General features: G+C 70.1%; 47 protein-coding genes, 2 tRNA genes and 2 pseudogenes (1 of these 51 running past the window's edge). 13 read left to right on the top strand and 38 right to left on the bottom strand.

Going from position 1 to position 57,671, the window contains the following annotated elements:
* Window positions 1–634 carry the 5' portion of a hypothetical protein gene (locus ABZ406_RS11680; protein ID WP_357759154.1) on the bottom strand. It extends 239 nt beyond the left edge of the window, so 634 of the gene's 873 nt are visible here — the first part of the coding sequence; the start codon lies at window positions 632–634; its stop codon lies off the left edge, out of view.
* A gap of 355 nt (window positions 635–989) precedes the next feature.
* On the opposite strand from ABZ406_RS11680, the gene ABZ406_RS11675 reads away from it, so the two are divergent.
* Genes ABZ406_RS11675 through ABZ406_RS11665 form a run of 3 tightly spaced genes read left to right on the top strand, consistent with a single transcriptional unit; the run spans window position 990 to window position 2,270 of the window.
* The gene (locus ABZ406_RS11675) at window positions 990–1,589 is read left to right on the top strand and encodes a DUF4231 domain-containing protein (protein ID WP_357759151.1); all 600 of its coding nucleotides are present in this window, start codon (window positions 990–992) and stop codon (window positions 1,587–1,589) included.
* A gap of 55 nt (window positions 1,590–1,644) precedes the next feature.
* Entirely contained in the window at window positions 1,645–1,899 is a 255-nt protein-coding gene (locus ABZ406_RS11670) for a type II toxin-antitoxin system prevent-host-death family antitoxin (protein WP_357759148.1), read from the top strand.
* Window positions 1,896–2,270 (top strand): type II toxin-antitoxin system VapC family toxin, encoded by a 375-nt coding sequence (locus tag ABZ406_RS11665; RefSeq protein WP_357759145.1) that lies wholly within the window; start codon window positions 1,896–1,898, stop codon window positions 2,268–2,270. The genes ABZ406_RS11670 and ABZ406_RS11665 overlap by 4 nt, the downstream gene beginning before the upstream one ends.
* Window positions 2,271–2,596: 326 nt before the next feature.
* On the opposite strand, the gene ABZ406_RS11660 is transcribed toward ABZ406_RS11665, so the two are convergent.
* The 4 genes from ABZ406_RS11660 to ABZ406_RS11645 all read right to left on the bottom strand — a co-directional run bounded on the left by ABZ406_RS11660 (window position 2,597) and on the right by ABZ406_RS11645 (window position 4,027).
* Window positions 2,597–2,911: a helix-turn-helix transcriptional regulator gene (locus ABZ406_RS11660; RefSeq protein WP_282312898.1), complete on the bottom strand. Its 315-nt coding sequence runs from the start codon at window positions 2,909–2,911 to the stop codon at window positions 2,597–2,599.
* Window positions 2,911–3,303: a type II toxin-antitoxin system RelE/ParE family toxin gene (locus ABZ406_RS11655; protein WP_357759142.1), complete on the bottom strand. Its 393-nt coding sequence runs from the start codon at window positions 3,301–3,303 to the stop codon at window positions 2,911–2,913. The genes ABZ406_RS11660 and ABZ406_RS11655 overlap by 1 nt, the downstream gene beginning before the upstream one ends.
* A 269-nt stretch (window positions 3,304–3,572) precedes the next feature.
* Window positions 3,573–3,806: a helix-turn-helix domain-containing protein gene (locus ABZ406_RS11650; RefSeq protein WP_357759139.1), complete on the bottom strand. Its 234-nt coding sequence runs from the start codon at window positions 3,804–3,806 to the stop codon at window positions 3,573–3,575.
* Window positions 3,806–4,027, bottom strand: coding sequence for a type II toxin-antitoxin system RelE/ParE family toxin (locus ABZ406_RS11645; protein ID WP_357759136.1), 222 nt, complete (start codon window positions 4,025–4,027; stop codon window positions 3,806–3,808). The genes ABZ406_RS11650 and ABZ406_RS11645 overlap by 1 nt, the downstream gene beginning before the upstream one ends.
* Before the next feature lie 63 nt (window positions 4,028–4,090).
* Here ABZ406_RS11645 and ABZ406_RS11640 point away from each other — a divergent pair, with 63 nt between their 5' ends.
* Window positions 4,091–4,465 carry a hypothetical protein gene (locus ABZ406_RS11640; RefSeq protein WP_357759133.1) on the top strand — a complete coding sequence of 125 codons (375 nt, stop codon included), beginning with the start codon at window positions 4,091–4,093 and terminating at the stop codon, window positions 4,463–4,465.
* Entirely contained in the window at window positions 4,465–8,025 is a 3,561-nt protein-coding gene (locus tag ABZ406_RS11635; RefSeq protein ID WP_357759130.1) for an AAA domain-containing protein, read from the top strand. Before ABZ406_RS11640 ends, ABZ406_RS11635 begins: the two co-directional genes overlap by 1 nt.
* A gap of 468 nt (window positions 8,026–8,493) precedes the next feature.
* On the opposite strand, the gene ABZ406_RS11630 is transcribed toward ABZ406_RS11635, so the two are convergent.
* The 4 genes from ABZ406_RS11630 to ABZ406_RS11615 all read right to left on the bottom strand — a co-directional run bounded on the left by ABZ406_RS11630 (window position 8,494) and on the right by ABZ406_RS11615 (window position 12,268).
* Window positions 8,494–8,567, bottom strand: a tRNA-Ile gene (locus ABZ406_RS11630).
* Between the two features lie 121 nt (window positions 8,568–8,688).
* The gene (locus ABZ406_RS11625) at window positions 8,689–9,927 is read right to left on the bottom strand and encodes an FAD-dependent oxidoreductase (RefSeq protein ID WP_357759127.1); all 1,239 of its coding nucleotides are present in this window, start codon (window positions 9,925–9,927) and stop codon (window positions 8,689–8,691) included.
* On the bottom strand, window positions 9,917–12,034 hold the full coding sequence (locus tag ABZ406_RS11620) for an MMPL family transporter (RefSeq protein WP_357759123.1): 2,118 nt from the start codon (window positions 12,032–12,034) through the stop codon (window positions 9,917–9,919). Before ABZ406_RS11620 ends, ABZ406_RS11625 begins: the two co-directional genes overlap by 11 nt.
* Window positions 12,035–12,195: 161 nt before the next feature.
* Window positions 12,196–12,268 (bottom strand) — tRNA-Asn (locus tag ABZ406_RS11615).
* A 294-nt stretch (window positions 12,269–12,562) separates the two neighbouring features.
* On the opposite strand from ABZ406_RS11615, the gene ABZ406_RS11610 reads away from it, so the two are divergent.
* The gene (locus tag ABZ406_RS11610) at window positions 12,563–12,961 is read left to right on the top strand and encodes a hypothetical protein (RefSeq protein ID WP_357759119.1); all 399 of its coding nucleotides are present in this window, start codon (window positions 12,563–12,565) and stop codon (window positions 12,959–12,961) included.
* 64 nt (window positions 12,962–13,025) lie between these two features.
* On the opposite strand, the gene ABZ406_RS11605 is transcribed toward ABZ406_RS11610, so the two are convergent.
* From ABZ406_RS11605 to ABZ406_RS11500, 22 genes are all read right to left on the bottom strand, one after another.
* Window positions 13,026–14,033, bottom strand: a complete 1,008-nt coding sequence (locus tag ABZ406_RS11605; protein WP_357358434.1) for a sugar phosphate isomerase/epimerase family protein — start codon at window positions 14,031–14,033, stop codon at window positions 13,026–13,028.
* Between the two features lie 214 nt (window positions 14,034–14,247).
* Window positions 14,248–14,748, bottom strand: coding sequence for an ATP-binding protein (locus ABZ406_RS11600; protein ID WP_357759115.1), 501 nt, complete (start codon window positions 14,746–14,748; stop codon window positions 14,248–14,250).
* Between the two features lie 415 nt (window positions 14,749–15,163).
* A complete protein-coding gene (locus ABZ406_RS11595; RefSeq protein ID WP_357759112.1) occupies window positions 15,164–17,281 on the bottom strand; it encodes a ThuA domain-containing protein in 2,118 nt (705 codons plus the stop codon).
* A gap of 76 nt (window positions 17,282–17,357) precedes the next feature.
* Window positions 17,358–20,213: a PQQ-dependent sugar dehydrogenase gene (locus ABZ406_RS11590; RefSeq protein ID WP_357759109.1), complete on the bottom strand. Its 2,856-nt coding sequence runs from the start codon at window positions 20,211–20,213 to the stop codon at window positions 17,358–17,360.
* Window positions 20,214–20,435: 222 nt separating this feature from the next.
* Window positions 20,436–21,503, bottom strand: coding sequence for a polyprenyl synthetase family protein (locus ABZ406_RS11585; protein ID WP_357759106.1), 1,068 nt, complete (start codon window positions 21,501–21,503; stop codon window positions 20,436–20,438).
* Complete coding sequence (locus ABZ406_RS11580; RefSeq protein WP_357759104.1) at window positions 21,500–22,906, bottom strand: nucleotide pyrophosphatase/phosphodiesterase family protein; 1,407 nt, start codon at window positions 22,904–22,906, stop codon at window positions 21,500–21,502. Before ABZ406_RS11580 ends, ABZ406_RS11585 begins: the two co-directional genes overlap by 4 nt.
* Window positions 22,903–24,102: a metabolite traffic protein EboE gene (eboE, locus tag ABZ406_RS11575; protein WP_357759102.1), complete on the bottom strand. Its 1,200-nt coding sequence runs from the start codon at window positions 24,100–24,102 to the stop codon at window positions 22,903–22,905. Before eboE ends, ABZ406_RS11580 begins: the two co-directional genes overlap by 4 nt.
* Window positions 24,102–24,959 (bottom strand): TatD family hydrolase, encoded by an 858-nt coding sequence (locus tag ABZ406_RS11570; protein WP_357759099.1) that lies wholly within the window; start codon window positions 24,957–24,959, stop codon window positions 24,102–24,104. The genes eboE and ABZ406_RS11570 overlap by 1 nt, the downstream gene beginning before the upstream one ends.
* Complete coding sequence (locus tag ABZ406_RS11565; RefSeq protein ID WP_357759096.1) at window positions 24,960–25,568, bottom strand: EboA domain-containing protein; 609 nt, start codon at window positions 25,566–25,568, stop codon at window positions 24,960–24,962.
* Window positions 25,569–25,622: 54 nt separating this feature from the next.
* Entirely contained in the window at window positions 25,623–26,681 is a 1,059-nt protein-coding gene (locus tag ABZ406_RS11560; protein WP_357759093.1) for a sugar phosphate isomerase/epimerase family protein, read from the bottom strand.
* Window positions 26,678–27,625 carry an SCO3242 family prenyltransferase gene (locus ABZ406_RS11555; protein ID WP_357759090.1) on the bottom strand — a complete coding sequence of 316 codons (948 nt, stop codon included), beginning with the start codon at window positions 27,623–27,625 and terminating at the stop codon, window positions 26,678–26,680. Before ABZ406_RS11555 ends, ABZ406_RS11560 begins: the two co-directional genes overlap by 4 nt.
* Window positions 27,609–28,775, bottom strand: coding sequence for an inositol-3-phosphate synthase (locus ABZ406_RS11550; RefSeq protein ID WP_357759088.1), 1,167 nt, complete (start codon window positions 28,773–28,775; stop codon window positions 27,609–27,611). Before ABZ406_RS11550 ends, ABZ406_RS11555 begins: the two co-directional genes overlap by 17 nt.
* A gap of 577 nt (window positions 28,776–29,352) precedes the next feature.
* Window positions 29,353–30,561 (bottom strand): Gfo/Idh/MocA family oxidoreductase, encoded by a 1,209-nt coding sequence (locus tag ABZ406_RS11545; protein ID WP_357759085.1) that lies wholly within the window; start codon window positions 30,559–30,561, stop codon window positions 29,353–29,355.
* 21 nt (window positions 30,562–30,582) lie between these two features.
* Entirely contained in the window at window positions 30,583–31,635 is a 1,053-nt protein-coding gene (locus ABZ406_RS11540; protein ID WP_357759082.1) for a substrate-binding domain-containing protein, read from the bottom strand.
* Window positions 31,636–31,732: 97 nt separating this feature from the next.
* A complete protein-coding gene (locus ABZ406_RS11535; protein WP_357759079.1) occupies window positions 31,733–32,860 on the bottom strand; it encodes an ABC transporter permease in 1,128 nt (375 codons plus the stop codon).
* Window positions 32,857–34,365 carry a sugar ABC transporter ATP-binding protein gene (locus ABZ406_RS11530; protein WP_357759749.1) on the bottom strand — a complete coding sequence of 503 codons (1,509 nt, stop codon included), beginning with the start codon at window positions 34,363–34,365 and terminating at the stop codon, window positions 32,857–32,859. The genes ABZ406_RS11535 and ABZ406_RS11530 overlap by 4 nt, the downstream gene beginning before the upstream one ends.
* Window positions 34,366–34,558: 193 nt before the next feature.
* Window positions 34,559–35,737 carry an ROK family protein gene (locus tag ABZ406_RS11525; RefSeq protein ID WP_357759077.1) on the bottom strand — a complete coding sequence of 393 codons (1,179 nt, stop codon included), beginning with the start codon at window positions 35,735–35,737 and terminating at the stop codon, window positions 34,559–34,561.
* Between the two features lie 298 nt (window positions 35,738–36,035).
* Window positions 36,036–37,055 carry a YihY/virulence factor BrkB family protein gene (locus ABZ406_RS11520; protein ID WP_357759074.1) on the bottom strand — a complete coding sequence of 340 codons (1,020 nt, stop codon included), beginning with the start codon at window positions 37,053–37,055 and terminating at the stop codon, window positions 36,036–36,038.
* 64 nt (window positions 37,056–37,119) lie between these two features.
* Window positions 37,120–37,929 (bottom strand): ABC transporter permease, encoded by an 810-nt coding sequence (locus ABZ406_RS11515; protein ID WP_357759071.1) that lies wholly within the window; start codon window positions 37,927–37,929, stop codon window positions 37,120–37,122.
* 37 nt (window positions 37,930–37,966) lie between these two features.
* On the bottom strand, window positions 37,967–38,755 hold the full coding sequence (locus ABZ406_RS11510; protein WP_357759068.1) for an ABC transporter permease: 789 nt from the start codon (window positions 38,753–38,755) through the stop codon (window positions 37,967–37,969).
* Between the two features lie 218 nt (window positions 38,756–38,973).
* A complete protein-coding gene (locus ABZ406_RS11505; protein ID WP_357759065.1) occupies window positions 38,974–39,165 on the bottom strand; it encodes a DUF397 domain-containing protein in 192 nt (63 codons plus the stop codon).
* Entirely contained in the window at window positions 39,156–39,959 is an 804-nt protein-coding gene (locus ABZ406_RS11500) for a helix-turn-helix transcriptional regulator (protein ID WP_357759062.1), read from the bottom strand. The genes ABZ406_RS11505 and ABZ406_RS11500 overlap by 10 nt, the downstream gene beginning before the upstream one ends.
* Before the next feature lie 253 nt (window positions 39,960–40,212).
* Here ABZ406_RS11500 and ABZ406_RS11495 point away from each other — a divergent pair, with 253 nt between their 5' ends.
* Window positions 40,213–40,449 (top strand): flavin reductase, encoded by a 237-nt coding sequence (locus ABZ406_RS11495; RefSeq protein WP_357759059.1) that lies wholly within the window; start codon window positions 40,213–40,215, stop codon window positions 40,447–40,449.
* A gap of 78 nt (window positions 40,450–40,527) precedes the next feature.
* Here ABZ406_RS11495 and ABZ406_RS11490 read toward each other — a convergent pair whose 3' ends face one another.
* Window positions 40,528–41,460 (bottom strand): ABC transporter ATP-binding protein, encoded by a 933-nt coding sequence (locus ABZ406_RS11490; RefSeq protein ID WP_357759056.1) that lies wholly within the window; start codon window positions 41,458–41,460, stop codon window positions 40,528–40,530.
* A 120-nt stretch (window positions 41,461–41,580) separates the two neighbouring features.
* Here ABZ406_RS11490 and ABZ406_RS11485 point away from each other — a divergent pair, with 120 nt between their 5' ends.
* Together ABZ406_RS11485 and ABZ406_RS11480 are read left to right on the top strand one after the other, a co-directional pair.
* Window positions 41,581–43,839, top strand: a complete 2,259-nt coding sequence (locus tag ABZ406_RS11485) for a TRAP transporter fused permease subunit (RefSeq protein WP_357759054.1) — start codon at window positions 41,581–41,583, stop codon at window positions 43,837–43,839.
* Complete coding sequence (locus ABZ406_RS11480; protein ID WP_357759051.1) at window positions 43,836–44,855, top strand: TAXI family TRAP transporter solute-binding subunit; 1,020 nt, start codon at window positions 43,836–43,838, stop codon at window positions 44,853–44,855. The genes ABZ406_RS11485 and ABZ406_RS11480 overlap by 4 nt, the downstream gene beginning before the upstream one ends.
* Before the next feature lie 10 nt (window positions 44,856–44,865).
* Here ABZ406_RS11480 and ABZ406_RS11475 read toward each other — a convergent pair whose 3' ends face one another.
* Window positions 44,866–45,402, bottom strand: a complete 537-nt coding sequence (locus ABZ406_RS11475; protein ID WP_357759048.1) for a hypothetical protein — start codon at window positions 45,400–45,402, stop codon at window positions 44,866–44,868.
* A pseudogene (gene dnaG, locus ABZ406_RS11470) lies at window positions 45,403–47,305 on the bottom strand (DNA primase).
* Window positions 47,306–47,418: 113 nt separating this feature from the next.
* Between dnaG and ABZ406_RS11465 the strand changes: the two are divergent.
* Entirely contained in the window at window positions 47,419–48,624 is a 1,206-nt protein-coding gene (locus ABZ406_RS11465; RefSeq protein WP_357759044.1) for a low temperature requirement protein A, read from the top strand.
* Window positions 48,625–48,631: 7 nt separating this feature from the next.
* Here the strand turns inward: ABZ406_RS11465 and ABZ406_RS11460 are convergent, their stop codons facing one another.
* The 3 genes from ABZ406_RS11460 to ABZ406_RS11450 are packed head-to-tail and all read right to left on the bottom strand — an operon-like array spanning window position 48,632 to window position 51,158.
* The gene (locus ABZ406_RS11460) at window positions 48,632–49,480 is read right to left on the bottom strand and encodes a siderophore-interacting protein (protein WP_357759041.1); all 849 of its coding nucleotides are present in this window, start codon (window positions 49,478–49,480) and stop codon (window positions 48,632–48,634) included.
* A 15-nt stretch (window positions 49,481–49,495) separates the two neighbouring features.
* Window positions 49,496–50,761, bottom strand: coding sequence for a deoxyguanosinetriphosphate triphosphohydrolase (locus ABZ406_RS11455; protein ID WP_357759037.1), 1,266 nt, complete (start codon window positions 50,759–50,761; stop codon window positions 49,496–49,498).
* 49 nt (window positions 50,762–50,810) lie between these two features.
* Complete coding sequence (locus tag ABZ406_RS11450) at window positions 50,811–51,158, bottom strand: VOC family protein (RefSeq protein WP_357759034.1); 348 nt, start codon at window positions 51,156–51,158, stop codon at window positions 50,811–50,813.
* 253 nt (window positions 51,159–51,411) lie between these two features.
* Between ABZ406_RS11450 and ABZ406_RS11445 the strand changes: the two genes are divergently transcribed.
* Entirely contained in the window at window positions 51,412–51,915 is a 504-nt protein-coding gene (locus ABZ406_RS11445) for a roadblock/LC7 domain-containing protein (protein ID WP_357759031.1), read from the top strand.
* Window positions 51,916–51,959: 44 nt separating this feature from the next.
* Here the strand turns inward: ABZ406_RS11445 and ppdK are convergent, their stop codons facing one another.
* Window positions 51,960–54,695, bottom strand: coding sequence for a pyruvate, phosphate dikinase (gene ppdK, locus ABZ406_RS11440; RefSeq protein ID WP_357759028.1), 2,736 nt, complete (start codon window positions 54,693–54,695; stop codon window positions 51,960–51,962).
* Between the two features lie 248 nt (window positions 54,696–54,943).
* On the opposite strand from ppdK, the gene ABZ406_RS11435 reads away from it, so the two are divergent.
* Together ABZ406_RS11435 and ABZ406_RS11430 are read left to right on the top strand one after the other, a co-directional pair.
* Window positions 54,944–56,611, top strand: a complete 1,668-nt coding sequence (locus ABZ406_RS11435) for a beta-N-acetylhexosaminidase (protein ID WP_357759025.1) — start codon at window positions 54,944–54,946, stop codon at window positions 56,609–56,611.
* Between the two features lie 820 nt (window positions 56,612–57,431).
* A pseudogene (locus tag ABZ406_RS11430) lies at window positions 57,432–57,671 on the top strand (phytochelatin synthase); the annotation flags it as partial.

Genomic DNA, 57,671 nt, shown 5'->3' with positions numbered 1-57,671 from the left:
TGGTGGCCTGCGTCGCCAGTTGGTCAACAGAGCCGATCGTCAACGTCCACTTGTCGTTCGTCTCCACCTCGAACTGGGTAGTAAGCGAATCTTCCTCAAGGTTGATCCACCGCTTGCCTGTGTACGCGCCGATCTCATTCACGAGCAGCCCATCCGGCCCGTCCGACTTGACGACGGTGTTGCCGGTGCATCGAGGACAGGAGAATTTGGCGATCGCAAGGTCGGTGAGATTGCCGACTTTGATTACGTCGTCACCACGGCCGGTATAGACCTTCGGCTTTGGCGCCGGCGGGGGTTTGGGTGCAGCACTGGTGGGCGGCGGCGCCGAACTGCTCGTGGGGGCGGCGGCCGGGGCGGCAAGGGCCGAGCTGGTGGCGCTGGGCCGGGGCGTAGCGCTAGCGCTGCTATCGGCGGCTTTCTTATTGCCGCCGGAGGTCAGCGCACCGACGATACCGATGCCACAGCAAAGGACGAGGACGGCGGCGACTCCGCTGAGGATCCACAGCAGCGGCTTTCTCTTCCGCGGCGCGGCGATGGGCGGGCCAAGCGTTGACCCCACCTGGGGCGGCTGTACCGGCTCGGAATGCTGCTGTGGGGTGACGTGGTCGGGTCCGAATTGCTGCGGGTAGCTCAACGTTTACTCCTTGCTCATTAGGGCTTCGTCGATGGTGATCGCCGGGACGTCGCTGGTCAGCGTGATGTCGAGTTGGTGACAAGCGTTCTGGCTGCTCGGGGATAATGCGATGTCACGGGGGTCGACCTTGTCTGACCGGACGGCTCGATGGCCGCAGCGGCGGGGTATAAGGCAGCCCCAAACGGCCGTTCGTAAGCGTTCGAGCAGTGACTTCGCATCAACCGAGCGGTACGCCTCAGTTACCGTGAAGCCGACCGGGCAGTTCGCCTCCAGGTCTATCGGTCAATGCGTGAACGCTCGCGGCGCTTGTAGAGTCGCCTTGACCGTCGCCGGCGTACGGTCTCTACTAATCACCGTGGAGGATCCAGCCCAAGTGCCTACGCCGAGGGAGAACCCCGCGCAGGAGTCCGGTCCTGGGCTCTCGGCAAATGACTACCTCACCGACCAACTCACCCAGCACCAATCCTGGTACGACAAAAAAGCGGTGAAGGCAAAGGCGACCCACCTTCGCACCCACACGGCTGCTGTCGTCGGCGGATGCCTAATCCCGGTCCTCGTCAGCCTCGATTTCCCCTACGTTCGGGCGGTGACGACCGTCGTGAGTCTGATCGTGGCCGGGGCGGTGTCGCTGGAGAGCGTGTTCCGCTATCGGGAGCATTGGAAGAACTACCGGTCGACAGAGCAAACCTTGGGGCACGAGAGGATCCATGTCCTCACACGGACCGGGGTGTACACCGACCTGGATGACGCCACAGCGTTCGCAGCCCTGGTCGAGCGGGTGGAGGCGACGATCGCCAACGAGAATGCGGCAACTTTGAGCGTCATGACCCAGGTTGGCTGCCGGAAGTACCGCCATGCGAACCACACCGCCACCATCCCTGGTGATCCGCCGATCCTGACTCTTCCCAGGGCGCGGCATCTGGCGACCTCGACCCCGAGCAGCCAAGGCCGCTGACGCATGCGGCCAAGCAGGCTAAACTAATCCCTTAGCTAAGCGAGGAGGTCGCGTCATGTCGGCTGAGGCCGTGCACTACAACATGCATGATGCCAAGACCCATCTGTCGCGCATCATTGAACGGGTGGAACACGGCGAGGAGATCATCATCGACCGGGCGGGCACCCCGGTGGCGAAGGTCGTACCGCTGGTCCGGCGGGCCAACCGCACCGCAGTCGGCTCCCTCGCCGGACAACTGAACCTCTCCGGTGACTGGGACTCCGCACAGACCAACGCCGAGATCGCCGACGACTTCGGCATCGGCGCATGAACCTGCTGCTGGATACTCACGTCGCGCTCTGGGCCATCACTGGCGACCCGACTCTCGGTGCCGAGCTGCTCGACCGACTGCGCCACGAGCCGGACATCTTTCTCTCCCCGGTCACCCTTTGGGAGATCACCATCAAACAGAGCACCGGAAAACTCACCGGCCCCCCTGACCTCGCAGAGCGGGTAAGGGACATGGGCTTTCGAGAACTCCCGGTGACCTACGCCCACGCCATAGCCGCCCGCCGCCTGCCATCGCATCACCGCGATCCCTTCGACCGCATGCTGGTGGCACAGGCAATCACCGAAGGTCTGACCCTCGCCTCCCGCGACGCGTCGATAGCGTTGTACGACGTGGACGTCCTCAAAGTCTGACGGACAACTCGGTCCACGCCTGATACCCGCGAGAGGCCCAGGCCCAACTCGCCCACTGGCCGCCGAGCGGCGTCGGTCGCTTAGCTCCGGCGCTCGCCGTGCCTGCAGGTTCGCGGGTCTCCGACCCCTCCGGTTGGGTATCCGTTTCAGTGGGCCGGAGGTACCACCATGCGAACCACACCGCCACGATCGCCGGTGACCCACTACCACTGAGTTTGCCCAGCTCACAAGGTTCGGGCGGTGCTCGCTGACCTCGGCTCGCCGACGGCGCGGTTGGCCGGAACGACCATTCTCGCCGTGCGTGATGTCATCTGAGGCTTGCGGGGTCAGGCAATCTGCCGGAGGTCGCTGCCGTAGTCGAAGATGATCCGCATCCGGGCGCCCAGTGCTCGTGCGTATCGGCTGAGGGTCGCCACCTCATTGGCGTCCAGATCACCGTTCTCGATCTGACTTACCCGGCCGGGCGTCACCCCCATCAACTCAGCGACCTGCCGCTGGGTGAGACCTAGACGTTTGCGCTCCTCGGCGAGGTGGAACGCGCTGACCCAGGCCTCGGTACGGGCGCGTTCCGCGTCGAGCGCGTCGTCGTCCCCATCGTGCAGCTCGGCGCGGATATCGTCCCAGTCATGGAAGTCGCTCATCAGCTCTCCCTCCGTTTCCTCTCGAAGGCAAGCCAACCTTCATAGGCGACCTCGGCGATCGGGATCGCGTTCTCGTACCACCGCGTCCAGTCGCCGGCCTTGTTGCCAGCGACCAACAGCACCGCTTGCGACCAAGGGTCAAAGACGAACAGCACCCGGATTGCGACGTCGCGGCCAGATCTCGGCCGCAGTTCCTTGAGGTTGCTGAGGCTCGAACCCCGCAGAGTGTCGACCAGCGGCCGTCCCAGACCCGGACCAGTCTCAGCGAGCATGTCGATCGCCGCGTTTACGGAACGGTACGCCGCAGGGTCGGTGTGACGCAGCGCCCGTAACCAGTCACGGACATCGCCGGTCGTCCTGATCGCCCAGCGGTGGGCTGGCCCCTTGGTCACGGAAGAACTATAGCTCAACCTATACATCACCGAACCCGCTCATCACCGATGCAGCGGACCGGGCGAGACTCGTACTTACCAGGCTGGTGGGCCGGAGGTACCACCATGGGAACCAAGCGACAACCATCGTCGGCGACCCGTTGCCGCTGCGGGTACGCAGGTCAGGAGCGCGGCTCATCGGCCCTGCGCAGGATCAGGCGATCTGACGGAGATCGGTCCCGTAGTCGAAGATGATCCGCATCCGGCGCCAAGCGCTCGTGCGTACCGGCTCAGGGTCGCGACCTCGTTGGCCTCCAGGTCGCCGTTCTCGGTCTGACTGCCGGCCGGGGCGTGACCCCCATCAACTCGGCAACCTCCCGCTGGGTGAGCCCGAGACGCTTACGCTCCTCGGCCAGGTGGAACGCGCTGACCCACGCCTCGGTGCGGGCGCGCTCCACCTCGAGCGCGTCGTCCCCGTCATGCAACTCGGCACGGATGTCGTCCCAGTCATGGAAATCGCTCATCAGCCCTCCCTCCGCTTCCTCTCAAAGGCGAGCCAGCCCTCGTACGCGACCTCGGCGACCGGGATCGCTTCCTCATACCATCGAGACCAGTCGCCAGCCTTATGGCCGGCCACCAACAGCACCGCCTGCGACCAGGGATCAAAGACGAACAGAACCCGGATGGCGCCGGCAATCGGCCGGACAAACCTGAAGCCCAGTCGGAAAGGAGACACATTTATCATCGCTGCTCTTACTATCCGTAGCGTTGCGGATGCATCTCTGGTGTGGCTCAGCGGGAGGTACGGGTGTTCGAGGTCGTCGTCGAGGTCAGCTTCACGTCGCTGCCGGAGGATGATGATTTCGCCCTCGACCTGGTGACTAACGAGCTCGCCGAAGACCTGAGTGACCTTGGCGAGGTACGTCGGCTCGATCTCGATGCGGAGCCTGGCAGCAAGGGCGTCGGTGAGGTGGTGCTAGGGACGCTCGCGGTAGTTGTCGCCGCTGATCCCGGTTACGCGCAGGCTCTCGTCGACTTGGTCCTGGGCTTCCTCGGCCGTAATCGAGGTCGCAAGGCGCATCTGAAGGTCGGCGACATCGAGCTCACGATCGATCAGCCGACTAAGGCGCAGGTTTCTGAGATGATCGACGTCGTCCGGAACGCAATCGAGCGCGCGTACTGATGGGTCGGCACGCGTTGGTGCTGGGCACCGCAACGTATCGCGCCGACCCGAAGCTCGCGGCGTTGCCCGGCGTCCGCCGGGATGTCGGAGAGTTGAGAACGGTGTTGGACACCGAGGGCGGCTTCGACAGCGTCGAACACCATCTTGATTTGCCAGCCGCGCACATGATGCAGGTCGTCGAAGAGTTCTACGGCGCCCGGCGAACCGGTGACCTTGCTGTCTTCTACTACTCCGGCCACGGCATCCTGTACGACGATCGAGAGTCGCTGTTCTTCGGGACCATCGACACCGACACGGCCCTACTGCACACCACCGCGTTCGATGTCGAGGGAAAACTGCGCCATCTACTCAACCACACCAAGGCCAGCCAGAAGTTAGTCGTTCTGGACTGCTGCTTCTCGGGCTCTTTCACCACGCGCCACCGGCTCGGCAACGGCGTACGGCAAGAGCCCCGCCGGCTCAAGCGCGAGCGCGGCACGTTCATGCTCCAGTCGAGCGACCATCTGAAGGCGTCCAAGGCTCAGGGCCCGGATCGGCCGTCGGTGTTCACCGAGGTGCTGCTCGCCGGGCTACGCGGGGCGGCCCAGCCGACCGCCGAGGACGGCTGGATCACCGCGAGTGACCTTTCCCGATACGCCATGACCGAGATGGCACGCCGCCGCCAAGAGAAGCCGGTCGAGTCGAGCGTGGGTGTCACCGACCCCATCCCGCTGGTGGCTGGGCCGGGCGAGCACGTGCATCGGCCCCCGAGCGCCCGGACCGAGGAGCCGGACGACGCACCGTTCGACACCGACCGGTGGCGGCGGTTGCTCACCTACTACGTCGGCTGCCTACAACGTTCGGCCGTTCTGCAGTTCTTCGTGGATCCAGGGAATCGCGACACCTACCTCGCCGCACCCGAGGGCCAGGAAGTCATCTTCTCGGCAACCGAGGCGATCCCGCTGAAGGGGAGTGGGCGGCAGCTTGCAAAGCTCGCCGAGGACAGCGGACGCTCCCTTCGGTACGGCTACCCGGTCGTCGCCTTGCAGCAGAAGGGCAGGCAGCAGGTACGTCTGGCGCCGCTGCTCGTCGCCGACTTGACCGTCGGAGACGACGGGGCGGCGCACCCGGCACCACCGCAGCCGAGCCCCGCTCTGATCGACCACTTCCAGCTGGCGGCGGTAGAGGCGGACGAACTGCGCCAGGCTGTGGCCGAACTGATCGGGCCCGGCGACCGCGGATCCCTGGCCAAGGCCGTCAACCTGGTGGCGAACATGTTCGGCGTGAAGCCGGTGTCCCCGCTCGACCCGGAGAACCTGGTCGGACGGGTCAACGCAGGGCCGATCAACCGGGCGCAGAACGCTGGGATGCTGTTCGCCGCCGGCAGCACGGAGTCCCCGGAGCAGCAGCTGATCGAGGACCTGCGGGAGATCGCCAAGAACGCGGGAAAGATCGCATCGACCGCACTTGGTGCCCTGTCGAGCGGGGCTGACGATAAGGACAAGCCGGACAACGCCCCCCTGACGGTGGCGCTGAGCCCGGTCAACGAGACACAGGAGGAGATCATCCGAGCGGCGATGAGCCGCCCTCTGACCGTCGCACAGGGGCCGCCCGGCACCGGCAAGAGCCAACTTGTCACCGCGTTGCTGGCTACCGCGACGGCGGCCGGGCAGAGCGTGCTTATCGGCTCCACCAACAATCGCGCGGTCAATGAGGTCGTCGAGCGGGTCACCGGCATGATCGGCCCCGGACTGGTGCTACGCACCGGGAACAAGGATTATCGGCAGCGGGAACCGCAATACCTCACCGAGGTGCTGCAGACGTCGCCACCGCCGATACCGGATGCTCGCGGTCCGTGGAACGAGTTGCGGCTCGCGGCGCAGGAGATCAGCCGATTACGCGACAATCTCGACCAACACCGTCTCCTCGAACGCGATCTCGCCGACCTCGCCCTGGAGCGGGACCTCGCGCTGGCCGACACCGACGATGCCTCCTTGGCCCGGCTGGTCGACCTCACCGATCGGGCGTTGCGGAGCTGGTGGTTCGGGTGGTGGTCCCGCTGGCGGCTGCGGTCCCGAGGGGTGTCCGACCGTGCGTCGATCGCCATTCTCAATGAGCAGGCAGTAATTGAGCAGTGCTGGCGCGAGCGACGGCAACAACTCGCGTCCCTGCCCCGCACCGCCGAACAATCCTGGAAGCGGCTACAAACTCTGCAACGGGAAACCCGACCCGAGCACAGCGATCAGCTGCTACGTGCCCAGATTGCCGCCCGGGTCACCGCCGGCACGACCGTGCTGCGGAACCGGGCCGACGAGATGGCGAAGCCGGACGGAAGAAGCTGGTCTTACATGCCGGAGATCCTCGCCGTGCTTCCCGGCTGGGCGACCACCGCGATGTCGGCTCGCCGGCTGCGGCCCAACGCCGGGCTGTTCGACCTGGTCGTCATCGACGAAGCCGCCCAATGCACACCGGCGGCCATCGTCCCCATGCTCTACCGAGCCAAACGCGCCCTGATCATCGGCGACCCACGGCAACTCGCCCCCGTGGTGGAACTCTCCGACGCCGACGACCAGGGCGAGCAGGCGCGCAACGGGCTTGGGCACGAGTGGCTCACGAATCGCCGGCTGACCCACCGCGGCCATTCGGCGTACGAGGCGTTCGCCACTGCGGCCGGCAGCACGATCCTGCTCGACGAGCACTACCGCTGCCACCCGGAGATCATCGACGTACCGAACCAGGTCGTCTACCAGAATCGGCTGGTCGTACTCACCGACCCGGCCCGGCTGACCGCATCGGCCAAACCCGCCACCCGCTGGGTGGACGTGCCGGGCCGCTTCAGCCGCGGCACCACCGGGTCCGGTAGCAACTTCGACGAAGTGCAGGCAGTGGTGAGCGAGGTGCAGCGGCTGCGGAAGGAGTACCCGGACGCCTCCATCGGTGTCGTGACACCACTCGCCGAGCAGCAGCGAACCCTGGACCGAGCCCTCACGGAGGCTGGCCTCGGCGACAACTTGCTTTGCGCGACCATTCACAAGTTTCAGGGCAGCGAAAGAGACATCATGGTCATCTCACCGGTCGGTGCGCAGGGCATCAGCGAGCAAACCCGGGGCTGGCTCGTTAGCCAGACCAACCTGTGGAACGTCGCGATCACCCGGGCTAAGTCCCAGCTCTCCATCGTGGGCGACAGATCGTGGTGGTCCGCGCAATGCGGGCTGCTCGCCGCACTCGCCACACCGTCAGCGCCAGCGCCAGCGGCCGACAACGCCGACGTTGACCCGCGCCCGGTCGACAAGCTGATCCCGGGACTGCGCGACGCCGGGCTGACCGTGTGCTGGGGCACACCACTCCCGGGGTATCCGGTCGACCTCACGCTCAGCCTCGGCGACAAGACCCTGGCGGTACTCGTAGACGATCCCGAAGGCGATCCGGACGGGCGACCTCTTCGTGGAGTCTTGGGTAGGCTTGACATCATCGCCGCAGTCACGGAAGTGCGGCGAGTGCCGGCTTGGCGCTGCCTCGCCGAGCCGGGCCAGGTCGTTACCGAACTGTGCGAGGCGCTCAACCTCAGGTCTGTGGAGTGACCGGACGTTGGTTTGGGTGAACCGTTCGACAGGCTCACGAGGGCGACTGGGGCGTCAAATTCGCGGCGGGCGAGCTGCCCGCCGCACGGCCGGACCGGACCTCTAGGCGCGACCACCAGACCGTGGGGTCTGAGGGGCCCGCAGCTTCCCGTAAAGCTGCTTCGTGTAGGGCTCCCCAGTAGCGTGCCCTGTTCCGCCAGCAGATCAACGTAGAACGCCGCCCTGGCGAACAGCAGGTTCGGGCAAGCCCTCCAGCCACTTCTCGACCTCCGGCTCCAGCTCGACCACGCCCCAAGCCATAGCAACAATGCTATATTCTACCGGCGATTACAGGCTGGGAAATCACGCCAGCAGACGGCACCGACCTCTGGACGCGAGTCGGGACCGAACAGGTACAGCCAGCCAGGACATCGGCCGTGGCCTGCGCCTCGGCAACCCTGGGCCCCTCGGTTTGGGTATCCGTTTCGGTGGGGCGGGCGGGGCTCGAACCCGCGACCGAGGGATTATGAGTCCCCTGCTCTAACCGGCTGAGCTACCGCCCCTCACACCGCGCCGGATCTTATCCCGCTCGGCGGCCACCAGCCAGCATCGAGCCGGCCGGCGCCCACGTCTGCACCAGCACGATGGGCTACAGGAATATAACAGCGTGCTCGGGTACGGCGATCAGCCGGCGCGCAGCTCGTCCAGCACGGCTCCGGCCGCGCGCCAGCCGCTGGTGAGGGCGCCCTGGATCGATGGGCTGTCCCGGTGGTCACCGGCGACGAACAGTCCCTCCCCCAACGCCACCGGCTTGCGCAGTCGCCCCTGTGGCGGCGGTGCGGCGGGTAGCGCCGCGGGGACGGCGACTGTGGTGAGGTGGGCCCAGTCGGCTGTGGAGCGGCCGTACAGACGGGTCAACTCGGCGCGGATGGTCGGCTCGGGTGGGGCCGTCGGGCCGACCACCGAGGTGGCGATCAGGTGCCGTCCGGCCGGCGCGTAGCTCGGGGCGGCGTTGCTGAGCACCACTGTGTTCGCCACGATCTCCCGTCGGTCGCCGTCGACGAGCAGGATTGGTTCGGTGAGCGGCGGCTCGGGGGCGCTGTGGTAGTAGGTGGTGTAGCTGTGCATACGTACCGTCGCCAGGGCTGGCAGCAGCGCGGACGCGGCGGGTGGGTCGACGGCGACGACGACGGCCCGGCAGCGGATGTCGCCGGCCTGGGTGCGGACCCGACCCGGGGTGACCTCCGCGACCGGAGTGTCCAGGTCGAGCAGGTCGGCGGGCAGCGGTGCGGCGATGGTCCGGGGCAGCGCTGCCATTCCTTCGGCGGGCAGGCCGATGCGGCCGCGGGCGAAGGAGCGCAGCACCATCGCGAACACGTGGCTGGAGGTGGAGAGTTCCCGGTCGACGAACACCCCGGACAGGAACGGTCGCAGCAGCTCCTCGATGATCGCGTCGGAGAGACCGGCGCGGCGCAGCGCGGTCTCGGTGCTGGTCTCCGGTGCGGCGAGCAGCCGGGACGCGGGGAGGGTCGCACAGCCGGTGGCGAGTGCGGCGAAGCGCAACCGGTCGAGCAGCGAGCCGACCCCGGCGAGCGCGGTGCCGGGCCCGCCGGTCGGTTCGCGCAGTGGGTTGACCAGCCGCAGCAGGTTGTCGCCCTTGCGGACCAGCACACCCGAGGTGAAGTAGCCGAGGTGGAGCTGGTCGATGTCGAGCAGCGTGCCGAGCCGCGGGTAGGCGGTGTTGAGCACCTGGAAGCCCCGGTCGACGAGGTGACCGTCGACCACGTCGGTGGCGACCCGGCCGCCGAGCCGACCTTCGGCCTCCACCAGCCGCCAGGGCACGCCGGCGCGGTGCAGCCGGCGGGCGGCGGCGAGGCCGGCCAGGCCGCCGCCGACGATGACCACATCGGTTTCAGCCAGCACCGCGCGCCTCCCGCTCACCGTTCGCCCGGGACAACCGGCCCGGCCACCAGATCTTCGGCCCGATGTCGTACGCGAGTGCGGGCACCAGCAGCGACCGGACGATGATGGTGTCGATCAGTACCCCGATTGCGACAGCCGTACCCAACTCGACGAGTATCACCAGGGGCAGGACGGCGAGGGCGGAGAAGGTGGCGGCGAGCACGATGCCGGCTGAGGTGATCACCCCGCCGGTGACGGCGAGGCCGGCGAGCACCCCGGCGCGGGTGCCGCGCTTGACCGACTCTTCGCGGACCCGGCTGGTCAGGAAGATGTTGTAGTCGATCCCGAGCGCGACCAGGAACACGAACGCGAACAGCGGGAACGACGAGTCCACGCCGGGGAAGTCGAAGACGTGGCGGAACAGCAGCGCGCACAGGCCGAGGGTGGCCGCGAAGCTGAGCAGCACGGTGGCGATCAGCAGCACCGGGGCGAGCAGCGCGCGCAGCAGCAGGGCCAGGATGACAGCGATGACCACGAGCACCACCGGGATGATGACGTTCTGGTCGCGCCTCGCGGCGTCCGAGGTGTCCACGTTGATCGCGGTGAAGCCGCCGACCACCGCGTCCGCGCCGGGCACCTGGTGTACGGCCACCCGCAGCTCGCGGATGGTCCGCTCGGCTCCGTCGCTGTCGGGCGGGTCGGTCAGCGTCGCCTCCAGTTGCACCCGCCCGTCGACGACCTTCGGAGCGGCGTTCTCCTCGGGTGGGCCGGTCTGCGGGCCGGCCGAAAGGGGGCGGACGTCGGCGACGCCGGGCACGTCAGTCGCCACCTGGGCGACCTGTCTGGCGGTCTGTTCGGTGGTGAAGATGGTGGCCGGGCTGCCGGTGCCGGCCGGGTAGTGCCGGGAGATCACCTCCTGGCCGTCGACCGAGTCGGTGCGCTGGGTGAACAGGTCGGACTGGCCGAGGGTGGTGGCACCGAGTTGGGTGAGGCCGAGGGTCAGCAGGGCCAGCACGACGGCGGTGGTCAGCCAGATCGGGCGGGCGTGCCGGGCCACGAAGCCGGCGATGCGGCTCCAGATGCCGTGTTCGGCCCGCGGGTCGGCCTGGTCGGCTCGGGGTCGTCGGGGCCAGAACGCCCAGCGCCCGCCGAGCACCAGCAGCGCGGGTAGGAAGGTGAGCATCACCAGCAGCGTGGCGGCGATGCCGATGGCGGCGACCGGGCCGAGCGCCCGGTTGGAATTGAGACTGGACAGCAGCAGGCAGAGCAGGCTGACGATGACAGTGCCGCCGGAGGCGATGATGGCTGGCGCCGCGCCTCTCCAGGCGGTCTTCATGGCGTCCCAGGGCCGGTCGTGCCGGTGTAGTTCCTCCCGGTAGCGGGCGATCAGCAGCAGCGCGTAGTCAGTGCCGGCGCCGAAGACCAGCACGGTGAGGATGCCCTGGGCCTGCCCGTTGAGCTTGACCACGTCCGCGTCGGCGAGCAGGTAGACGAAGACCGAGGCGAGGGCGTACGACATCCCGGCGGCGAGCAGCGGAAAGATCCAGAGGACGGGGCTGCGGTAGACGACGAGCAGGATGACGAGCACCACGACCAGGGTGACGAGCAGCAGTGGCCCGTCGATGGCGGAGAACACCTTGATCAGGTCGGCGAGCAGGCCGGCTGGCCCGGAGACGTCCACGGTGAGGCCGTCCCGGTCGCCGCCGCTGATGTCGCGGAGTTGGTCGACGATCGCGCCGACCTCCTCGCCCTCGGCGTCGTCCACCGGTACGACGACCTGGAGGGCCTGGCCGTCGTCGCTCGGGATGGGCGGTGGCAGCGGAGTGACCACTCCCGGGATCTGGGCGAACCGGGCGGCGTCGGCGCTCACCCGCTGCCGGTCCGCGTCGGTGATCCCGGTGGGCCGCTCGTAGACGACGAGCGCCGGGATGGTCTGCCTGTCGACGAACGCGCCGGCGAGGTCCTGGGCGCGGGTCGCCTCGGCGTCGGTGGGCAGGAAGGCGGCGTTGTCGTTGGTGGCGACCTCACTGAGGCGCCCCGCGTACGGGCCGGCCACGCCGCCGATCACCAACCAGGCCAGCACGACCGCCACCGCGATCAGGGTGGCCCTGCCGCCTCGTCCGGACATCCGCCCTCACACCCCAAGGATCGACGCGTCAGTCGGCGGGGCGCAGAGCCTCGGCCGACATCGACCATCCTGCCGGGCAGGCAGGGCGAGGGTGGGTGAAACCGGGTCACGCACACGAAAACGCCCGCCGGCATCAGGCCGACGGGCGTTGGGTGGAGAAGCTCCCCCGATTGGACTCGAACCAATAACCTGCCGGTTAACAGCCGGCTGCTCTGCCAATTGAGCTACAGGGGATCGTGCACCGCTTGGAACCGGATCTCACCGACGCCCTGCGACGGGACAAGAGTACAGGACTTTCCCCGGTGGCGGTCCAGTGGGTTCCACCCCGGCGCTGGCTGATCAAGAGGCGCAGCTCAGGGTCCGCGACGCATTGACAAACGGGGTAAATCGTCATCCCGGCACAAGCATGCTTGAGCGGAGAGCAGGATGGGTAGTTAGCTGCGGACAGAGGACGCAGGCGCGAACAGGTCGCCTTCCGACGGGGCAACTCGCCGGGGCGACGGCGCGTCAGGTACGGAAGGAGCCGCCATGCGCGGAAAGATCATGTTTCTTGGCGGGCTGGCTGCGGGATTCGTCCTGGGCGCCCGTGCCGGCCGGGAAAAGTACGAGGAGCTCGTTGTTCGGGGCCGCAAGGTGCTCGACCACCCGACCGTGCAGGAGGCGGCCGGGGTCGCGCAGGCCCAGGCCAACAAGCTCTACAGCGAGGGCAAGGACAAGCTCGGCCAGACCAAACTGGGCGAGAAGCTCGGCAACGGCAGCACCAGCACGCAGGAGCTGACCGCCGCCGACGACGCGTTCGCCGGCACGCCCGCAACCATGGGCACCAAGGTGGGCACCAGCACGGTCGGCACGACCTCCGGGTCGCCGTCGTCCACCAACCCCCGCACCAAGCCGTCCGGCTCGGGCACGAACGCCAGCACGCTCTGACCCATCGCACGTCGACGGGCCGGTCGCCGCAGGGCGACCGGCCCGTGGTCTGTCCGACGTACGGTCAGTCCTTGCTGCTGAACGCCGCGTCGAAGGCCGCGCTCGGGGCATCGAAGGCGAGCCGGCGGACGAACTGCAACGCCTCCGGGGCACCGACCAGCCGGTCCATGCCGGCGTCTTCCCACTCGACCGAGATCGGGCCGTCGTAGCCGATCGCGTTCAACGCGCGGAAGCAGTCCTCCCAGGGCACGTCGCCGTGGCCGGTGGAGACGAAGTCCCACCCGCGCCGCAGGTCCGCCCAGGGCAGGTGCGAGGCGAGCCGGCCACGCCGGCCGTCGCCGGTGCGCACCTTCGCGTCCTTGCAGTCCACGTGGTAGATCCGGTCGGCGAAGTCGAAGATGAAGTTCACCGGGTCCAGCTCCTGCCAGACGAAGTGCGACGGGTCCCAGTTCAGCCCGAACGCGGGCCGGTTGCCGATCGCCTCAAGCGTCCGCTTCGTCGTCCAGTAGTCGTACGCGATCTCACTCGGGTGCACCTCGTGCGCGAACCGCACCCCCACCTCGTCGAACACGTCGAGGATCGGGTTCCACCGGTCGGCGAAGTCCTGGTAGCCGCGCTCGATCATCGCCGGCGGCACCGGCGGGAACATCGCGAGGGTGTGCCAGATCGACGAACCGGTGAAGCCGACGACCGTCTTCACCCCGAGCTTCGCCGCCGCCCGCGCGGTGTCCTTGATCTCCTCGGCGGCCCGCTGGCGGACCCCCTCGGGCTCCCCGTCGCCCCAGATGCGGCCGGGCAGGATGTCCTGGTGCCGCTCGTCGATCGGGTGGTCGCAGACCGCCTGACCAACGAGGTGGTTGGAGATCGTGAAGACCTGAAGGTTGTGCTTCGCGAGGGTTTCCTTCTTGCGCTCGATGTACGAGTCGTCGGCGAGCGCCTTGTCGACCTCGAAGTGGTCGCCCCAGCAGGCGATCTCCAGACCGTCGTAGCCCCACTCGGAGGCGAGCCGGCAGACCTCCTCGAACGGAAGGTCGGCCCACTGGCCCGTGAAGAGCGTGATGGGTCGCGCCATTGTCCTTCTCCCCTGTTGTGATGGGGATTCCTTGTGCGGACCGGGGCGAGGGATGACCGGACGTACGCGGCGCTCGGACGGTCACCGGTGGGTGCGGAACACCTGAACCCGGCGGGTTGCGCCTCCCACCGGGTCACCGGCCACCAGCACGGTCGCCGTCCCCCACCCTATTTCCGCAGCACCCCATCGGGGAAGCCCTCAGGTCGGCCGAACGTCAGACCATTTCCTCCGGCGCCGGCAGGACAGCCCGTACGGTGAAGCCGCCACCGGCACGCGGGCCGGCCGAGAACGTGCCGCCGAGGCGCTCTGCTCGTCTGCGTACCCCGAGCAGACCCCGACCGGCGGCCTGGGTGCCGCCGCTCGCCGGAGCCTGACCGGCGCCCTCGTCGCGGACCTCGATGGTGATGCCGGCGTCGTCGTAGCGCAGCCGAACCCCGACTGGCGCGCCCGGCGCGTGCCGGCACGCGTTGGTCAGCGCCTCCTCGATGATCCGGTACGCCACCACGTCGACCGGGCCGGGTAGCGGCCGGGGTTGACCGGCCATGGTCCACCGCACCGGTTGACCGGCGGCGAAGCCCTCCACCAACGCGTCGAGACGGTTCAGGCTCGGCGCCGGCTGGGACGGGTCGTCGGGCTCGTCGGCCCGACCCCACACACCGAGCAGTTGATGGCCTCGCGCCAGCACTGTCCCGCGCCACTGCGCGAACAACCCCATGCAGGTCAAGGTACGGCAGCAAGCTGTGCGCCACCCTCCCGCGCCCCACCCCGCTTATGCCGCCGAGCCCACCCCGCCTTGCGCCCACCCAACCCCACTCCGCGCCCCGCCCTACCCCGCGCCCCGCCCTACCCCGCCGATCTTGCACTTACTGCTGACGAAAGGTCGGCTTCACGGCATTTGCCACAACAGGAAGTGCAAGATCGACGGGAGCGGGGGTGGGGGCGGGGGCGGGGCGGGGGCGGGGGTGGGGGCGGGGGTGGGAGCCGGGCGAGGCGGGAGTAGGAGCATGAGGTGCGAGCGTTGTACCTGGGCCATTGGTGGCTTCCAGGTACAACGCTCGCGGGGGTCACCGTGCCGGGTCTGGCCTGGAGGGGCCGACGACGTTCGTCGTGGCCCCTCCGGGGTCAGTCGGTCAGGGCAGGGTCCACTTCTGGTTGGCGGCACCGCTGACGCAGCTCCAGAGGTGCACGACGGTGCTGTCGGCGGAGTTGTTGCCGGAGACGTCCAGGCACTTGCCCGACGACGGGTTGCGCAGGGTGCCGTCGGACTGGGCGGCCCAGTTCTGCGCGCCGCTGCCGTTGCAGGTCCAGAGCTGGATCTTGGTGCCGTCGGCGGTGCCGCTGCCGGAGACGTCGAGGCACTTGCCGAGCGACTTGATCGTCGAGTTCGGCGTCACGGTCCAGGTCTGGGCCGCGCTGCCGTTGCAGGTGTAGAGCTGGATCTGCGTGCCGTCGGCGGTGGCGCCGTTGCGCACGTCCAGACACTTGCCGGCCAGACCCTTGATCGGGCCCACCCCGGTGCCGCCGCTGCTGCCCTTGACCAGTGTGAAGTCGTCCAGGTCGAAGAGGCCGGTGCCACTACCGGTGAAGGTGAGGTAGAGGTTCTGCGTGCCGGACGGGACGTTCGACAACGCGGTGGTGACGTTGGCGTAGGTGCTCCAACTGCCGGTGTTCGGCACCGCTACCGAGCCGAGCACCGGACCGGTGGCCGAGCCGGTGCGCACCTGGATGGTGCCACCCGCGCCGCCGGAGACGACCCGGGCGGTGAACGAGGTGACGCTGGTCAGGTCGACCCCGTTGTACGCGGCCCAGTCACCGGGCTCGATGTAGCCGAGGGTCTGCCCACCGTTGGCGCCCGCCTTGGTGAACGCGGAGACGCCGTTGGCCGAGCTGAACGCCTCGGCCTGGACCGTGGTGTTTCCGGTCGGCGGCGGGGTGCCGCCCAACTCCTTGATCCGGATGTTGCGGAAGTAGGCGTCGTCACCGGTGCCGTGGTTCTGGATGCCGATGTGACCGGCCAGCGAACGGACCGGGTTGGTGTTGGTGAAGTCGTTGATCTTCACACCGTTGAGGAAGATCTGCAGCCGCTCACCCTCGACCAGCAGTTCGTACGTGTTCCACTCCCCCGGCGCGTTCAACGCCGCGTCGCGGGCGGCGATGTCGGCGGACTTGAACGTGTAGACCGCCCCGGTGGTGCGGTCGGTCGCGTCGGTCGCGTCGATCTGGATCTCGTAGCCGTTGTCCACCGCCGACCACGGATCGCTCGACGGCGGGAACCCGATGAAGATGCCGGAGTTGTCGTCACCGGCCAGCTTCCAGTCCAGCTTCAGCGAGTAGTTGGTGAACTGCTTCGCGTTGTACCAGTACAGACCCATGCCGCCGACGGTGGTCAGGGTGGCGTCGGAGTTGGTGACGCTACCCGGGCCGGCCTGTGACCATCCGGTCGTCGAGCCGTTGAACAGCGGGGTGTAGCCGGTCTCGGGCCGGCAGTCGGCCTTGCTCCGGCCGGAGGCGTACCGGATGCCGCCGAGCAGGTGGTTCCGGAAACCCGACTCCGCGTACGACGCCTGGGTGTGCCCCGCGCCGGTGTAGAAGGACCGGCCGCCGCTGTAGCTCTTGCACCAGCTCAGCGGGTGGTCGGCGCCCATTCCGCCGCCGGAGTACGACGACTCGTCGAGGGTGGCCAGCACGTGGGCGCTCGACCGGGCGTTGGTGCGGTAGTTGTACCACTCGTCGGTGCGCGTCCAGGTCTGCGGCAGGTGCCCGGTGGCCGCGTGGCCGCGGTCCTCGACCTTCATGTTGGCCTGCTGGATCGCGGGGTGCGAGGCGAACCACGCGCCCACGAGGTTGCCGTAGAAGGGCCAGTCGTACTCGGTGTCGGCCGCTGCGTGGACACCCACGTACCCGCGGCCGGAGCCGATGTACGACTCGAAGGCGGTCTGCTGGCTGGCGTTGAGCACGTCGCCTGTGGTGTTCAGGAAGACGACCGCCTCGTACTGGTTGAGGTTGCTCGTGGTGAACGCGGCGGCGTCCTCGGTCGCGGTGACCGTGAAGTTGTTCGCCGCTCCGAGGTCGCGGATGGTCTGGATGCCGACCGGGATCGCGTCGTGCCGGAAACCGGCGGTCTTGGAGAAGACCAGCACGTCGTACGGGGCGTCGGCGGCGCTGGCCGGGCTGGCGGGGGTGGTGCAGGCGATGACGGCGAGTGCGGCCATTGCCGCACCGAGGACGGGTCGCAGGCGTCTGCGCATATCGCTCTCCCAACTGCGGTTAGGAGGGGCCCCTCGCCTCACACTAGGCGTTGACGAGGGGCCCCCACCTGTCAGGTCAGGGCAGGATCCACTTTTGGTTGGCGGCACCGCTGACGCAGGTCCAGAGGTGGACCACAGTGCTGTCGGCGGAGCTGTTGCCGGAGACGTCGAGGCACTTGCCGGACGCCGCGCCACGCAGCGTGCCGTCGGCCTGGGCCACCCAGTTCTGCGCGGCGGTCCCGTTGCAGGTGTACAGCTGGATCTTGGTGCCGTCGGCGGTGCCGGCACCCGAGACGTCCAGGCACTTGCCCAACGACTTGATCGTCGAGTTCGGCGTCACGGCCCAGGTCTGCGCCGCGCTGCCGTTGCAGGTGTAGATCTGGATCTGCGTGCCGTCGGCAGTGGCACCGTTGCGCACGTCCAGGCACTTGCCGCCGAGGCCCTTGATCGGCCCGCCCCCGCCGGTCGGGGGCGTCCCGGTGACGAAGGTGAAGGCGTCCAGGTCGTAGAGCGCTCCGGTGCCCGACCCGGCGAAGGTCAGGTAGAGCGTGGTGGTGCCGGTCGGCGGGTTGGTGATCGTGCCGGTGACGGTGGTGAACGTTTCCCAGCCGCCGGTGACCGGGACGGTGGCCGTGCCGAGCACCGTGCCGGTGGCCGAGCCGGCCCGGACCTGGAGGGTGCCGCCGGCACCCGCCGAGGAGACCCGGGCGTTGAACGAGGTCACGTTGCCCAGCCGGTACGGCTGGAACGCGATCCAGTCGCCGTTGTTGATGTCGCCGACGGTCTTGCCGCCCTCGGCCGGGGTCTTGCTGAACACGTTGATCCCGGACGAGGTGCCGTAGAACTCGGCCTGGCGGTGCCGCGGCGGCAGCGTGTGCTGCGTGTGCGTGGTCAGGCCACCGGCGTCGGTGTACTCGGCGTCGAAGATCGCGAAGATGTTCGCCGCGTCGTCGTGCTCACCGTCGACCGGGATGGTGATGGAGCCGGAGCAGCCGTTCTGCGAGGTGATCTGGTGCCCGTGCTGGTCGTGGCCGAGCACGTAGGTCATCTTGACCTTCGTGCAGTCGATGGTGCCGTCCTCCGGGTCGGTCACGGTGATGCTGAACGGCACCGTGTCGCCGAAGCTGAACAGCTGACCGTTGCCGGGGTTGTTGATCGTCACCGTCGGGGCGGTGTTGCCGACGTTGATCTGCACGCTGCTGCTGCCGGTGGCACCCTGCGGGTCCCGAACCGTGAGCGTGGCGGTGTAGGTGCCGTTGGTGCTGTAGGTCTTCGTCGGGTTGGCGGCGGTCGACGTGGTCCCGTCACCGAAGGCCCACGCGTAGGTCAACGTGCCGCCCTCGGGGTCGGACGAACCGGCCGAGGAGAAGGTCACCGCGAGCGGGGCCGCACCGGAGGTGCGGTTGGCGCTGGCTTTCGCGGTGGGCGCCCGGTTGCCGCTGCCGACGTAGTCGAAGCGGTAGAGCGCCGAGTTGGCGTCACCGTTGAAGTAGCCGGTGCCGTAGTCGAGCACGTAGTACGCGCCGTCCGGGCCGAACGCCGAGTCCATCACCTGCTTGCCGACCCAGGGGAAGGTGTCGATGGTGCCCCGGGAGCCGTCGGAGTTGACGTGGATCGGCTTGATCCAGCCCCGGCCGAACTCGGTGGCGAAGAACTGCCCGTCGAAGGACTGCGGGAACTTGGTGGTGGACGTCGACGAGGCGTTGTACCGGTAGACCGGGCCACCCATCGGCGACTCGGAGCCGCCACCGAACTCGGTCGGGGTGCCGGCGTCGCCGGCGTACCGGATCCAGGCCGGCTGGGCCGGCGGCAGGGTGGTCAGGCCGGTGTTGCGGAACGAGTTGTTCGTCGGCCCGCCGGTGCAGTTGTACTTCGATCCGCTGGCGTTGCTGGCGAAGTCCCACTCGTTGTACGTCTCGGTACTGGTGTTCGTGCCGGTGCAGTACGGCCACCCGTAGTTGCCAGGTGCGGCGACCCGGTTGAACTCGACCTGGCCGGACGGCCCGCGGGTGGAGCTGGTGGAGCCGGCGTCCGGCCCGTAGTCACCGACGTAGACGACACCGGTGGCCTTGTCCACGCTGATCCGGAACGGGTTCCGGAAGCCCATCGCGTAGATCTCCGGGCGCGTCCGGGCCGTGCCGGGCGCGAACAGGTTGCCCGACGGGATGGAGTACGTGCCGTTCGAGTTCACCTTGATCCGCAGGATCTTGCCGCGCAGGTCGTTGGTGTTGCCGGCGCTGCGCTGGGCGTCGTACGCCGGGTTGCGGTTGGTCCGCTCGTCGAGCGGCGAGTAGCCGGCGGACTCGAACGGGTTGGTGTCGTCGCCGGTGGACAGGTAGAGGTTGCCGGCGGCGTCGAAGTCGATGTCCCCACCGACGTGGCAGCAGATGCCCCGGCTGGCGGGGACGTCGAGCACGTCGACCTTGCTGGACTGGTTGAGTGTGAAGTCGGAGTTGAGGGTGAACCGGGAGAGCCGGTTGACACCGTCGAACGCCGAGAAGTCGGTGCCGGTGGCCGGCGCGTCGCCGGCGGGGGTGGAGAGCGGCGGGGCGTAGTAGAGGTACACCTGCCTGTTGCTGGCGAAGCCCGGGTCGACCCCGACGCCCTGCAACCCCTCCTCGTCGTGGTTGTAGACAGACAGGGTGCCGATCACCGACGTGGTGCCGTTGGCATCGGTGCGGCGCAGGGTGCCGTTGCGGGCGGTGTGCAGGACCGACCGGTCCGGGAGCACCGCCAGCGACATCGGCTCACCCATGTCGGTCACGCCACGGGCGAGCTCGACCTGCTGGAAGTCGCTGGCGACGATCGTGTGTGCCTGCGCGGGGGCCGAGCCGACGAGTGCGACAGTGCCGGCGGCGACCGCCAGCAGCAGCGCCGACCCGGCGGAGGACCACCTTCGGGATCGACGCGTGGGAGCGTCCTTCATGGACATTATGTGCTGCCCCTTCCTGACGAGTGACTGCCAGGCCGGGCGCGCGCCGTCGCGCCGGATGCCGTAGCGGTGAGTGGTGGGGGTCGATGGGTTACCGCGCCGCCGGTTCACCTCGACGAAACATTGTCGTGTTGGTCACGACACTAAATAAGACGTGTCGATGTGTCCATACCTTCCGGCGATACAGCACCAACTTTTGTCGATCTGATCGAAAGTTGGTGCTCAGGCGCTTCGGTCGATCGCCTGTCCGGCCAGCGCAACCAGGGCGGCGCGGGCCTCGTCGGCCACCACGGCGTTCCGCAGGGCGGAGAGCGAGGCCTCGGTCCGTACCCGGATCATCTGCTCGATCCGCTCCCGGGCACCGGTCGCCTCGATGATGTCGCGCAGCTCCGCCGCGCCCTCGGCGTCCAACGCCGGATTGCCGAACAGCTCGCGCAGCCGGACGGTCTGCGTCCGGTCGGCGGCACTGCGGGCCAGCGCCATCATGACTGTGGGCTTGCCCTCACGCAGGTCGTCCAGTACGGACTTGCCGGTCACCGCCGGGTCACCGAACACGCCCAGGACGTCGTCGCGGAGCTGGAACGCGTCACCCAGCGGATCACCGAACTCCCCGAGAGCGGCGATCACCTCCGGCCCCGCACCGGCCAGGGCCGCGCCGATCTGCAACGGCCGGGTGACCGTGTACCGGGCAGCCTTCATCCGGATCACCGTCAGCGCGCTGGCCACCGAGCCGTCACCCACGCCCGAGACCAGGTCCAGGTACTCCCCCGCGATCACCTCGGTCCGCATCAGCGCGAACACGCCGTACCCCCGGTGCACCTGCTCGGTGCTCAGCCCGCACTCGTGGAACATCTGATCCGACCAGGCCGCGCAGAGGTCCCCGCAGAGCAGCGCGGTGTTGCGGCCGTACGCCTCGGGGTCACCGCGCCACGACGAACGGGTGTGCAGGTCGGCGAAGAGCCGGTGCACCGACGGCTCACCCCGGCGGCGGTCGCTGCCGTCGAGGATGTCGTCGTGGATCAGTGCGAACGCGTGGAACAGCTCCAGGGCCGCCGCGGCCACCACGATGGGGGTGCCGTCGGCCGCCCCCGCCCCGCGCCAGCCCCAGTAGCAGAAGAGCGGTCGCAACCGCTTGCCCCCGGCCAGCACGAACCGTTGGAGCGCGGTGAACACGCCCCGTGGCGCCCCGTCCGGCCAGTCCGGGCCCTGCCGGCTGAGGAACCCGGCCAGCTCCGCGTCGAAGCGCGCCCGCAGCTCGCTGGCGTCGGTGGGCGCGACGGTGACCGTCATGAGCCCTCCCCCGGCCCGCCCGGGCTCAGCCCGGCCAGCTCCAGCAGCAGCGCCTTGACCTCGGTCGCCGCGATCTTGTCCCGGGCGGCGGTCGGGTCGGAGCAGAGCAGCACCGGGCCGTCCGCCGGGTCGTCCGGCAGCCGCCCGTGCGAGCCCTTCACGGCCCGGGCCCCGGCGTCCAGGCCGACAGCGCTCATCAGGTAGCGCATGCCGAGCTTCTTGCGGGCCAGCGCCACCCCGGCGCGGGCCTTCGCGGCACCGGGGTTGGCCGGGTCGAAGAACAACTCGGCCGGGTCGTAACCGGGCTTGCGGTGAATCTCCACCAGCCGGGCGAAGTCCGGTGCCTGGGCGTCGTCAAGCCAGTAGTAGTAGGTGAACCAGGCGTCCGGCTCGGCCACCAGCACCAGCTCACCGGCACGCGGATGGTCCAGCCCGTGCGCGGCCTTGCCCTCGGCGTCGAGCACCTCCGCCACCCCGGGCAGGCCGGCGCAGAGCTTCGCCACCGCCGGCACGTCGGCCGGATCCTTGACGTAGACGTGCGCGATCTGGTGGTCGGCGACAGCGAACGCCTTCGACGTCCACGGGTCGAGGTACTCCATGCCCGCCTGGGTGTGCACCCGCAACAGGCCCTCGGCGCGCAGCAGCCGGTTGACGTCCACCGGGCGGGACACGTCGGTGATGCCGTACTCCGACAACACGACCACTGTGGCGTCCCGGGCGCGGGCGGCGTCCAGGAGCGGACCGAGCACCGCGTCCAGCTCCGCCGCCGCGGCGGCGGCCTGGGCCGACGACGGGCCGAAGCGTTGCAGGTCGTAGTCCAGGTGCGGAACGTAGACGAGCGTCAGGTCGGGTGACACGTCGGCGAGGATCTGCTCGGCCGCCTGGCAGATCCACTTCGACGACGGCAGCCCGGCGGTCGGCCCCCAGTAGGTGAAGAGCGGGAAGGTGCCCAGCTGCCCGGTGAGCGCGTCGTGCAGCTCCGGCGGGTCGGTGTAGCAGTCCGGCTCCTTGCGCCCGTCGGCGTAGTAGACCGGGCGGGGCGTCACCGTCCAGTTGACGTCCGCGCCCATGGCGTACCACCAGCAGACGTTCGCCACCGTGTAGCCGGGTTCGGCCCGACGGGCGGCCTGCCAGAGCTTGTCCCCGCCGACGAGCGCGTTGTGCTGCCGCCACAGCAACACCTCGCCCAACTCCCGGAAATACCACCCGTTGCCGACGATCCCGTGCCCGCTGGGCGTCTCGCCGGTGAGGAAGGTGGACTGCACCGAGCAGGTCACGGCGGGCAGCACGGTGCCCAGCTCGGCCCGGAAGCCGCCGTCGGCGACTCCCCGCAGTCGAGGCATGTGCGCCAGTAGTCGGGGCGTCAACCCCACCACGTCGAGGACCACCAGTCGACGGCTCATCGCGTCACCCCCATGCTCTCGGTTCGCTGTGCGGTCAGGCCGAGGCCGACCAGTTCGTCCCGGGCGAAGGCCAGCTCCGCGGCGATGCCGGCGGCCAGCTCCGCATCGGTGCCGGGCCGTCGGGCGGCCGGCAGCACCCCCCAGGTGTACGTCTCGACGTCAAGGTGGTCACAGCCCGCGCTCGGGCCGTCGAAGAGCGCTCTCAGGGCCGCGCGGAGCACCGGCACTGTCGAGCCGAGCGGTTCCTCGGGTGGTGCGTGCAGGGGCACGTGGTAGTGCACCCGCCACGGTCCGGGCAACGCCCGGTCCAGTGCCTCGTCCAGGTCGTCGGCCGCGTACGCCGGGTCGGCCGGGTCGCCCAGACCCGCGCAGCCGGCGCCTCGGGTCTGGTGCAGGAAGCGCGGCTCCACCCAGCGGCGCAACGCCTCGGCCCCGCCCTCCGGGTCGGCAGCCTCGACAGCGGCCGAGACCTGCACCTTCACCACCGGCAGTCCGGCCGTCCGCAGTCGGTGCAGTGCCTCGGCCGGCTCCTCCCAGGCGCAGGCCAGGTGGGCCAGGTCGAGACAGATGCCCAGCCGGTCGGTGTCCATCCCGGACAGCAGCTCGGCTGCCTGACCGGTGCTCTCCACCACACAGCCGGGCTCCGGCTCGAAGGCGATCCGCACCTCGCGGCCGGTGTCCCGCTGCACCTCGGCCAGGCCGGCGGCGAGCTGGTCCAGCCGGCGTCGGGCCGCGTCGGCCCGGCCGGCGTCCCACGGGTGCCGCCAGGCCAGCGGCAGGGTGGAGATCGAACCCCGGGCGGCGTCGTCGGGCAGCAGGTCGGCGAGGACCCGGGCCAGATTCAGTGTGTACGTCAACCGCTGGTCGGTGGTCCAGTCCGGGTGGTACACGTCCTGCTTGACCACCGGGGCCTGGAAGGCCGCGTACGGGAAGCCGTTCAGGGTGACCACCTCCAGCCCGCGCGCGTCCAGCTCGGCGCGCAACCGGTGGCGCAGCGTCGGGTCGGCGGCCAGCTCGGCGGCGACCGGTGCGGCCAGCCACAGGCCGAGCCCGAGCAGGTCGCTGCCGAGCGCCTCGCGGACCGGCACCGCGTAGGTGTCCAGTTGACCGAGGATGCCGGCGAGATCCTCGGCGGGGTGGACGTTCGTGCAGTAGCCGAGGTGGACCGTCTCGCCGCCGGCATGTCGCAGCCGCATCAGCTGCCGCCGCGCAGGATCGAGTTGCCGGTCTGGGGGTCCACCGCGGCGGCGACGTCCAGGTCGCTCAGGTCGAGCCGCCCCGACTGCCCGTAGAACTCCACCGGGTTGCGCCACAGCACCCTGTCGACGTCGTCGTCGCTGAACCCGGCCTCCAGCATCGCCTCGCCGGTGGCCCGGGTCAGCAGCGGGTCGGAGCGCCCCCAGTCGGCCGCCGAGTTGACGAGCACGCGTTCCGGGCCGTACTCCCGCAGCAACTCGACCATCCGCTGCGGGGTCATCTTGGTGTCCGGGTAGATGGAGAAGCCCAGCCAGCAGCCGCTGTCGCGGACCAGCTTCACCGTCACCTCGTTGAGGTGGTCGACCACCACCCGACCGGCGTCGATGCCGGACTCGGCGACCACGGCGAGGGTCCGCTCGCAGCCGCGCGCCTTGTCCCGGTGCGGGGTGTGCACAAGCGCCGGCAGGTCGTATGCCACAGCGAGCGCGAGCTGCGCCGCGAACGCCTCGTCCTCCTCGGGCGTCATCGAGTCGTACCCGATCTCGCCGACCGCCACCACCGCGTCCTTGTCCAGATAGCGGGGCAGAAGGTCGAGAACCGGGCGGCATCGCGGGTCGTTGGCCTCCTTCGGGTTCAGCGCGATGGTGGCGAAGTGACGCACCCCGAACTGCCCGGCCCGGAACGGCTCCCAGCCGATCAGCGAGTCGAAGTAGTCGGTGAACGAGGCGGCGCTGGTGCGCGGTTGACCCAGCCAGAACGCCGGCTCGACCACCGCGCGCACCCCGGCGGCGGCCATCCGTTCGTAGTCGTCGGTGGTGCGCGAGGTCATGTGGATGTGGGGGTCGAAGATGCGCATTCACGCCTCCCGGGGCAGTGCGGCGGTGAGCCGGTGGAGCAGGTCGGTGGCGTCGGCGGGCAACTCCCGGCCGGCGGCGTGCCGTTCGGCGGCCAGGGCCGCCAGCATCGCTGTCAGTTCGCTGTCGGCCCGGGTGTCCAGGTCGGCGACGCCGGCCAGGGGGACACCGCTGAACACGCACTTGAGCACCGCCTGCCGCCAGGCGGCCTGGTCGAGGTGACTGGCGTACGGGCCGAGCGCGGCGGCGACCAACCGGGTGTCGTTGGTCCGGATCGCGTCGTGCAGCAGGGGCACCCCGTCGGCGCCGATGGGCAGCAGCGGCAGGGCGCGCAGCACCGCTCGCCGTTCCGCCGCGTCACCGTGCTGGTAGAGGCTCTCGGCGTACGCCGCGTGCTCGCCGGGCAGGCTGGTGAGCAGCAGCACCCGGGCCGCGTCGTCGGCGGTCCAGCCGGGGGCGTCGGGCAGCGCGCCCCGACCGCAGCGTCGGCCGGCGGCGGCGAAGAGCCGGGTGATCGCGGTGGGCTCGGCCGCGACCCGGCGCAGTGCCGTGTCCAGCCAATCGGGATCGGGTACGCCTCCCAGCGCGGCCCGCAGTGAATCCGGTGTCATCCCGTCTCCTCCCCTTGTGCTGCTCCCGGTGCCACACCACGCTTTGCTCTGCACCTACATGTGCACCGGGGCCTCTTTCGCGGATGTCGCCTCGGCGGACGACGCCGTCGCGGACGCCACCTCGGCCGATGGCGTCTGCGTGGATGCGACCTCGGCGGACGGCGGCTCGGCGGACGAGCCCTCGGCCGCTGGCGCATCGGCGGGTGCAGAGCAAAGGGTGCGAGCGGCGTGGCGATCGGTGGCCGCGGCGGCCCGCAGGAACTCGATCGACCGGGCGGCCACGGCGGGTGCGGCGTGCGAGTCGCGGGGCAACTCCACGGCAACCAGCCCCTGGTAGCCGGCCGCCGCCAGGGCGGCCAGCACCGGCGGGAAGTCGATCTCGCCGTCGCCGAACTCCAGGTGCTCGTGCACGCCCCGGCGCATGTCGTCGATCTGCACGTTCACCAGGTGATCGGCCACCTCGGCGACGCACTGCGGCACCGGCCACGGCTCCAGGCACCGGCAGTGGCCGATGTCGAGGGTGATGCCGAAGCGGGCCGGCTTGTCGAGTGCGGTGTACAGCCGACGCCAGTCCGCGATGTCCTGCACCAGCATGCCCGGCTCCGGTTCGAAGCCGACTGTGACGCCGGCGGCGTCGGCCGCGTCGACGACGGTGGCGCAGCCGGCCACCAACCGGTCCCAGGCGCACTGCGGCGACACCGTCTCGGGTCGGACCCCGGCCCAGAACGAGACCGCCTCCGCGCCCAGGTCGGCGCCGATCCGCACGGCCCTGCGGAGGAACTCGATCCGCCGGGTCGGGTCGTCGTGCAACAACGTCGGTGCGTGCTTCTGCCACGGGTCGAGCAGGTAGCGGGCACCCGTCTCGATGACCACCGCCAGACCCAACGACTCCAACCGTCGACCGACAGCCGCGACCCGGCGGGTGAGTCCGGGCGCGAACGGGTCCAGGTGGTCGTGGTCCAGGGTGAGCGCCACCCCGTCGTAGCCGAGGTCGGCGATGACGGCGAGCGCGTCGTCGAGCCGGTGGTTGGCGAAGCCGTTGGTGCCGTACCCGAGGCGCAGCGTGGTGGCGGCGGCGGCCGGCGCACCGGGCCGGGGCTCGGGGACGCTCATGTCGGAGAGACCTTCCGGGCCAGCCGTCGACCCAGCGGAGCGGCCGCCGCGACCGCCACCCCGAGCAGACCTGCTCCACCCCGTGCGGTGAGGGCCCCCTGGAGAGCCGGCAACCCGGTGATCCCGGCGCCGACGGCCGCGCGCACCCGCCCGGCCGACGGGTCCCTGACCACAGCGGCCTGGGCCGCGCCGTAGCGGGCGGCGTACCAGCCGGCCAGCACGGCGGGCAGCGCCGCCGCGATGGTGGCCGACCTGCTCCGACGCGCCTCGCCCGCGGTTCCGAGCCCGTCGATGGGCCCCGCCTGGTCCGCCACCAGGGCGGCGGCACGTCGGGTGCCGGGCACGGCGACCGCCGCACTGACGGCGACCAACGCGGTGCCGGCGAGGGTACGCATCGGCAGTGTGGCGTCAGCGCCGCTGACCTCCCGGCGGGACAGCGCGGTGACCGTCCACGTGTGAGCGGCGACGGTGGCCGCCGCCGGCAGCGCCCGGGCCATCCGGCCGCCGGACGCGCCGAGCAGCACATCCAGCCCTCGACAGGCGGCCATCACGGCCGGCCCGGCGGCGGTGTTCTTGGCCAGCAGGTCGTACCCCCAGATGGTGGCGGCCAGCGGCACGGCGAGCGCGGCGGCGCGGCGACCGCCCACGGCGGCGGCCAGGCCCACGCCAGCGGCCGTGAGGCCCGCCGCGAGACCGACAGCGGCGGCCGGGGTGACCCGCCCGCTGGGGATCGGCCGCTCGGGCCGTTCCTCGGCGTCCAGGTGCCGGTCGGACCAGTCGTTCGCGGCCATGCCGGCCCAGTAGAGCAGCACTGACGCGCCGGCCAGGGCAGGGGTACGCGGGCTCAACGCGCCGGCCGCCGCAGCCCCGGCGATCACGTCACCGGGCACCGAGAGAGCGGCCGGTGCCCGGACCAACTCGGCAAGATCAGCCAACGTTGTCACGAACATCGCCTCCGCCGTCGTGCAGGTGCCGGGTGAAGGCGGTCAGCCGGGCCCACTGCTCGCCCAGTGAGTGGGTGGGTGCGCCCAGCGGGTCCTTGAAGAAGAAACCCAAATCGGCCAACGGCCCCACCTGCCCGGCGGCGTGCGCGGCGGCGGTGAGTCGGGCCAGGTCGAGCACCAGCGGCGCGGCCAGGGCGGAGTCGCAGCCGTGCCAGGTGAACTCCATCCGCATGCCGGTGCCGAGGAATCCGCTGAACGTGATCAGATCCCAGGCGGTCTTGAAGTCGCCCAGCTCCTCGACGTACTCGATGCGGGTGCCGCCCTGCGGGACGTAACCGAGCGTCTCGCCGAGCACCCGCTGCTTGCTCTGCACCTTCGCCGCGTTCGCGGCCGGGTCGGCGAGGGTGGCGCCGTCGCCACCGCCGAGCAGGTTGACCCCGGACCAGGAGCCCACGGCGAGGTTGCGCATCGCGAACATCGGCGCCAGCACCGACTTGACCAGGGTTTCCCCGGTCTTGCCGTCGTGGCCGGCGTACGGCAGTCGGGCCTCCTCGGCGAGCGCGGCAAGCGCCGGAAGCCGCAGCCCGGTGGACGGGGTGAAGTCGACGAACGGGCAGCCGGCGAGCACCGCCGCGTACGCGTAGAGGGAGCTGACCGGCAGCACCTCGTCGGGCCCGTCCAGGGCGGCGCGCAACGCGGCCGGGTCGGCGTGCCCGGGGTGCGGTCGAGGGGCCGGCTCGGTGGCGGAGACGTTCACCACCACGACCCGGTCCAGCTCGTGACGCTCCCGGAAACTCGTCAGGTCGCGGACCACTGCCGCGGCCCGGGCCGCCTGGGTGTCGCCGACCGGCGCGGGGCGCAGCTCCTGTTCGACAACGCCCAACTCGTCGCGGAGCGCGGCGACCAGCCGCCAGGGGATGACACCGGCGTCAGCGAGGGCCTCGGCGCGCTTGCCGAGCGGGGTGGTGGCCACGTCGTGTCCGCCGAAGACCAGATCGGCGAAGGCCGGTAGGGCCGGGCCGCGCAGCTCGGGAAGCTCCGTCACACAGCCGGTGGGCCCGGCCAGGCCGGCCCGCAGCGCGAGCCCCCCGACGATGCTGGTGGTCGCGACGGAACCGCGCGCTCCTACCAGCCAGACACCTGTTCGCATGGTGCTCCTTCCCCATTCACGAGGAACCGTCGGTACCGCTAAATATAGGAATATCAGAATATGTTTCGGAAAGATACGGCCCGGTTTCGGAAAAGTTTCGGGCCGGTTGGATGGGCCCCGTCCGCCCACCCCGCACCGGGACGGCACCGGACTCCGACGTCGGCGTCGGCGGCGACGACACCGGACCGGATCCCGGCAGGTGCGAGCAGACGGGGCTGGTAGGCAGGGTCGGGTCGGCGTCTCGACCCTGCCTCCCCCGCATCCGGCCGGTCGGGGCGTTGACCTGCCCCGGCCGGGCGTCTCAGGCCGCCGCGCGGCGGCGGGCGGTGTCATCAGGTCCTCCGGAAGTCTCCGGTGGTGGCGGTCCTCCGGTGCGGCCGGGGAATCCCGGTCCGGTCGCACCGGACGACCGTCCTGCTCGTGCGCCACCGGGCCGTCAGGCCCGGCTGCACGCTCTCCGATACCGACCTCTGACCCGGCCACGGGGCGCAATCCGTGGCTGGTCCCTCGCCGGTCGGCGTCGGAAAGCCGGTCGGGCGACAGCGGTGCGAACACCGCCGTCGCGGATGGTCAACGGTCAGACAGCCGCCGCGGTCAGCGTCGGTTCCACCTCGGCCCAGGAGGAGCCGAGCTCCGCCGAACGGGCCACCGCGTCCAGCACCAACTGGACCTGCAACGCGTCGGCGAACGACGGAGTCGGGTCCACACCTGTGGCGACCGCCTCGATGAAGTCGCGCATCTCGTGCGTGAACGAGTGCTCGTAGCCGATGATGTGGCCCGGGGGCCACCACGCCGACATGTACGGGTGCTCGCCCTCGGTCACCAGGATGCGACTGAAGCCCTGCTCCACGGCCGGGCGGGTCGCGTCGTAGAACTCCAGCTCGTTGAGGCGCTCCAGGTCGAAGACCACACTGCCCAGCGAGCCGTTGATCTCGACCCGCAGCGCGTTCTTACGGCCGGTCGCGAACCGGCTCGCCTCGTACGTGGCCAGGGCGCCACCGTCGAGCCGTGCCACGAAGACCGCGGCGTCGTCGACGGTGACCGTCCCGGTGGGGGCCGCGTGGCCGTCCACCGAGGCCGCCAGACCGCTCGACTCGGCCGGCAACGGCCGCTCCTTGACGAAGGTCTCGGTGACCGCGCTGACGCCACTGATCCGTTGACCCGTCACGAACTGGGTCAGATCGATGATGTGCGCACCGATGTCACCGAGCGCGCCGGAGCCCGCCCTGTCCTTCTGCAACCGCCAGACCAGCGGGAACTGCGGGTCCACGATCCAGTCCTGCAGGTACGTCGCACGGACGTGTCGAATCACCCCGAGCCGTCCGTCGGCGACCAACTGGCGCATCATCGTGACCGCGGGGACCCGGCGGTAGTTGAACCCGCACATCGACCGCACTCCGGCGGCCCGGGCGACATCCGCCGCAGCGGTCATCGCCCGCGCCTCCTCCACCGTGTTGGCCAACGGCTTTTCGCACAGAACGTGCTTGCCTGCGGCCAACGCGGCGAGAGCGATCTCGGCGTGACTGTCTCCCGGTGTGCAGATGTCGACAACGTCGATGTCGTCCCGGTTGATCAGGTCTCGCCAGTCGGTGGTGTACGCGTCCCAGCCGAGTGTGTCGGCGGCGTCAGCCACCTTCGCTGTGTCTCGGCCGCAGATCAACGCCATCCGGGCCCGCGCCGGCAGGTCGAAGACACGGTTCACGGTGCGCCACGCCTGTGAGTGCGCGGCGCCCATGAACGCGTAGCCGACCATGCCGACCCGCAGTTCTCTGTCTGTCGTGGACAAGGTGGGTCTCCCCCCGGTATGTCAGAACCCGAGCTTGTCGTAGCTGCTCGCGTTCTCCTTGGTGATCGTCTCCGAGGCCAGCGTCACTTCCTTGGGCACCTGAAGCTCCGTCAGGTCGCCCAGGCCCCGACCCTGCGCGACGAGCCGCGCGAGCGAGATCGCCGAGGAGGCCATCGACGGGTTGTAGGTGACAGTGGCCTTCAGCACGGTGTTGTCGGCCTTGATGGCGTCGATGGCGAGCTTGGAACCCGCGCCGCCGACCATGAAGAACTCCGACCGGTTGGCCTGCTTGACGGCCGCGAGCACACCGATGCCCTGGTCGTCGTCGTGGTTCCAGACCGCGTCGATCTTCGGCAGCGCCTGGAGGAGCTGGGCCGCCTCGCGCTGGCCGCTGTCCGAGGTGAACTCGGCCGAGCGCCGGTTGCTCACCTTGAACCCGTACGTCGCGAGGGCGGCCTTGAAGCCCTCGCTGCGCTCGACGGTCAGCGGGATCTCCAGGCCGGCGATCTCACCGATGACCGGGTTGGTGACGCCCTTGTCCTTGAGCATCTTGCCGATGTAGTGCCCGGCCGAGACGCCCATGCCGTAGTTGTCGCCCTTGATGACCAGCCGCGAGGCCAGCGCGTCGGGGAACGCCCGGTCGAGGTTCACGATCGGGATGCCCGCCTGCATCGCCTGGAGGGCAACAGCGTTGACCTCCTTGCCGTCGTGCGGCAGCACGACGATGATGTCCGGCTTCTGGGCGATCAGCGTGCCGAGCGTGGAGCGCTGGGCCTCGGAGTTCGACCCGCCGTCGACCTCCTTGAACTCCACGTCCGAGTACGCCGCGGCCTGGGCCTTGGCGTTGGCGTGGATCGCGCCCATCCAGCCGTGGTCGGCGGCCGGGGCGGAGAAGCCGATGACGACCTTCTTGCCCGGGGCGTTGTTGCCCTCGGTGTTTCCGGCGGCCTTGGTCTGGGTGCTGGCGGCCGGGGTGTCGTTGCTGGTGCAGGCGGTGAGCAGGGTGGCAGCGCCCACTGCGGCTCCACCGAAGAGCAACCGGCGGCGCGACAGGTCGCGACTGTGCTGGGTCATTAATGACCTCCTGGGAGCGGGATTTGACGTGATGAGGGTGTGCGAGACCCGGCCTCCGTCGAATGTCTCGACGTCGCCAGGACAACGGTGCGGTGCGTCAGGTTGCGGTGGTGACCCTGTTCCGCGCGAGGAGCCGAGTGACTGACTTGAACTGGAACTGCTGGACCAGGACGGCGGCGACGATGATGCCGCCCTTGACCATGTTCTGCGCCTCGATGGAGAGGCCGTTGATGGCGAAGAGGTTCGTGATGGTGGCGAAGATGATGACGCCGAGCAGGGAGCCGACGATGGTGCCCCGGCCGCCGCTGAGCAACGTCCCGCCGATGATCGCCGCGGCGATCGCGTCCAACTCGTACAGGTTGGCCATCGCCGCCTGCGCCGAGGTCGCCTGCGAGGTGAGCATGATGGCCGCGATGCCGCAGCACAGACCGGAGAGCGCGTACAGCAGCATGGTGTGCCGCCGGACGTTGATGCCGGCCAGTCGAGCCGCCTCCGGGTTACCGCCGACGGCGATGGTCCGCCGGCCGAAGGTCGTCCGGTTGAGCACCACCCAACCGGCAAGCACGACGGCGCCGAGGATGTAGACGAGGATCGGAATGCCGATCACCTTGCGGGCCGCGATGTCGTTGATGAACGTGCTGCTCGACACCTGGGTCTGCTTGTTGGAGATCGATGCCGCGAGCCCCCGTGCGGCCACCAGCATCGCGAGCGTCGCGATGAAGGGGACCAGTCGCCCGTACGAGATGAGCACCCCGTTGACAAGGCCGACGCAGACGCCGACCGCGAGGGCGGCGAAGATCATGCCGCCGGCGCCGTAGCTCTGGGTGGCCACAGTGGTGCACCAGACCCCGGCCAGCGCGACGATCGCGCCCACCGACAGGTCGATGCCACCACCGATGATCACGAAGGTCATCCCGACGGTGACCACGCCGACGACCGAGGCCAACTGGAGGATGGCCAGGACGTTGTTCCAGACCCAGTTCGGGTCGCCGTACAGGTCGGGCTTGGTGACCGCGCCGACCACGATGAGCGCGGCCAGCACCCCGATCAGACCGAGGTTGCGTTTGGCGCCGTCGCCACCGTCACCCCGCCACCAGGAGAGCTTGCCCCCGGACCCTGCCTTGTTGCTGGCCACCGCCGTCTCCACCGGGTCCACCGGTGGCGACTGCGCCGGAAGCTGCGGGCGCTCCGGTGTCGCGGTGGGAGTGGGAGTCGCGTCGCTCATGCCGGTGCGCCTTCCATCAAGGACCCCGCCATAACGAGGTCAAGCACAGTGTTTTCGTCGAGTTCGCCGGCCGCGGCTTCGCGGACGACACGCCCTTCCCGCATCACCAGCACCCGGTCGGCCAGACCCAGCACCTCGGGCACCTCGCTGGAGACCAGCAGCACCCCCACGCCCTGAGCGGCCAATCCCCGGATGACCTGGTACAGCTCGGCCCGGGCGCCCACGTCCACGCCCCGGGTCGGCTCATCGAGAAGCAGCAACTTGGTGCCGCCGAGCAGCCACCGCCCGACCACCACCTTCTGCTGGTTGCCGCCGGACAGCGTGCGTACCGGCCGGTCGACGTCCCGGGGCCGCAGCTCCAGGGTCTCCGCGATCCGGTCCGCCTCGGCACGTTCCTTGCTGGCGTTGGTGAAGCCGAGCCGCGCGTACCGGCCGAAGGTGGCAAGCGTGACGTTGCGGTAGATCGGCTCGCCGAGCAGCAGCGCCTGGCTCTTGCGTTCCTCCGGAGCCATCCCCATGCCGGCGCGAACCGCAGCGCCGACGCCGGGCCGCAGGGCCTTCCCGTCCATCCGCACCGTGCCGGCCTCCGAAAGGCGGGCACCGTAGATCGTCTCCAGCAGTTCGGAACGACCCGAGCCGACCAGCCCCGCGATGCCCACGATCTCGCCGGCACGCACTGTCAGCGAGACGTCGGCGAACTCGCCGGTGCGGGTCAACCCCTCCACCTGGAGCAGCTCGTCACCAGCGGAGTCGTCGGTCGGCCGGTCCGGGAAGACGTACTCGATGGTGCGGCCCGTCATCCGGCTCACCAGGTCGCGGGTCGGGGTGTCGCGCGCCGGCAGGTTCGCCGCGGTGGTCCGGCCGTCCTTGAGTACGGTGACCCGGTCGCCGATCTCGCGGATCTCCTCCATGCGGTGGGAGATGTAGATGACGGCGATGCCCTGCGCGGTCAGCTCACGGATGATCCGGAACAGGTTGCCGACCTCGTCGTGGGCCAGCACCGCGCTCGGCTCGTCCATGATGATCAGTCGGGCCTCGTGCGACAGCGCCCGCGCCATGCTGACGATCTGCTTGCCCGCCGCCGGCAGGGACCTGACCATCCGCCCCGGCGGAATCTCACCGTGGCCGAGCCGGCCGAGGATCTGCCGGGTGTGCCGGGCCATCCGTCCGCGCCGGACGAAGCCGAAGCTGCGGTATTCGTGGCCGAGGAACGCGTTCTCCGCCACCGACAGATCCTCGACGAGGTCGAGTTCCTGGTAGATGGTGGCGATGCCGGCCTTCATCGCGGCCTGCGGGTTGGCGAACGTCGCCGGCTCACCGCGCCACTCCACCTGACCGGAATCCGGTTGGTGCACCCCGGCGAGAACCTTGATGAGGGTGGACTTGCCGGCGCCGTTCTGCCCGAGCAGGCAGTGCACCTCGCCGGCGCGTACCTCAAGCTGCACGCCGTCGAGCGCGCGTACGCCGGGGAAGGTCTTCACCACGTCGGTGAGGCGCAGGACCACCTCGCCCGCGACGGTGTCGGCGGGAGCCTCGACCAGCGGCGCCTCGGCGACGGCCTCGGCCGACGCGGTGGCGGGGTCATCCTCGGGCAGAGCCACAGTCTCCTCCTCGCTCACGACAGAACCTCGAACAGCTTCACTGTGCCGGCCTCGGTTCGCGACTGCGGGGCTCGCAAACCCGGCTCACTCCTCGCGCTCACGATGCTTCCCCGAAGGCGACGTCGCTCGCGAGCACCGCAGCGCCGGTGACACCGGCACGGCCGCCCAACTCGGACAGGACGACGGGAAGGTTGCCGGTAGCCAGCGGCAGTGACCGGCGGTAGACCACGCTGCGGATCTCGGCGAGCAGGATGTGACCCAGCTGGGCCAACCCTCCGCCGATCACGATCATCGACGGGTTGGTGAAGCTGACCAGGCCGGCGAGCACTCCGCCGACCCGCCGTCCGCCGTCCCGGATGAGCTGGATGCAGGTCACGTCGCCCTCGACGGCACCCTCGGCGACGTCGAGCGCGGTCACCACGCCCCGCAGGGCCAGCCGCTCGGCCAGCGCCGGCGACGTCCCACTGCGGGCGGCGGCCAGGGCGTCCTTGGCCAGCGCGGCACCACTGAACAGCGCCTCCAGGCAGCCGACGTTTCCGCAGGAACACATCGGACCGTGCGAGTCGACCTGGATGTGGCCGATGTCGCCGGCGCAGCCGTCGGTGCCCCGGTAGACCTCGCCGGTGAGGTAGATGCCGCACCCGATGCCGGTGCCGATCTTCACGAAGAGGAAGTCGTCCACCGAGTGGGCGACCCCACCGTGCCGCTCCCCGATCGCCATGATGTTGACGTCGTTGTCGACCACCGCCGGGCAGCCGTGCTCCCGGCTGAGCAGTTCACGCACCGGGAACCGGTCCCAGCCCGGCATGATCGGTGGTGAGACCGGCACGCCGTCGCGGAAGCTGACCGGGCCGGGTACGCCGATGCCGACGGCGTCCAGCCGCTCGTACGCGCCGTCGACCCGGGCCTTGTGCAGCAACTCGTTGACCCGTTGCAGGGTCACCTTCGGGCCGTTGCGGATGTCGGCCGACTCGGCGTAGTGGGCCACCGGTTCGAGACGGCCGTTGACCACCTCGACGTCCATCGAACTGGCACCGAGGTCGACGGCGGCGAAGCGCAGCTTCGGGTTCAACTCGACGAGGGTCGAGCGACGCCCACCTCGGGACGCGGCGAGCCCGGCCTCGGCGACGTAACCGAGCGCCACCAGACGATCCAGCTCGGCAAGCATGCGCGGACGCGGCATCTGGAGTCGGTCGCCCAACTCGGCGCGGGACACAGCGCCCTCGTCGCGGAGCAACCGCAGCAGACGCACGTGCAGGGGGTCGACGGTGCGCATCCGGGCCCCCTCTTCATTGGCAGCGTTCACATCGACGCAATGTTGATGTGTTGTGTCCGACACAGTAGGAGCGCCCTACGCCGCCTGTCCATAGCTTCAACCGTTCCGAGACCAACTTTTGTCCGAAAGAACAAAAGCTACTAGTCGATCAAGGAAAGAATCACGGGCCGCCCGCAACCGCTCGCCTCCAGTTCCATCGACAGACGCAGAACCGCCCCACCAGCCGGTCCTCGGCGGTGGGGCGGTGCGGTGGTGCGGTGCGGTTGATCCGGTGCAGTGCAGGTGCGGTGCGGTGCGGTCAGCGGCTGCCGGCGGAGTTGCGCTTCTTGCGGAGCTTACGGTCGTCGCGCAATTCGACGTACGGCTCGTCGTCAACCGCGTGGCCGGCCGCGATGGCACGGCCGCGCTCCAACTCCGCGTCGAACTCCGCCCCGAGCAGGATCGCGATGTTGGTCAGCCAGAGCCAGACCAGGAAAACGATCACCCCGGCCAGGGCCCCGTACGTCTTGTTGTACGAACCGAAGTTGCTCACGTAGAAGGCGAACAGGCCGGAGATCACCAACCAGATCACCACGGCCAGCACCCCGCCCGGGCTGACCCAGCGGAAGCCGCCGTGCCGCGCGTTCGGCGACGCCCAGTAGAGGATCGCGAACATCAGGCTGACCAGGATCAGCAGCACCGGCCACTTGGCGACGTCCCACACCGCGACAGCCGTCGAGCCGAGCCCGATCACATCACCCACCGACTCGGCGAGGCGGCCGGTGAAGACGACGATCACCGCACTGGCCAGCAGCAGCACCCCGATCACCGCTGTCACGCCGAGTCGGATCGGCAGCGTCTTCCAGATCGGCCGGCCCTCCGGCACGTCGTAGATGGTGTTCGACGCCCGCATGAACGCACCGACGTAACCGGACGCCGACCAGAACGCCGCCACCAGACCGATGATCGCGGCGAGGCTGGCCAGGCCACCGTTCTTGTCCGCGGCGCCGATCGCATCGGTGATGATCTGCCGGATGCTGTCGTCCGGCACCGCCTGGTTGACGGTGTCCTTGACCCCCTCGGTGGCGCTCTCGCCGAGCAGGCCGAGCAGGGAGATCAGCACCAGCACGCCGGGGAAGATGGACAGCACCCCGTAGTAGGTGAGCGCCGCCGCCCAGTCGGTCAGGCTGTCGTCCTGGAATTCGGTGACCGTCCGGCGCATCGCCGCCTTCCACCCACTGCCAGGCAGGTCGGTGGGGCTGTCCGGACCCGCGTCGGGCCCGACCGGCGTGGTCGCGGGATCACGCTCACGCTGGACGGAAGACTCGTCCGAGGCCATCGCCCCTCCTCCTGCTCGACGGTGTCACCTCGGGACATGCCCCGTCGACGGGCGCGGATAACCCCTATGTGTAGAGCAACCTCGCCATTCTCCGCGAAGCCACCAGCAGGCCGATCGCCACCATGGCCAGCAGATAGAGCACGTCGAGCAGCCAGAGCCACCCACCGCTGCCCAGCGCCACCCCCCGGATCAGGTGCACCGACCGGTACAACGGGGTGATCTCGACGAGCCAGTGCAGCACTGTCGGATAGGCCTGCGCCGGCACGAACGTGCCGGAGAAGAGGAAGAGCGTGAACTGTGCGGAGCCCATCAGGTCGAAGTCCTGCCAACTGCGCATGAAGGTGGAGATCGCCATGCCGATCGCCCCGAACGCGAACCCGACGAGCACCGCCGCCGGGAGTGCGGTCAGCGCGCGGGTGACGCTCGTCAACCCCAGCGCCACCATCACCCCGAGGAACGCCGCCGAGTAGGCGCTGCCCCGCAGCATCGCCCAACCCAACTCGCCCACGGCGATCTCGAACGGCCGTACCGGGGTGGCGATCATCCCGTCGTACAGCTTCATGTACTTCATCTTGCCGAAGAAGTTGAACGTGGTCTCCGCGAGCGCCCCGGTCATCGCCGAGGACGCGAGCATCGCCGGGGCCACGAACTCGGCGTACGAGACCAAGCGCCCGTCGGGCAGCGGCAGGTCACCGACGAGCGCGCCGACGCCCACCCCGATGGAGAGCAGGTAGAGCAGCGGCTCCACGAAGCCGGACAGCAGCAACAGCCAGTAGACCGACTTCAGCGCCGCGACGTTACGCCCGACCACCGACGCCGACCGCCGGGACGCGGCGGAGACGTCGACCAGCCGGGGCAGGATCAGCGTGACCACGACACCCTCTCTGCTTGCTGTTCGGAAGAGTCGCCGGTCAGACGACGAGCTTGCGACGGAAGGCGCGCACCGCCAGCAACCAGCCGGCGACCGCCCAGACGGCCAGGTACAGCAGATGCCCGGCGACCGACCACTGTGGGGCCGCGCCCAGCGTGGCCGCGCGGCACAGGTCCACCGCGTGCCACAGCGGCGTCGCGTACGCCAGCCAGCGCAGCGCCTCCGGCAACGAGTCGACCGGAAAGAACACCCCGGCGAAGAGCGTCATCGGAATCACCGCGAACCGGAACAGCATCGCGAGCCAACTGTCGGTCGCCACCGACGCGGCGTACGCGAAGGTCGGCGCGGCGACGGCCAGCCCGAGCAACGCCACCACCGGCAGGGTGGCCAGCGCCCACGGCGACCGCAACGCCCCGAACAGCCCGGTGACCAGCAGGAACGCCGCGATCGTGGTGAGCACCCGGAACAGCACGAAGGCCAGGTGCCCGGCCACGATGTCACCCACCCGCAGCGGCGACGCACCCTGCGCGAAGTAGGTCTTGACCCACTGGAAGTTGCTGAACACCGGCCAGGTCGAGTCGCCGACCGTCACCTGGAGCGCGGTCGAGGCGATCAGCCCGGGGACCAGCCAGTCGAGGTAACGCACCCCGCCGACGCCCTGGTCGATGTAGGCACCGACGCCCAGCCCGAACCCAAGGACGGTCAGCACCGGCAGCAGGAACGAGGAGAACACCCCGGCCCGCCAGGTGCGCCGCAGACCCACCAGGTGGTGCTCGAACACCGCGTACGCCGGCACCCAGGGGAACCGCGCCAATCCCGTCACACTCACCCGACCACCCCGCTCTTCGCCACGACCTGTCTACCCCCGGGGTACGACAAACCGGTGGTCACCGTACGACGGCCCCGTCGACGTGTCGCCCGGGTTTCGCCACGTCGTTCCGGGTTCCCGTCGTTGATCGACTCGGTTTCCAGGAAGTCGCGGTGTCGGAGCCGTCCAGATGCCCCGACTTCCTGGAAGCCGAGTCGCCGGAACGGCGGGGCCGCTGGTTACCGGCGGACCGAGTCGGAACCCACGAACGCACGCCACGTGTCGGGCGGGAAGACGAGCACGGGGCCGGTCGGGTCCTTCGAATCGCGGACGGCCACCAGCCCGGGAAGGTTGGCGGCAACCTCGACACAGTTGCCGCCGCTGCCGTTGCTGCGAATGCTCTTGCGCCAGCGGGCGCCGCTCAGCTCCATGTCTCCGCCACTTCCGCGATCAGGTCGAGGGACTGCTGCTGCGATAGTGCCTCACCCCGGATCGACTCCCACACCTCGACCATCTGACGCACGTATTCGGACCGGTCGATCACCTGCCCGTGGCGTTGCCCGTCCAGGTAGACGACGTCCTCGCCGGTGGCGGTGGTGGCGATCACGAAGGGACCATCGAGCCCAGCGTACGCACCGGCAGAGAGCGGCACGACCTGGATTCGGACCCGGGGCAGGGCCGAACCGAGCTTCACCAGATGATGCAACTGCTCGCGCATCACCTCCAGCCCGCCGACGTGGCGGCGCAGCGCGTACTCGTCGATGACCAGGCTGAGCAGCGGTGGCCGGTCCCGTGTGAGCACGCCTTGCCGGTCAAGCCGGGCGGTCACCTGCTGCTCGACCTCGTCCGCCGCGAAGAGCCCGGCACCGGCCAGGATGGCGCGGGCGTACCCCTCGGTTTGCACCAGACCCGGAACGTACAGCGGCTCGAACGAGCGCAGCGCTGTGGTCTCCTGCTCGATCCCGGCCCAGTCGCGGAACCACGGCACCACTGCCTCCCGGCTGATCCGTCGCTGGATGCGTTCGAATCGGCCGTCGGCCCCGAACACGGTGTCACAGCGGCGGGCGAAGTCCAGGCTCGGCCGCCGCTCGGAGGTCTCCACCTTGGCGACCAGCGCCCCGGAATAGCTGAGCGCCTCGGCCAGCGCCGTCTGCGACATCCCGTTTGCGGCCCGGGCCAGCCGCAGCTCCTCGGCGAAGTGCTCCAGCATGGACGAACTCTCCACGGACAGCCTCCGTACATTCCCGTACCGTGCCGGGCCGATCGCCGTACGCCCCTGTCGTCGGCGCGCGGAACCTCCCAGGGTAGTCGGGCCATCACCAGACTGTCACGCAGCGGAACCGCTCACGGGATCGGACGGCGGGCGGAACCAGGCCGGGGAGCGTCCCGGTGACCCCCGATCCGGGGCGCTTCCCACCCACCTGATGGAGGTCCCTCGTGCGAGTCACCTGGTCGGCTCATGACGGCGGCGGGCGCTGATGCCCCGGTACCGCCCACACCTGGCGGCACGCCCGTCCTGGCGCTGCCGGGCCTGCGGTGCGGCATGGCCCTGCTCGCCGGCTCGCCTGGCGTTGCTCGGTGAGTACCGCGAGAACCGGGTCGGCCTGCTCGTCTACCTCGCCACGGTGCTTCACGAGGCGGCCGGGGACCTTGCCGGCCAGATCGGTCAGGACCGGCTGTACGACAGGTTCGTCACCTGGGCCAGAGCCCGTTGAACGGTGATCGTTGGCAGCTCAGCGGTGCGACGCGCCGGAGAAGGTGTGGCTGAGCTGCCAACGATCATTCAAGAGCGGTCAGTCGACCAGGGTGCGGCCGGTCAGGTGCAGGAAGACGTCTTCCAGGCCGCTGCGCCGGACCAGCACGTTCGCCGGCTGGAGCCCCAACGCGGTGACCTCGCCGACCGCCGCGTCGCCGTCGGGCACGTAGAGCAGGACCCGGTCAGGCAGCACCTCGACCCGCTCCCCCAGCCCGTCGAGCTTGCCGGCGAACGGCTCCTGCGACTCGGCGGCGAAGCGCAGCTCGACGACCTCACGGGTCGAGTGCTGCTCGATCAACGCCCGGGGTGAGCCTTCCGCGACGATACGGCCGCCGTCCATGACGACCAGACGGTCACAGAGCTGCTCCGCCTCGTCCATGTAGTGCGTGGTGAGCACAAGCGTCACGCCCTGCTGCTTGAGCCGGAACAGCCGCTCCCACACGAGGTGCCGGGCCTGCGGGTCCAGCCCCGTGGTCGGCTCGTCGAGCAGCACGATCTCCGGATCGTTCACCAGCGCGCGGGCGATCGTCAGCCGACGCTTCATGCCACCGGACAGCGGCTCGACCTTGCTGTCGGCCCGCTCGGTGAGCTGGACGAAGTCGAGCAGCTCGGCGGCGCGCTCCCGGGCCGCCCGGCGGGAGATGCCGAAGTAGCGGGCGTAGACGGTCAGGTTCTCCCGAACGGTCAGCTCCGGATCGAGGTTGTCGAGCTGCGGGCACACCCCCAGGCGTGCCCGGATCGCCGGCCCGTCAGCCACCGGATCCATGTCGAGGATGCGCAGCTCGCCCCCGCTGGGCGGGGAGGTGCAGCCGATCATCCGCATGGTGGACGACTTGCCCGCGCCGTTGGGCCCGAGGAAGCCGAACGCCTCACCCGAGCGCACCTCGACGTCGATGCCGGCGACGGCGCTGAAGTCACCGAACCGCTTCACCAGCCCGCGAGCCTGAATCAGTGGTCGCCCCGAAGTCACCGCCCGACCCTAACCGCCGGGTCCGACACCTCTCCACGCAAATACCCGCCGGCGGACCACCGACGGCGAAACGCCGATCGATGCCCCACCCGTCATCCGATCGACGTGTATCGTCCTTCCGTGCCACCCATCAGCACGCCCGATGGCTCACCGTCACCTGCCCGACCAGCCAACTCTCCCGTTGACGAGCCCGACACGAGCCCTGGCGGCGAGACCGCGACGGATCCCGGCGACGGCTCCGCGACGAGCCCTGGCGGCGAGCCAGCAGCGAGCCCCGGCAACGGGCTGCCCCGACCACGGCCGGCAGCCGAGCCGACCGGGCCCGGTCCATCCGGGCAGGCGACTCGCGACCTGGCCACCCAGTTCGAGGACGAGAAACCGGGGCGGGTGCTCTCCGGGCCGGCGGGGCTGATCCTCACCACCGCGGCACTGGCGGTCGGCGCTCTCGCCCTGTGGCAGGTGTTCCGTCCTCTTTCGCAGGGCAGCAAGTACTATCTGATCATCTTTCTGGCCGGCGTACTCCCGCTTGTCTTCCTCGCCTACCCGGCCGACCTGCGGCTGCCGGCCCGCTTCCGCACCCGGCGACAACCCGCGTCGACGCGGCCCACTGTGACCGACTGGGCGCTGGGCGCCCTGGCGGTCGCGGCCTGTCTCTATCCGGTCCTGCCGATCCGGATCGGCAGCGGTGGCGGTGGCTACAACGCCTTCCTCGACCGGCAGGGTCTGCTGGCACCGACCGATCTGGTGTTGGGCACCGTCCTGCTGCTCCTGCTGCTCGAAGCGTGTCGACGCACCACCGGTTGGATCCTGCCCGCGGTCTGCCTGCTGTTTCTCGGCTACGGCTACTACGGCGGGTTGCTGCCGCAGTCGTGGCCTGTCGCGCACGCCGGGCTCGACTTCAGTCAACTCGTCGACGCGTTCTACAACTCCGACAGCGGCTTCTACGGCACGCCACTCGACGTGGCCGCCTCGTACATCGTGCTGTTCACCATCTACGGTGCGGTGCTGGAGTTGTCCGGGGCCGGGCGGTTCTTCGTCGACCTGTCGGCGGCGGCGTTCCGACGTTCCCGGACCGCCGCCGGGCGCACGGCGGTGGCGTCCGGTTTCCTGCTCGGCACCGTCTCCGGGTCGGGGGCGGCGACGACAGTGAGCATCGGTGCGGTCACCTGGCCGCTGCTGCGCCGCGCGGGTTATCCGCCCGAGCGGGCCGGCGGCATGCTGGCCGCGGCGGGGGTGGGCGCCATCCTCTCCCCACCCACACTGGGTGCGGCGGCGTTCATCATCGCCGAGTACCTGGGCGTCTCGTACCTCCAGGTGCTGGGCTGGGCAACGGTGCCGACGGTGCTCTACTACCTCGGCATCCTGCTCGCCGTGGAGATCGACGCCCGCCGCTCCGGCGTACGCCATGTGGTGATCGACGTCGGCTCGCCGTGGCGTCTGCTGGCCCGGTTCGGCTACCACTTCGCCTCGCTGATGGCCATCATCGTGTTCCTTGCCGTCGGTGTGTCGGCGACGAGGGCTGTCGTGTTCGCCATCGTCGTCGCCGCCGTGCTCTCCTACCTGGACCGCGCGCACCGGCTCACCCCGGGCCGGCTGGTGACCGCGCTCGTCACCGGCGTACGCGGCGTCCTGGCCGTCACCGCTGTCTGCGCCGCGGCCGGCATCATCACGGCGACGACCACGAAGACCGGCCTCGGGCCGCAGGCGGCGGCGTTGCTGATCGGCGGGGCGCGGGCCGCCACCTCGGACCCGACGCTGGTGCTGGTGCTCACCGCGCTGCTCGCGGCCGTCGCGCTCAGCCTGCTGGGCCTGGCCGTGCCGGTCACCGCGTCGTTCGTGATCGGTTGGGTGATCGTCGGTCCGGCCCTGCTCGATCTGGGCGTCGCCGCTCCGGCGGCGGCGATGTTCGTCTTCTACTTCGCGGTGCTGTCCGAGGTGTCCCCACCGACGGCGCTGGCCGCGGTGGCCGCCGCCGCGGTCACCGGCGGCCGGCTGGTGCCGACCATGTGGCAGACCCTGCGGTACGCGCTGCCGGCGTACCTGACCCCGATCGCGTTCGTCATCACGCCGGCCGGCCTGGGTCTGCTCGGTGTCGGCGGTGTCCAGCGGATCGCCGTCGCTTCCGCGGTCACAGCGCTCAGCGTGGCGGTGCTCGCCGTCGCCGCGGGTGGTTGGTTGCCCGGTGTGGGGCCGGCGGGCGCCCCGGAACGGGTGCTGGGTGCCGTCGCCGGCGTCACAGTGCTCTGGCTGGAACCCGTGCCTGTCATGGTCGGCGCGGCGCTTGCCGTCGTCGCGGCGGCGGGTGTGTTCGCCCGACGCGCGTCCGCCGGGCGGTCCTCGTCCGGATCATCAGCCCATCGTGTGGAGGAACAACTGTGAGACGAATCGACGTACGCCTCGCGGCGGGCCTGAGCGCGCTCGCCCTCGTCACGGTCGGCAGCGTGGGTTGTGGAGGTCAGCAGGGCGGTGCGGCGACCGACGACACGGCCAGCGATATCACCTGCGAGGTGACCAGGGAGACGCGCGTCGGCATCGCCACCGGCAACGCGACAGGCGTCTACTACGTGGTCGGCAACGCCCTGGCCGGGCAGTTGTCCGGGGCGACCGGCGGCAAGCTCACCGGCACCGCCGCCGAGACCGGCGCGTCGGTGCAGAACGTCGAGCAACTCGTCGCCGGCCAGTACGACGTGGCGTTCTCGCTGTTCGACACGGCTGTCAACGCGGTCGAGGGCAAGGGCAGCTTCACCGCGCCGCAGCCGGTGCAGGCGCTGGCCCGGATCTACGACAACTACACGCAGGTGGTGGTCCGCAAGGACTCGGGGATCACCTCGGTGGCCGACATGCGGGGCAAGCGGATCTCCACCGGCTCCCCGAAGTCCGGCACCGAGGTGATCGCCAACCGGTTGTTGGAGGCCGCCGGCCTCGACCCGGCAAAGGACATCCGGGCGCAGCGACTGGACCTCACCAAGACGGTGGAGGGCATCAAGGATGGCAGCGTCGACGGTTTCTTCTGGTCGGGAGGTCTGCCCACCGGAGGCCTGACCGACCTGTTCACCACTGCCGGCGACTCGGTGACCTTCGTGGACCTTTCGCCGTTGCTGCCGAAGATGACCGCGCTGAGCCCCGGCTACCAGGGAGGCACCATCGGGCGGGACGCGTACCGGACGGCGACCGACACCCCGACCATCGTCGTGCCCAACGTGCTGCTGGTCCGCAAGGACCTGGACGCCAACGTGGCCTGCGCGATCACCCGGACGGTGTTCGACAAGCGCGACGCCCTGGCCCAGGCCAACCCGGCGGCCAAGGGGATCTCACTGGAGAAGGCCCGCCGGACCCTGCCGGTGCCGCTTCACCGAGGCGCCGCGAAGGCGCTGACGGACCTCGGCGCGAACTGACCGGGCCTGGTCAGCCGTCGGCCGGCGCGGTGGCGGCGCGGGCCACGGCGACCAGCCGGTCGGTCTCGGCGAACAGGCCCTCGTCGTCCGCCGGTGTGCCGGGTTCGAGTCGGACCGTCCAGGTCAGACCGTCGACCCCGGCCACGCGGCGGGCCGCGACCCGTGCCGCGCCGCCGGGCACCGGCTGCTGCTCGGTGTACGCGACCGAACGGGTCACCCGGGCCCGCACCTGGTGCGGCAACTCCCCCGGGTCGAGCAGCAGGTACGTCTCGGCGGTGCCGTCGAGGACGACCGTGTAGCCGTCCCGGTCGACGAGCGGCTCGGCGGGGGTGACTGTCAGCTCCCGGCCGGACCAGACCGCCTTGAGGACGCTGTGCCACCCGAGCCGGTGCCCGCGACCGGGCAACCACAACCCGAGGTTGGTGGCGACCACCACCCCGTCGCCCTCGCCGTTGCCGGCGGCGGCCCAGGCCAACACCCGTTCGTCGGCGGTCAGCGGCGGCCGGTCGGCCGGCGGCAGCTTCGGCTTACGGTTGAACAGTCCCATCTAGAGGCCTCCCGCGGCCTGCTCGCGCAGCGCGCGGGCGTGCTGCTCCAGGGACAGCAGCTCACCGAAGGCGGCGAAGTACTCGTCCTTGTTGTTGACCGGGTTGATCCGCTGGATGCGTGACTTGAGGTCCCGGACCCGGGCGGTCACCGACCCGAACTGCACCCGGGCCATCGTGATCGACACATAGCGTGGGTCCGGCTCGGCGTCGATCCGCATTGGCTCGACGGCCAACTCACCGACCAGCGCCGCCGCTGCCAGGTCGTCACAGGCGTCGCGGACCTTCTCGATCCAGACCGCGCCGCCGGTCGCCGACGCGACGCCACCGGCCGCCGCGATGGCCGTCCGCACGGCGACGTGCACCGGGTGGCGGTATTCGGTGGCCTCGACCGCGTCGAACATCGGCCCGGCCAGGACCGGCTGCTGGAGGGCGAGCTTCAACGCCTCCCGCTCGACCATCGACAGCGGGCTGTCCAGTGCCGGTTCTGGGCGGGCCGGGGCGGGCCGGGCGGCGGGTGCGGTGTCGCGGCTGGCGGGCGGCGGGGTGTTGGCGGCGGCGAGCACCGCCCGCTGCACCGGCTCGATCTCCATGCCGAGGTCCATGGCGAGCTTGCGGACGTACTCCGGGCGCTTCTCCCGGTCCTTGAGTCGCGCGACGAGCGGCGCGGCGTGCCGCATGGCCTCGACCCGGCCGTCGACGGTGTCCAGGTCGAAGCGGCCGATCATGTGCCGCAGCGCGAAGTCGACGAGCGGCTCCCGACGGGCGACCAGGTCACGCACCGCCAGGTCACCCTTGGCCAGCCGCAGGTCGCACGGGTCCATGTTGTCCGGGCTGACCGCGATGAACGTGCGCCCGACGAAGCGCTGATCATCTTCGAAGGCGCGCAGCGCGGCCTTCTGCCCGGCGGCGTCACCGTCGAAGGTGAAGATGATTTCGCCGGCCACCTCGTCGCTGTCGAACAGGAGCCGCCGCAGGACCGAGATGTGGTCCGTGGCGAAGGCGGTGCCGCAGGTCGCCACCGCCGTGGTCACCCCGGCGAGGTGACAGGCCATCACGTCGGTGTAACCCTCGACGATCACCGCCCGACCCTGCTTGGCGATCTCCCGTTTGGCCTGGTCGATGCCGTAGAGCACGTGCGACTTCTTGTAGATCGGCGTCTCGGGGGTGTTCAGGTACTTCGGGCCGTCGTCGTCGTCGAAGAGCTTGCGCGCGCCGAAGCCGATCACGTCACCGGCGAGGTCGCGGATCGGCCAGAGCAACCGGCGGCGGAACCTGTCGATGAGCGAGCCGGAGCGGGACTCCCGGGACAGCCCGGCGGTGACCAGCTCCTGGTGGGTGAAGCCCCGCTGACGCAGGTGCTTGGTGAGCAGGTCCCAACCCTCCGGCGCGAACCCGCAGCCGTAGCGTTCGGCGGCCGCCCGGTCGAAGCCCCGTCGGGCCAGGAACTCCCGGGCCGGGCGGGCACCGGCGGTGCCGAGCTGACCGCTGTAGAACTCGACAGCGGCGGCGTGCGCGGCGACCAGGCGCTGCCGCTGACCCTGCTGCGGGCGGGGACGCGGGGTGCCCCTGTCGTCCTCGATGTAGCGCAGTTGGATGCCGGCGCGGCCGGCCAGCCGCTCGACCGACTCCACGAAGCTGAGGTGGTCAGCGTCCATCAGGAACTTGATCGCGTCGCCGCCGGCCCCGCAGCCGAAGCAGTACCAGACGTTGCGGGCCGGGGACACGTTGAACGACGGACTCTTCTCGTCGTGGAACGGGCACAGGCCCTTGAGGTTGCCGCCACCGGCGGACTTCAAGGTGACCGTCTCGGAGATCACATCCCCGATCGAGGTGCGTTCCCGGACCAGTGCGATGTCCTCGTCCCGGATCCGCCCAGCCATGCGCCACCCCCTCGCCGTACATCCTGCCCTGCCGGACCGACGACACGCCGGCCGGGGGACGCCGGTGTGGCGGCGGCCGCTGCCGGCTGGGCGGTTCCGGCCCGCCGGCCGGGTCCGCACAGGGACCATGACCAGATGCGCCGGGTACGAAGCCACGCCCCCCGCCTGCCGAGGTGGCTGGCCGGACGGGTCGGGCTACCCGATCAGACCCCCGGTGAGGACGAGGCAGGGCACCGGCACGCCACCTGGCTGGAACTCTTCCTCGACCTCATCTTCGTGTACGCGCTGGCGGCGGTGGTGGCTCGGCTGGGTGGCGAGCCACGCCCATCGCCGACCGACGTACTGGCCGTGATCGGGCTCTTCGTGGTGGTCCAGTGGGCCTGGATGGGGCAGGTCTACTACGACACCCGGTTCGACCCGGACGACGCGCTGCACCGCGTGCTGGTACTCGTCGCGCTCGTGGGCGCGGGTGCGATGACCCTCGGGGTCGACGAGGTGCCGGAGAGCGTGCTCCTGCCCATCGGGTACCTGATCGTGCGGGGTGTGCTGCTCCTGCTGTACCTGCGCGCCCGTTCCACCAGCCCGATGGCCCGGATGGTGACGACCATCTACCTGATCGGCTTCGGGTCGGGCTGGTTGATCTGGTTGGTGTCGCTGATCGTGCCCACCGAGCTGCGGCCCGTCCTGTGGATCGTCGCGATGGTGATCGAACTGTCCACGCCCTGGGTCGGGGCGCGTTGGCTCAACCGCTGGCCGGTGGACAACAGGCACCTGCCGGAACGGATCGGGCAGTTCACCATCATCGTGCTGGGCAGTGCGTTGGCCAGCCTGCTCTTCGCCGTACCGGACCATCCCCCGCCACACATGATCCTCACCGCCGCGCTGGCGTTCCTGATCCCGGCGGCCGTCTGGTGGGTCTACACCACGTTCGTCACCACCCGTCTGCTTCAGCGGCGGCTCCGGGGCGGGCAGGCATACAGCTACCTGCACATTCCGCTCGGCGGTGCGCTGCTGCTGCTCGGTTGGTCGCTCGGGCAGGTGGTCCGGCTCGTCGACGACAACACCCACCACCTGCCGCTGGAGTTGCGGCTGCTGCTCGGCGCATCGATGGTGGTCTGGACGCTCTGCGGTCTCGCCCTGTACTGGTTGTGGACCCGGCCGAGCGCCGCCCGGTTGGCGATCGCCGCCTACGGGGTGGCCTCGGTCTCCCTGATCACCGTGACGGTGCACCGACCGAGGCTGATGTTGTCGCTGCTCTCCCTGGCCGTCGTCGGGTACGCCGCCCTGGTCAGCCGGCGACTCGCCAAGGCCGGCGAGTCGAACCAGCCGCCCGAGGGATGAGCGGCGCTCAGGCCACCCCGGCCGGCTGTGCGGTGCTCGTCTCCTCGGCCGCCACCTGCTGGTTCCAGTCGGCCTTGGTGGAGCGCCAACCCTCGTCGTCCATGCCGCGCCGCCAGTAGCCGGAGATGGAAAGCCGATCGAGGGGTACGCCCCGCTCGCCGCGCAGCAGCCGGCGCAACTCCCGCACGAAAGCGGCCTCGCCGTGCACGAACGCGTGCACCTGGCCGGCCGGGAACTCCAACGCCCGCACCGCCGCCACCAACGCCTCGCCCACCGGGCGGTCGCCGCGATGCAGCCAGGTCAGCTCCACAGCCCCGGGGCTGAGCAGCTTCTGCTCCTCCGCCAGGTCGGCGATCTCCACGAGGACGTGGGCCCGGGCACCCAGCGGCAGGCGCTCACACGCGGCGGCGATCGCCGGCAGGGCGCTCTCGTCACCGACCAGCAGGTGCCAGTCCGCGTCCGGGTTCGGGGCGTACGCGCCGCCAGGGCCGACGAAGTGCACCGGGTCACCCGGGCGCAGCGCGGCGGCCCACGGGCCGGCCAACCCCTCGTCGCCGTGGTGCACCACGTCGACAGTCAACTCCCCGGCCAGCGGGTCCCAGCGCCGCACCGTGTACGCGCGCAGCCGGGGCCACTGCTCCCGGGGCAGGTCCCGGCGGATCGCGGCGAGGTCCAGCGGCTGCGGGTACGCGACGTTCGGCTGCGGGAACACCACCTTGATGTAGTGGTCGGTGAACTCGCCCACCGGTAGACCAACCAGCTCGTCCCCACCGAGGACGATCCGGATCAGGTGCGGGGTGGGCCGCTCGGTGCGCAGCACCCGGGCCAAGGTGACGTTCCTGGGGCGTTCCGTCATGTCAGTTAGGCTAGCCTAAGCTGGCTCGTGGTCAACCGGTGGCGTGCCTCCGCCGACCAGTCGGGTGTGCCAACTCACCGCCGCCGGGTCGGTCAGCGAGGCGACCTGGTCGATCACCACCCGCAGTCTGGTCGTGTCGTCCGGGGCGGCCCGCCACAGCGGGGCGAAGACCGGGTCCAACCCCTCCGGAGCGCGCCGCACCAGCACCGCCACCAACTCCGCCAACATCGTCCGCTGCCGCTCGTAGCGGCCCCGGAAGCCACTGCGACGCATCACGTACCGCAAAGCGATGCCCTTGAGCAGGGCACACTGTGCCCGGACCAGTCGGGGCACCACCAGATCGGCCCCGTAACGGCGGTGCGGGCCCGGACCGAAACGCTCCTCCGTGGCGGACACCGCAGCGGACACGAACAACCCGGTCACCCCGCTGGTGGTGGCCTTCAACGCGACCTGCGCACGATGACTGCCGTCGTACCCGGCGAACGGGGCGAGCAGCGGACCGGCCAACAGATCGACGAGCACCTCGGCCAGGTCCCCCGCGGACTCCCCCGAATAGGCGGCGGCCACGTCCGCGCAGAGCGCGGCCCGCTCGTCGGCGTCGGTGAGCAGCCTGTGCAACGTCACGTAGCCACCGTGGATGCCGTCCTCCACGTCGTGCACCGAGTACGCGACATCGTCGGCCCAGTCCATCACCTGGGCCTCCAGGCACCGCCGTACGCCTGGCGCACCGGCCCGGATCCAGTCGAAGACGGCAGCGTCGTCGGCGTACACCCCGAACTTGCGCTCCCCCGGCCGGCGCGGCCACGGGTACTTGCCGATCGCGTCGAGCGACGCCCGGGTCAGATTCAGCCCGGCCGACGAGCCGTCCGGGGCGAGCACCTTCGCCTCCAGGCGGGTCAACACCCGCAGGGTCTGCGCATTGCCCTCGAAGCCACCGCAGGGCGTGGCGAGCAGGTCCAGCGCGGCCTCGCCGTTGTGCCCGAACGGCGGGTGCCCGAGGTCGTGCGCCAACCCCGCGACATCCACCACGTCCGGGTCGCAACCCAACCGGGCACCCATCTCCCGGGCGATCTGAGCCACCTCCAACGAGTGGGTCAGCCGGGTACGCAGGAAGTCGTCGGTGCCGGCGGTGTGCACCTGCGTCTTGGTGGCCAGTCGGCGGAACGCCGCCGAGTGCAGCACCCGGGCCCGATCGCGCTCGTACGGCGACCGGCGGTGCCCGGTGTCCTTGGGCGGCTCCTCGACCAACCGCGCGTCCGCCGCGCCCGCCTCACTTCTCACGCAGATTCAACTGTTCGCGACTGCGGGGCTCGCAAGACCGGCTCACTCCTCACTTCTCACGGAGGACGCAGAACTCGTTGCCCTCCGGGTCGGACAGCACCGTCCAGTCGGCCTCACCCTGGCCGATGTCGACGTGCCGGGCGCCCATGTCGACCAGGCGCTCGACCTCGGCCTCCCGGTTCGCGGGGCGCAGGTCGATGTGCAGCCGGTTCTTGCGCTCCTTGCCGTCGGTCGCCGGCACGAAGACCAGGCCGGGCAGGCGGTCGGCGGACTGGCGGATCTCCACCTCGTCGGGCTTCTCGGTGACGACCTGATAGCCGAGCGCCTCGGCCCACCAACGGGCCAGTCGGGCCGGATCGCGGGCGTCCACAACGAGGCTGTCCCAGACACTTGTCATGCAGTCACCTCTTTCCGTTCGACGCGGCGCCCAATCGGCCGTGTACGAGCGAGCCAAGATTACGCCCGCCACCGTTGCCCGACCCGCTCACGACGCATCGACGAATGGCACACAACCACCGATTGGCCCACAGTTGCCGACCGATCGCCGACGGTTACGGGCTCGCGGCCGGAAGTGGCCAGCGGTAGCGTTCCCAGCGCGGAACGTGACCAGCCGACTGACACGTTGAGCCGACCGGTGAGGGGTGACGCTCGTGGACGCAGACACGGTGCTGGGAACGGAGCTACGCGGGCTGCGCCGACGCCGGCCCGACATCGCCGGTACGGTGCTCGCCGGCACCGACGGCCTGCTCATCTCCAGCGACCTCCCCAGCACCGACGCCACCCATCTCGCCGCGCTCGCCGCCGCGAGTTTCGGGCTCGGGCACCGGGTGGCCGACACCGTGCGGCAGGGTGAGTTCCGGGAGTCGGTCGTCTGCACCACAGCCGGCTGCGTGGTGACCTACCCGGCCGGGCAGAGCGCCCTGTTGACCCTCGTCACCGTGTCGGCGCCGGCGGACCTGGAGGCGCTGCACGACGAGGCGCGGGCGGTGGCACGCCGGGCGGGCTCGTTCCTCGACGTACGCGGCGGCGGAGGCATCGGAGCGACAGCCGTGCCGGACGCGCACGCCCCGCTTGCCACGCGTACCCCGATGGCGACCCTGCCGGCGCAGTTGCGCCGCTCGGCCCGACCCACCTGGCGTCGCCCGCCGATCTGAGGCGCCGACGGCGACCGGGGTGACCCGGCCGCCGCCGACGTGCGTCAGCGGCTGTCCGACCCGCCGCTCTCCACCACCGCCCGACCGGCCTCCAGCCGGGCCACCGGCACCCGGAACGGCGAGCAGGACACGTAGTCCAGGCCGACCTCGTGGAAGAAGTGCACCGAGTCGGGGTCGCCACCGTGCTCACCGCAGATACCGAGTTTCAGCCCCGGCCGGGCGGCCCGGCCCTCCTCGGCGGCGATCCGGATCAACCGGCCGACGCCGTCGCGGTCGATCGACTCGAACGGCGAGATGCCGAAGATGCCCAGCTCCAGGTAACGCCAGAAGAACGCGCCCTCCACGTCGTCACGGGAGAAACCCCAGCCCATCTGGGTCAGGTCGTTGGTGCCGAAGGAGAAGAACTCGGCGGCCTCGGCGATCTGCCCGGCGGTCAGCGCCGCCCGGGGCACCTCGATCATGGTGCCGATCAGCACCTCGACGCCGCTGTCCCCAACCACCTCGGCGATGATCTTTTCGGCCTCGGCGCGGACCGTCTCCAGTTCCTGCACCGCGCCGACCAACGGCACCATGATCTCCGGTTTCGCCGCGCCGCCGCCGCGCGTGCAGCTGACCGCCGCCTCGGCGATCGCCCTGACCTGCATCGCGAAAAGACCGGGGATGACCAGGCCGAGGCGTACGCCGCGCAGCCCGAGCATCGGGTTCTCCTCGTGCATCCGCCGGACGGCGGCGAGCAGCGCCTCCTCCTTCGCCACGTCCTCGCCGCGTTCCTGGGCCACCGCCACGTTCACGGCAAGCTGCTCCAGCGGCGGCAGGAACTCGTGCAACGGCGGGTCGATGAGCCGGACGGTGACCGGCAGGCCGTCCATCTCACGGAAGATCTCCTCGAAGTCGGCCCGCTGCAACGGCAGCAGCGCCGCCAACGCCGCCTCCCGCTCACCCGGGGCGCGGGCCAGGATCAGCCGCTCGACAAGCTCCCGCCGATCGCCGAGGAACATGTGCTCGGTCCGGCACAGCCCGATGCCCTCGGCACCGAAGCGCCGGGCCCGGGCGGCGTCCGCGCCGGTGTCGGCGTTCGTCCGGACCGCCAGCCGCCGCTTCCCGTCGGCATGCGTCATGATCCGGTGTACGGCCCGGACCAGTGGGTTGTCGATGTGCTCGGGGTCGAGGCTGCCCTCGAAGTACTGCACGACCTCGGAGGGCATGACCGGCACCTCGCCGAGGTAGACCTTGCCGGTGGTGCCGTCGATGGACACCACATCGCCCTCGTCGACGGTCTGCCCGGCGACGGTGAACCGCTTCGCCGGCACGTTCACCTCGATCGCGTCGGCGCCCGAGACGCAGGTCTTGCCCATGCCCCGGGCCACCACCGCGGCGTGACTGGTCTTGCCGCCGCGCGAGGTGAGGATGCCCTTCGCGGCGATCATGCCGTTCAGGTCGTCCGGATTGGTCTCCCGACGCACCAGGATCACCGACCTGCCCTCGGCGGCCAGCTCGACGGCTCGGGCGGAGGTGAAGACCACGGTGCCGGACGCCGCGCCGGGCGAGGCGCCGATGCCGGTGGCGACCGGCGCGAACTCGTGGTCGAGTTGGAAGCGGGGGAACATCAGCTGAGCCAGTTGCGCGCCGTTCACCCGGTGCAACGCCTCGTCCAGGTCGATCAGGCCCTCGTCGACGAGCTGCCCGGCGATGACGAACGCGGCGGCGGCGGTGCGCTTGCCGACCCTGGTCTGCAACATCCACAACTTGCCGCGTTCGATGGTGAACTCGATGTCGCACAGGTCCCGGTAGTGCTCCTCCAGCCGGGCCATGATGCCGAGCAGCTCGTCGTAGGAGGACTTGTCGAGCTGCTCCAACTCCTGCAACGGCACCGTGTTGCGGATGCCGGCGACCACGTCCTCGCCCTGGGCGTTGGCCAGGTAGTCGCCGTAGATGCCCTGCGCGCCGCTGGCCGGGTCGCGGGTGAACGCGACCCCGGTGCCGGAGTCGGGGCCCAGGTTGCCGAAGACCATCGTCACCACGTTGACAGCGGTGCCGAGGTCGGCCGGGATGCGCTCCTGCCGGCGGTAGAGCACGGCGCGCTCGGCGTTCCACGACTCGAAGACCGCCCGGATGGCGAGGTCGAGCTGTTCGCGTGGCTGCTGCGGGAACTCCCGACCGGTGTGCTTCAAGAAGATCTTCTTGTACGCGTCGACAAGTCCACGCAGGTCGTCGGCGTCCAGATCCAGGTCGTTGTCCGTACCCCTGGCGCTCTTGATCTCGTCGAGGGCGTGCTCGAACTCCTCGCCCGGCACCTCGCAGACGGTCTTGCCGAACATCTGGATGAGCCGGCGGTACGAGTCCCAGGCGAACCTGTCCGCGCCGCCGGAGGCGGCCTGACCTGCCGAGCCGCTCGCCTGTCGTGCGAGTCCTTCCACGCTCTGGTCGTTGAGACCCACGTTGAGGACCGTCTCCATCATGCCCGGCATGGAGAACTTGGCACCGGAGCGGACGGAGACCAGCAGGGGGTCCTGCGGGTCGCCGAGGCGCTTGCCCATCGCGCGTTCGAGCGACTCCAGGTGCGCTTCGATCTGACCGGCGAGCCCGTCCGGCTCCCGCCCCGTCGCGAGGTACGCCTGGCACGCCTCGGTGGTGATGGTGAATCCGGGCGGGACGGGCAGGCCCAGGTTGGTCATCTCGGCGAGGTTGGCCCCCTTGCCGCCGAGCAGTTCCTTGAGGTCCTTGTTGCCTTCGGAGAAGTCGTAGACGTATTTGTGATCGACGGTCTCTTGCGCTGCCACCAGAGCCTCCACAACACACGCGCCGGATGGAAAACTTAACGAAGGTTAAGGGAACATCGGGTGACCTGGGACCGTTCGGTGACAATTGGCACAGCCCTCACGACTATCCGTGTTCGTACCGGTTTTTGGGAACGCTTCCATGCGCACCATCACGCATCCCGGCCGACGTCGTACGCTTGACGGCACGCCAGCCGGTGAACCTCACTTTTGCCATAACCGACGCGAATACACCCCCCGGAGTCGCCGCCGTGTCGACCACCCCCACCCCCGGCCCCACCGCCGTCCCCGCGCCAGTGCCGGCGGAGGAACCGGACGCGGCCACCCTGGCCCACGCGGCCGAGCAGACGGCGGCCACGCTGCTCACCACGGCCGGCCCCCACCGGCTGACCGACGTCGTCCCCGCCCCCTACCACGTCCAGCCGGACCCGGCAGCCGACTGGGTCCTCCCGGCCGACGCGATCATCGTGGCCAGTGCCGACCCTGCCGCGCTGGCCGTCGCCGAGCAGCTCGCCGACCTCCTGCGCCCGGCCACCGGCTACCCGCTGCCCGTCACCGACTCCACCACGCCGACGCCCGCCGGTGGCATCGCGCTCGTGCTCGACGACAACGCCGACCCCGGCGCGGAGGGCTACCGCCTCGACATCACCACCCATGGGGTACGCGTCACCGCCGCCACCGGCGCCGGCCTCTTCTACGGCGTACAGACGCTCCGCCAACTCCTACCGGCGGCGATCGAAAGCCCCGAGCCGGTCACCGAACACTGGGCGCTGCCCGGCGGGACCATCACCGACACGCCCCGCTTCCCCTACCGGGGCGCGATGCTCGACGTGGCGCGGCACTTCTTCGCCGTGGAGGACGTGCTGAGGGTGGTCGACCACCTGGCCCGCTACAAGCTCAACCACCTGCACCTGCACCTCACCGACGACCAGGGTTGGCGGATCACCGTCGACTCCTGGCCGAAGCTGACCACGGTCGGCGGCACCACCGAGGTCGGCGGCGGCCCCGGCGGGCACTACACGACTGCCGACTACGCGCGGATCGTCTCCTACGCGGCCTCCCGCCACATCACTGTCGTACCGGAGATCGACCTCCCGGGCCACACCAACTCGGCGCTCGTCGCCTACCCGGAGCTGGCGCCGGACAAGACCCCGCCGCCGCCTTACACCGGCACCGAGGTCGGCTTCAGCTACGTCGACCCGGCCGACGAGCGGACGTACGACTTCGTCGCCGACGTGTTGGGCGAGGTGGCCGCGCTCACCCCCGGCCCCTGGTTGCACGTCGGCGGCGACGAGGCGTTCAAGGTGAAGGGCGAGGTCTACACCGGTTTCGTCGAACGGGTCCAGCGCATCGTCGCCGACCTCGGCAAAGCCGTCGTCGGCTGGCACCAACTCGCGCCCGCCGCCCACGTCGACGGGCGGGTCCTCCAGTGGTGGGGCACGAACGGCGAAGACCCCACCACCGTCGACGCCGTACGCCGGGGCGCCCGACTGATCGTCTCCCCCGGCAACCACGCCTACCTGGACATGAAGTACGCCGCGGACACCCCGATCGGGCACGACTGGGCCGGCCTCATCGACGTACGAAAGGCCTACGACTGGGATCCGGGTACGCACGTCGCCGGCGTACCGGCCGAGGCTGTTCTCGGTGTCGAAGCCCCGCTCTGGACCGAATCGGTCACCTCGCTGGCGGACATCGAACTCCTGCTCCTGCCTCGCCTCCCCGCCATCGCCGAGTTGGGCTGGTCACCCCGGGCACGCCACGACTGGGCCAGTTTCCGCGACCGCCTGGCCAGCCAGGGCCCACGCTGGACGACAGCCGGGATCACCTACCACCGCGCGCCCGAGATCCCCTGGCCCACCACCCCGACCATCCCCACCCAGCGCACCACGCCCCAACCCGACACCGCCACCCGCTGACCTCCACCTCAGCCCACGCGTGCCGAGGGCCGGCCGGGCATGGCCGGTGAGGCAGGCCTGGCCGGGGCCTGGCCAGTGAGGCGGGCCTGGCCAGTGAGGCAGGCCTGGGCAGTGAGGCGGGCCTGGCCGGGGCCTGGCCGGTGGGTCAGTTGCGGGGCGGGTCGGTTCCTCGGTGTCAATGACCCAGACAGGCATGATCCACTCGGCTTTCAGGAAGTCGGGGAGTCCCAGCCGCTCGGACACCGCGCTTTCCAGGAACCCGAATGGGTCATGCCGTCCAGGCCGTCGTGTCGGATTCTTCTGGCGGCTGGGTGCGCATCCATGGGGTTTTTGTCGGGTTTGGTGTTCCTGTCGGGTGGTCGGGGCCACTCCGGCGGTGGAATCGGCGGCCGGCCTAGGTCGTTATACCTGGCAGACCACCGCGACCGTCGAGTCGCAGGGCACCGGGCGCGGCAGCCGCCGGGAACATCCGCCGAGCCGCCCCGGTTACACCCCCCGCACCACCGAGCACCACCACCCTGGCAACGCGGGAACACCCCGCAGGCCGGGACCGTTACACCCCCGCACGGCCGAGCACCACCACCGCCCGGCAACGCGGGAACACCCCGCAGGCCGGGACCGTTACACCCCCGCACGGCCGAGCAGCATCCCGGCCGACCACCTGTGGGCAGGCGGAATGATCCGCCGCCAGCACCCGTTACACCCTGTCCCGACGCCGACCCCCCCTCGCGGGTCGCCGGGCACCCCCAAAACCTTTCCCCCACACGACCACCCCCGAGGTCGCGCGGGTGTCCCCCCGAATGCAGAGGAGCACGCCATCATGCGTACCGATCTGATCCGTAAGACCACCCTCACCGCCGCCGGCCTCGCGTTCACCGGCGCAGCCATCGCCGGCCCCGTCACCACCGCGTTCGCCGCACCCACCACCGCCAAGCCCACCACCCAGACCCAGACCGACCGCAAGGGCGGTCACGGCGAGCGGGAACTCGGCGTGCGCTACGAAGCCCAACCCAACTTCTACTACTGCGGCCCCGCCGCCACCCGCAACGCCCTCAGCGTG

The organism is Micromonospora sp. NPDC005710 (assembly GCF_040630995.1).
In the GTDB taxonomy this organism is placed as follows: domain Bacteria; phylum Actinomycetota; class Actinomycetes; order Mycobacteriales; family Micromonosporaceae; genus Micromonospora.
The sequence above is the reverse complement of the archived record's forward strand: the minus strand, read 5'-3'. Positions and strand labels throughout refer to the sequence as shown.

Bases quoted from the DNA above. Each gene is read 5' to 3' on its own strand.
- ABZ406_RS11540 (WP_357759082.1), bottom strand. From the start codon at position 31,635: ATGACCCAGCACAGTCGCGACCTGTCGCGCCGCCGGTTGCTCTTCGGT.
- ABZ406_RS11465 (WP_357759044.1), top strand. From the start codon at position 47,419: ATGCGCCGGGTACGAAGCCACGCCCCCCGCCTGCCGAGGTGGCTGGCC.
- ABZ406_RS11450 (WP_357759034.1), bottom strand. From the start codon at position 51,158: ATGACAAGTGTCTGGGACAGCCTCGTTGTGGACGCCCGCGATCCGGCC.
- ABZ406_RS11475 (WP_357759048.1), bottom strand. From the start codon at position 45,402: ATGGGACTGTTCAACCGTAAGCCGAAGCTGCCGCCGGCCGACCGGCCG.
- ABZ406_RS11600 (WP_357759115.1), bottom strand. From the start codon at position 14,748: ATGGGGTTGTTCGCGCAGTGGCGCGGGACAGTGCTGGCGCGAGGCCAT.
- ABZ406_RS11585 (WP_357759106.1), bottom strand. From the start codon at position 21,503: ATGACGGTCACCGTCGCGCCCACCGACGCCAGCGAGCTGCGGGCGCGC.
- ABZ406_RS11505 (WP_357759065.1), bottom strand. From the start codon at position 39,165: ATGGAGCTGAGCGGCGCCCGCTGGCGCAAGAGCATTCGCAGCAACGGC.
- ABZ406_RS11620 (WP_357759123.1), bottom strand. From the start codon at position 12,034: ATGTCCGGACGAGGCGGCAGGGCCACCCTGATCGCGGTGGCGGTCGTG.
- eboE (WP_357759102.1), bottom strand. From the start codon at position 24,102: ATGCGGCTGCGACATGCCGGCGGCGAGACGGTCCACCTCGGCTACTGC.
- ABZ406_RS11650 (WP_357759139.1), bottom strand. From the start codon at position 3,806: ATGAGCGATTTCCATGACTGGGACGACATCCGTGCCGAGTTGCATGAC.
- ABZ406_RS11460 (WP_357759041.1), bottom strand. From the start codon at position 49,480: ATGACGGAACGCCCCAGGAACGTCACCTTGGCCCGGGTGCTGCGCACC.
- ABZ406_RS11635 (WP_357759130.1), top strand. From the start codon at position 4,465: ATGGGTCGGCACGCGTTGGTGCTGGGCACCGCAACGTATCGCGCCGAC.
- ABZ406_RS11495 (WP_357759059.1), top strand. From the start codon at position 40,213: ATGCCCCGGTACCGCCCACACCTGGCGGCACGCCCGTCCTGGCGCTGC.
- ABZ406_RS11645 (WP_357759136.1), bottom strand. From the start codon at position 4,027: ATGATAAATGTGTCTCCTTTCCGACTGGGCTTCAGGTTTGTCCGGCCG.
- ABZ406_RS11665 (WP_357759145.1), top strand. From the start codon at position 1,896: ATGAACCTGCTGCTGGATACTCACGTCGCGCTCTGGGCCATCACTGGC.
- ABZ406_RS11565 (WP_357759096.1), bottom strand. From the start codon at position 25,568: ATGACACCGGATTCACTGCGGGCCGCGCTGGGAGGCGTACCCGATCCC.
- ABZ406_RS11560 (WP_357759093.1), bottom strand. From the start codon at position 26,681: ATGAGCGTCCCCGAGCCCCGGCCCGGTGCGCCGGCCGCCGCCGCCACC.
- ABZ406_RS11595 (WP_357759112.1), bottom strand. From the start codon at position 17,281: ATGCGCAGACGCCTGCGACCCGTCCTCGGTGCGGCAATGGCCGCACTC.
- ABZ406_RS11605 (WP_357358434.1), bottom strand. From the start codon at position 14,033: ATGGCGCGACCCATCACGCTCTTCACGGGCCAGTGGGCCGACCTTCCG.
- ABZ406_RS11525 (WP_357759077.1), bottom strand. From the start codon at position 35,737: ATGCGCACCGTCGACCCCCTGCACGTGCGTCTGCTGCGGTTGCTCCGC.
- ABZ406_RS11610 (WP_357759119.1), top strand. From the start codon at position 12,563: ATGCGCGGAAAGATCATGTTTCTTGGCGGGCTGGCTGCGGGATTCGTC.
- ABZ406_RS11590 (WP_357759109.1), bottom strand. From the start codon at position 20,213: ATGTCCATGAAGGACGCTCCCACGCGTCGATCCCGAAGGTGGTCCTCC.
- ABZ406_RS11660 (WP_282312898.1), bottom strand. From the start codon at position 2,911: ATGAGCGACTTCCATGACTGGGACGATATCCGCGCCGAGCTGCACGAT.
- ABZ406_RS11670 (WP_357759148.1), top strand. From the start codon at position 1,645: ATGTCGGCTGAGGCCGTGCACTACAACATGCATGATGCCAAGACCCAT.
- ABZ406_RS11550 (WP_357759088.1), bottom strand. From the start codon at position 28,775: ATGCGAACAGGTGTCTGGCTGGTAGGAGCGCGCGGTTCCGTCGCGACC.
- ABZ406_RS11520 (WP_357759074.1), bottom strand. From the start codon at position 37,055: ATGGCCTCGGACGAGTCTTCCGTCCAGCGTGAGCGTGATCCCGCGACC.
- ABZ406_RS11570 (WP_357759099.1), bottom strand. From the start codon at position 24,959: ATGCGCATCTTCGACCCCCACATCCACATGACCTCGCGCACCACCGAC.
- ABZ406_RS11535 (WP_357759079.1), bottom strand. From the start codon at position 32,860: ATGAGCGACGCGACTCCCACTCCCACCGCGACACCGGAGCGCCCGCAG.
- ABZ406_RS11580 (WP_357759104.1), bottom strand. From the start codon at position 22,906: ATGAGCCGTCGACTGGTGGTCCTCGACGTGGTGGGGTTGACGCCCCGA.